Origin of the sequence: Clostridium sp. Marseille-P7770, from assembly GCF_902143525.1 — a bacterium.
Lineage (GTDB): Bacteria > Bacillota > Clostridia > Lachnospirales > Lachnospiraceae > Pilosibacter.
Genome location: NZ_CABFVC010000002.1, coordinates 1 through 57,671 on the forward strand (window position 1 = coordinate 1; position 57,671 = coordinate 57,671).

At 48.6% G+C, this 57,671-nt stretch carries 42 protein-coding genes, 1 tRNA gene and 1 rRNA gene (1 of these 44 running past the window's edge); 33 read left to right on the top strand and 11 right to left on the bottom strand.

Going from position 1 to position 57,671, the window contains the following annotated elements:
* Together FN001_RS03815 and FN001_RS03820 are read left to right on the top strand one after the other, a co-directional pair.
* Nucleotides 1-230: ribosomal RNA gene (locus FN001_RS03815) — 23S ribosomal RNA — on the top strand; the annotation flags it as partial.
* A 65-nt stretch (nt 231-295) separates the two neighbouring features.
* Nucleotides 296-367, top strand: a tRNA-Gly gene (locus FN001_RS03820).
* 432 nt (nt 368-799) lie between these two features.
* On the opposite strand, the gene FN001_RS03825 is transcribed toward FN001_RS03820, so the two are convergent.
* The 5 genes from FN001_RS03825 to FN001_RS03845 form a co-directional block, all read right to left on the bottom strand.
* Nucleotides 800-1,003, bottom strand: a complete 204-nt coding sequence (locus tag FN001_RS03825; protein WP_207664267.1) for a DUF4368 domain-containing protein — start codon at nt 1,001-1,003, stop codon at nt 800-802.
* A 213-nt stretch (nt 1,004-1,216) separates the two neighbouring features.
* Nucleotides 1,217-1,537 carry a hypothetical protein gene (locus tag FN001_RS03830; RefSeq protein ID WP_243121928.1) on the bottom strand — a complete coding sequence of 107 codons (321 nt, stop codon included), beginning with the start codon at nt 1,535-1,537 and terminating at the stop codon, nt 1,217-1,219.
* 300 nt (nt 1,538-1,837) lie between these two features.
* Nucleotides 1,838-10,267: an S-layer homology domain-containing protein gene (locus FN001_RS18345; protein WP_243121929.1), complete on the bottom strand. Its 8,430-nt coding sequence runs from the start codon at nt 10,265-10,267 to the stop codon at nt 1,838-1,840.
* A complete protein-coding gene (locus tag FN001_RS03840; protein ID WP_117515092.1) occupies nt 10,260-10,634 on the bottom strand; it encodes a DNA-binding transcriptional response regulator in 375 nt (124 codons plus the stop codon). Before FN001_RS03840 ends, FN001_RS18345 begins: the two co-directional genes overlap by 8 nt.
* The gene (locus FN001_RS03845) at nt 10,609-10,998 is read right to left on the bottom strand and encodes a response regulator transcription factor (protein WP_142410877.1); all 390 of its coding nucleotides are present in this window, start codon (nt 10,996-10,998) and stop codon (nt 10,609-10,611) included. Before FN001_RS03845 ends, FN001_RS03840 begins: the two co-directional genes overlap by 26 nt.
* Nucleotides 10,999-11,200: 202 nt before the next feature.
* Between FN001_RS03845 and FN001_RS03850 the strand changes: the two genes are divergently transcribed.
* From FN001_RS03850 to FN001_RS03860, 3 genes are read left to right on the top strand one after another with little or no spacing between them, the layout of a single operon-like run.
* Entirely contained in the window at nt 11,201-11,929 is a 729-nt protein-coding gene (locus FN001_RS03850) for a LytR/AlgR family response regulator transcription factor (RefSeq protein WP_142410878.1), read from the top strand.
* Entirely contained in the window at nt 11,926-14,055 is a 2,130-nt protein-coding gene (locus FN001_RS03855; RefSeq protein ID WP_142410879.1) for a hypothetical protein, read from the top strand. Before FN001_RS03850 ends, FN001_RS03855 begins: the two co-directional genes overlap by 4 nt.
* A 1-nt stretch (nt 14,056) precedes the next feature.
* Nucleotides 14,057-15,958, top strand: coding sequence for a sensor histidine kinase (locus FN001_RS03860; RefSeq protein WP_142410880.1), 1,902 nt, complete (start codon nt 14,057-14,059; stop codon nt 15,956-15,958).
* 294 nt (nt 15,959-16,252) lie between these two features.
* Here FN001_RS03860 and FN001_RS03865 read toward each other — a convergent pair whose 3' ends face one another.
* Nucleotides 16,253-16,948, bottom strand: a complete 696-nt coding sequence (locus tag FN001_RS03865) for an aspartate/glutamate racemase family protein (protein WP_142410881.1) — start codon at nt 16,946-16,948, stop codon at nt 16,253-16,255.
* A 116-nt stretch (nt 16,949-17,064) separates the two neighbouring features.
* Nucleotides 17,065-18,168, bottom strand: a complete 1,104-nt coding sequence (locus tag FN001_RS03870) for an iron-containing alcohol dehydrogenase family protein (RefSeq protein WP_142410882.1) — start codon at nt 18,166-18,168, stop codon at nt 17,065-17,067.
* A gap of 464 nt (nt 18,169-18,632) precedes the next feature.
* Here FN001_RS03870 and FN001_RS03875 point away from each other — a divergent pair, with 464 nt between their 5' ends.
* The 4 genes from FN001_RS03875 to FN001_RS03890 all read left to right on the top strand — a co-directional run bounded on the left by FN001_RS03875 (nt 18,633) and on the right by FN001_RS03890 (nt 23,655).
* Entirely contained in the window at nt 18,633-19,082 is a 450-nt protein-coding gene (locus FN001_RS03875) for an Hsp20/alpha crystallin family protein (protein ID WP_117485221.1), read from the top strand.
* A 467-nt stretch (nt 19,083-19,549) separates the two neighbouring features.
* Nucleotides 19,550-20,800: an RNA-guided endonuclease TnpB family protein gene (locus tag FN001_RS03880; protein ID WP_142410883.1), complete on the top strand. Its 1,251-nt coding sequence runs from the start codon at nt 19,550-19,552 to the stop codon at nt 20,798-20,800.
* A gap of 155 nt (nt 20,801-20,955) precedes the next feature.
* On the top strand, nt 20,956-22,470 hold the full coding sequence (locus FN001_RS03885; RefSeq protein WP_142410884.1) for a hypothetical protein: 1,515 nt from the start codon (nt 20,956-20,958) through the stop codon (nt 22,468-22,470).
* Nucleotides 22,471-22,584: 114 nt separating this feature from the next.
* Complete coding sequence (locus FN001_RS03890; RefSeq protein ID WP_142410885.1) at nt 22,585-23,655, top strand: U32 family peptidase; 1,071 nt, start codon at nt 22,585-22,587, stop codon at nt 23,653-23,655.
* 34 nt (nt 23,656-23,689) lie between these two features.
* Here the strand turns inward: FN001_RS03890 and FN001_RS03895 are convergent, their stop codons facing one another.
* From FN001_RS03895 to FN001_RS03905, 3 genes are all read right to left on the bottom strand, one after another.
* Nucleotides 23,690-24,724: an alcohol dehydrogenase gene (locus FN001_RS03895; RefSeq protein WP_142410886.1), complete on the bottom strand. Its 1,035-nt coding sequence runs from the start codon at nt 24,722-24,724 to the stop codon at nt 23,690-23,692.
* A 317-nt stretch (nt 24,725-25,041) separates the two neighbouring features.
* A complete protein-coding gene (locus tag FN001_RS03900) occupies nt 25,042-25,620 on the bottom strand; it encodes a cytidylate kinase-like family protein (protein WP_142410887.1) in 579 nt (192 codons plus the stop codon).
* Between the two features lie 5 nt (nt 25,621-25,625).
* The gene (locus FN001_RS03905) at nt 25,626-27,023 is read right to left on the bottom strand and encodes an MATE family efflux transporter (RefSeq protein WP_142410888.1); all 1,398 of its coding nucleotides are present in this window, start codon (nt 27,021-27,023) and stop codon (nt 25,626-25,628) included.
* Nucleotides 27,024-27,506: 483 nt separating this feature from the next.
* Here FN001_RS03905 and FN001_RS03910 point away from each other — a divergent pair, with 483 nt between their 5' ends.
* From FN001_RS03910 to clpB, 13 genes are all read left to right on the top strand, one after another.
* Complete coding sequence (locus FN001_RS03910) at nt 27,507-28,637, top strand: M20 family metallopeptidase (protein WP_142410889.1); 1,131 nt, start codon at nt 27,507-27,509, stop codon at nt 28,635-28,637.
* Nucleotides 28,638-28,657: 20 nt separating this feature from the next.
* The gene (locus tag FN001_RS03915; RefSeq protein WP_118651901.1) at nt 28,658-29,611 is read left to right on the top strand and encodes an ABC transporter permease; all 954 of its coding nucleotides are present in this window, start codon (nt 28,658-28,660) and stop codon (nt 29,609-29,611) included.
* A 14-nt stretch (nt 29,612-29,625) separates the two neighbouring features.
* On the top strand, nt 29,626-30,477 hold the full coding sequence (locus FN001_RS03920) for an ABC transporter permease (RefSeq protein WP_015555137.1): 852 nt from the start codon (nt 29,626-29,628) through the stop codon (nt 30,475-30,477).
* Nucleotides 30,478-30,513: 36 nt separating this feature from the next.
* On the top strand, nt 30,514-32,166 hold the full coding sequence (locus FN001_RS03925) for an ABC transporter substrate-binding protein (RefSeq protein WP_118606978.1): 1,653 nt from the start codon (nt 30,514-30,516) through the stop codon (nt 32,164-32,166).
* 59 nt (nt 32,167-32,225) lie between these two features.
* Nucleotides 32,226-33,233: an ABC transporter ATP-binding protein gene (locus tag FN001_RS03930; RefSeq protein WP_142410890.1), complete on the top strand. Its 1,008-nt coding sequence runs from the start codon at nt 32,226-32,228 to the stop codon at nt 33,231-33,233.
* Nucleotides 33,233-34,207, top strand: coding sequence for an ABC transporter ATP-binding protein (locus tag FN001_RS03935; protein WP_142410891.1), 975 nt, complete (start codon nt 33,233-33,235; stop codon nt 34,205-34,207). The genes FN001_RS03930 and FN001_RS03935 overlap by 1 nt, the downstream gene beginning before the upstream one ends.
* 50 nt (nt 34,208-34,257) lie before the next feature.
* Nucleotides 34,258-35,229: a phosphoheptose isomerase family protein gene (locus tag FN001_RS03940; RefSeq protein ID WP_117566320.1), complete on the top strand. Its 972-nt coding sequence runs from the start codon at nt 34,258-34,260 to the stop codon at nt 35,227-35,229.
* The gene (locus tag FN001_RS03945) at nt 35,229-36,074 is read left to right on the top strand and encodes a fructoselysine 6-kinase (protein WP_142410892.1); all 846 of its coding nucleotides are present in this window, start codon (nt 35,229-35,231) and stop codon (nt 36,072-36,074) included. Before FN001_RS03940 ends, FN001_RS03945 begins: the two co-directional genes overlap by 1 nt.
* Nucleotides 36,075-36,197: 123 nt before the next feature.
* On the top strand, nt 36,198-36,929 hold the full coding sequence (locus FN001_RS03950; RefSeq protein WP_015555131.1) for a GntR family transcriptional regulator: 732 nt from the start codon (nt 36,198-36,200) through the stop codon (nt 36,927-36,929).
* Between the two features lie 270 nt (nt 36,930-37,199).
* Nucleotides 37,200-37,478: a helix-turn-helix domain-containing protein gene (locus FN001_RS03955; protein WP_117515492.1), complete on the top strand. Its 279-nt coding sequence runs from the start codon at nt 37,200-37,202 to the stop codon at nt 37,476-37,478.
* On the top strand, nt 37,465-38,595 hold the full coding sequence (locus FN001_RS03960; protein ID WP_142410893.1) for a type II toxin-antitoxin system HipA family toxin: 1,131 nt from the start codon (nt 37,465-37,467) through the stop codon (nt 38,593-38,595). The genes FN001_RS03955 and FN001_RS03960 overlap by 14 nt, the downstream gene beginning before the upstream one ends.
* Nucleotides 38,596-38,837: 242 nt before the next feature.
* Nucleotides 38,838-39,284, top strand: a complete 447-nt coding sequence (locus tag FN001_RS03965; RefSeq protein WP_015555115.1) for an Hsp20/alpha crystallin family protein — start codon at nt 38,838-38,840, stop codon at nt 39,282-39,284.
* 153 nt (nt 39,285-39,437) lie between these two features.
* Nucleotides 39,438-42,038 carry an ATP-dependent chaperone ClpB gene (gene clpB, locus FN001_RS03970; RefSeq protein WP_142410894.1) on the top strand — a complete coding sequence of 867 codons (2,601 nt, stop codon included), beginning with the start codon at nt 39,438-39,440 and terminating at the stop codon, nt 42,036-42,038.
* Between the two features lie 330 nt (nt 42,039-42,368).
* Here the strand turns inward: clpB and pcp are convergent, their stop codons facing one another.
* A complete protein-coding gene (gene pcp, locus FN001_RS03975; protein ID WP_142410895.1) occupies nt 42,369-43,010 on the bottom strand; it encodes a pyroglutamyl-peptidase I in 642 nt (213 codons plus the stop codon).
* A gap of 339 nt (nt 43,011-43,349) precedes the next feature.
* Between pcp and FN001_RS03980 the strand changes: the two genes are divergently transcribed.
* The 11 genes from FN001_RS03980 to ppdK form a co-directional block, all read left to right on the top strand.
* On the top strand, nt 43,350-44,225 hold the full coding sequence (locus tag FN001_RS03980) for a methionyl aminopeptidase (protein ID WP_117505155.1): 876 nt from the start codon (nt 43,350-43,352) through the stop codon (nt 44,223-44,225).
* Between the two features lie 117 nt (nt 44,226-44,342).
* The gene (locus FN001_RS03985) at nt 44,343-44,981 is read left to right on the top strand and encodes a type I phosphoribosyltransferase (RefSeq protein ID WP_142410896.1); all 639 of its coding nucleotides are present in this window, start codon (nt 44,343-44,345) and stop codon (nt 44,979-44,981) included.
* A gap of 525 nt (nt 44,982-45,506) precedes the next feature.
* The gene (ilvB, locus tag FN001_RS03990) at nt 45,507-47,171 is read left to right on the top strand and encodes a biosynthetic-type acetolactate synthase large subunit (protein WP_142410897.1); all 1,665 of its coding nucleotides are present in this window, start codon (nt 45,507-45,509) and stop codon (nt 47,169-47,171) included.
* A gap of 7 nt (nt 47,172-47,178) precedes the next feature.
* Complete coding sequence (ilvN, locus tag FN001_RS03995; protein WP_015555108.1) at nt 47,179-47,715, top strand: acetolactate synthase small subunit; 537 nt, start codon at nt 47,179-47,181, stop codon at nt 47,713-47,715.
* Between the two features lie 14 nt (nt 47,716-47,729).
* Nucleotides 47,730-48,743: a ketol-acid reductoisomerase gene (ilvC, locus tag FN001_RS04000; protein WP_142410898.1), complete on the top strand. Its 1,014-nt coding sequence runs from the start codon at nt 47,730-47,732 to the stop codon at nt 48,741-48,743.
* Nucleotides 48,744-48,955: 212 nt separating this feature from the next.
* Nucleotides 48,956-50,602 (top strand): dihydroxy-acid dehydratase, encoded by a 1,647-nt coding sequence (ilvD, locus tag FN001_RS04005; RefSeq protein WP_142410899.1) that lies wholly within the window; start codon nt 48,956-48,958, stop codon nt 50,600-50,602.
* 144 nt (nt 50,603-50,746) lie between these two features.
* Complete coding sequence (locus FN001_RS04010; RefSeq protein WP_118298850.1) at nt 50,747-52,060, top strand: ATP-binding protein; 1,314 nt, start codon at nt 50,747-50,749, stop codon at nt 52,058-52,060.
* A gap of 459 nt (nt 52,061-52,519) precedes the next feature.
* Nucleotides 52,520-53,329, top strand: a complete 810-nt coding sequence (gene spo0A / locus FN001_RS04015) for a sporulation transcription factor Spo0A (protein ID WP_118322368.1) — start codon at nt 52,520-52,522, stop codon at nt 53,327-53,329.
* Between the two features lie 237 nt (nt 53,330-53,566).
* On the top strand, nt 53,567-55,012 hold the full coding sequence (gene glgA, locus FN001_RS04020; protein ID WP_142410900.1) for a glycogen synthase GlgA: 1,446 nt from the start codon (nt 53,567-53,569) through the stop codon (nt 55,010-55,012).
* A 190-nt stretch (nt 55,013-55,202) separates the two neighbouring features.
* A complete protein-coding gene (locus FN001_RS04025; RefSeq protein ID WP_118529338.1) occupies nt 55,203-55,652 on the top strand; it encodes a divergent PAP2 family protein in 450 nt (149 codons plus the stop codon).
* Nucleotides 55,653-55,947: 295 nt separating this feature from the next.
* Nucleotides 55,948-57,671, top strand: the 5' portion of a protein-coding gene (gene ppdK / locus FN001_RS04030; RefSeq protein ID WP_142410901.1) for a pyruvate, phosphate dikinase. It continues 916 nt past the right edge of the window; 1,724 of the gene's 2,640 nt are visible here — the first part of the coding sequence; the start codon lies at nt 55,948-55,950; the stop codon falls past the right edge of the window.

Genomic DNA, 57,671 nt, shown 5'->3' on the forward strand with positions numbered 1-57,671 from the left:
GGGATGGACGGACCGCTGGTGTACCGGTTGAGCTGCTAAGCTCATGGCCGGGTAGCCAAGTCTGGCAGGGATAAACGCTGAAGGCATCTAAGCGTGAAGCCCCCCTCAAGATGAGATATCCCATTCGAAAGAAGTAAGACCCCTTGAAGACGACGAGGTAGATAGGGCAGAGGTGGAAGTGCAGTAATGTACGGAGCTGACTGTTACTAATCGGTCGAGGGCTTATCCAGGAAGGTCTGGTTGGTTGATAAAACGGTGAAGATGGATTTCAATATGTGGTTTTGAAGGTATGTTTGCACGAGTGGCTCAGTGGTGGAGTATCGCCTTGCCAAGGCGAGGGTCGCGGGTTCGAATCCCGTCTCGTGCTCTCAAAGAGATAGAAAAAAGAGTCATCCGATGGATGGCTCTTTTTTCTATGTTCGAGCCCTGCCGGGCTCGAACGGTTCGAATGTCTCCGCGCTGCTGCGGTCGTCGCAGGCGAACGTCCCCCGGACGTTCTGCGACGTCTCGTGCTCTCAAAGAGATACAAAGAAAGACATCCGATGGATGGCTCTTTTTTCTATGTTCGAGTCCTGCCGGGTTCGAACGGTTCGAATGTCTGCGTTCCACTCCGGTCGTCGCAGGCGAACGTCCCGCGGACGTTCTGCGACGTCTCGTGCTCTCAAAGAGATACAAAGAAAGACATCCGATGGATGGCTCTTTTTTCTATGTTCGAGTCCTGCCGGGTTCGAACGGTTCGAATGTCTGCGTTCCACTCCGGTCGTCGCAGGCGAACGTCCCGCGGACGTTCTGCGACGTCTCATTCTCGCCTTGATGAAGTGACTTTGGATACTTCCAGGGCTCCAATGCCCTTATAGTAGATGTCAATTTCCTGGGTGCGGTTCTTGCCCTTCGGATCGCTGGCAGCATGGACAACGATCTTCTCGACAAACTCATGCAAGATACATGGAGTCAATTCAGAAATTTCCGTATACCGTTCTACAACGGAGAGAAACCTCTCCACTTAAGAACGCCTGCCGAAAGCAGGCAGGCTATTTTCTTTGTATAGCATCAGCTCCCTCTTTATGCCAAAATAAGGAACGGATAGTAGCTATAAAAAAGCTACTCTGCAATCATTTCACATAATATTGGCAAATCGTAAAATAATATTGTGTGAGGTGACGGAGAGTGTCTAAAAAAGACAACAAATTGTTTTCTCGTTTGGCAGCTCAATCCGCTATGCCAGAGAAAAGGATGAAAATGGATACTTCCCCTGCTTTGCCAGTTTCAACAGGCTGAATAAAGACTTAAAAGCTCCGTCCACTTCCTTAAGGATCTGCTTGGCCATGTTGGAATTCAGCAGCCGATAGTTTTCGGAAGTCTTTAAGATGGCGTAGTTTTTCTCATATGGGAGATACTGGCTATGTTCAAAGTAATGCTGCCGTATCTGGTAGATGGCCTGGTTGGTCAGGTTTTTGGCTGTGCGGCATAATTCCCGTAGAATGAGAAATTCATCTTTGGACAGATGCTTTAGCTGCTGGCATACGGTCAAATACAAAACAGGTCCTCCTTTCCCAATCGGAATAGAACATACGTTCTGCATCAATTATAGCACATGATTTCACAAAAGGGAAGGAAAAGAATTGTAATTGCTTACCATTTTACATCTGTCTATGTATCATTATAGCGGCATTTATCCCGCCACCTAAGAGGGATGGGGGGGATTCTGCCGATTTTATGATAAAATGCTGGACACCAGAGAAAAACAAGAGAAAAAATAAACGCGGTGGGGTTTCTTGATACCCGACCGCGTTTACCTTTGTCCGCTGTTATAAGGGCAAATTTTTTTTATTGTAGGTTACTTTCTTGCGCCATCCGAGCCAATGGTATATCCGTCAATGGTGGTATTCACCGCCATCGTCCCGTCTGGGTAGAAGTAGTACCACTTGCCATCGATCTGCTTCCAGCCGCCGGCAAACATCATTCCGGTGGCCTTGACCAGCCAGTACCACTTCTGGTCGTCGGAGAGCCAGCCCTTCACTGGCTTCCCATTTCTGTAATAGCTCCACTGGCCGCTGTCATTCTGCTGCCAGCCGTTTGCGGTCTGCGAGTCAATGACGATCTCCACAAACCGCCGCAGTACAGTGGCGACTTCGGCGCGGGTAGCGGTTCCCTTGGGGTCAAACTTATTTCCATTCTTCCCGGCCAGGATGCCTGCCTGCTGCATGGCTCTGACCGCATCCTTCGCCCAGCTGCTGATGTTTGCGTTGTCCGCAAAGGTCACAGCCTTTAAGGTCCGGGGCAGATCATAGCCCAGCTTTTTGGCATAATTTGCCATGATGACTGCCATCTGTTCCCGGTTGATGTTGGTATCCGGCGCAAAGGTGATGGCAGTAACGCCCTCCACAATTCCGGTCTGCGCTGCCCAGTTGACATAAGGCGCATAGTAAGCGTCGGCTTTCACATCGGTGAATTTCCCGGTTTTGTAGCTGTCCGGATTGATGCCCGCCAGCCGCCCCAGGGCGGTGACGAACATTCCTCTGGTCATACCGGTGCCCGGGCTAAAGGTGGTGTCACTTGTGCCGGAGAGCAGTCCTCGGCTGGCAACAAAAAGGATGTTGTCCGCAGCCCAATGGCCGGTAATGTCGGTGAAAGCCGGGGCAGGGTTCTTGTAGCCGATGCCGTAGATGCTGAAATGACCGGTTTCAAAGACAACCGCTTTCTGGCTGGCATCGTAGCTGGATTTGGTGATCCATTCCACCTTTCCCGCGTCGTCCACATAGACTGCATAGAGATTACCTGTCTGCTCACCCTTTGCCGGTGTGTAGGGCAAACGCACCGAGATGGTATGTCCATTCAGGCTGGTAATCGGCGTCTCCTTGCCGCCGGAGAGATACACCAGCGACAGATCGTAGGCCGGTCTTGTGCCGATAGCGGCTTTGGCCTCGGTGGAGCGCAGGGCATCCACCTTATCTACCCGGAGAATGATGTCCCCACCAGCGGAGACGCTATCCAGCTGCTTCAGAGTGTCCAGCCCGATATTAACCGAAACCAGATGGTCTGTTGCTACGGTAAACTGCCGGACATTTTCTTTGACCAGCAGATCCAGTGTCTGCGCCTTGATGGTCACGTTAAAAGAGGTCTGGCCTGCCGCCGAGGTGATGGGAACGGTAACGGCAATCCCGCTCTCTGTGGTGCCGTTCTTTTTCGCATCCTGTTTGGCCTTGTCGATGGCGGACTGGACAGAGCTGTTATCCACTGCCGCATTGCCGTTTTTATCCGGCTGTATGGGTTGGGTTTCGCCGGTGACAGGGGCTTGAGGCTTGTACTCCGGCTGGTTGGTGTTATCATTGTTGTCGGAATCGTCAGAATCGCCGGAGGAGGAACCTCCACCGCTGCCCGAACCACCAGAGGAGGAATCACCGCCGCCGCTGGAAGGCTGGTTGGAAACAGTCAACATTCCAGGAACATAAGTGATCTCATAATTGTCATTTGACAGCGTACCAGTGATGTTGATTGTAGTTTTTCCGGTTTTGCTCATGTCCGGTGTCTGTGCGTAGTCCAGTGTTACCGTGCCGCTCAGGGTATCTGCGCCGACCAGTCCTTCCACCTTATAATCCTTATCTGTTTCCGGGCTGCTCAGGTCGGGCGCGGTGCTGCCGGTGTGGGCGCTCTTGTCAAGCGCCGTAACGGTGACGGCTTTTTTCGCTGCGGTCACAGTCAAGCTCTGCTCTGCCACATCTGCGTACTCTGCGTCTCCCTGAACCTTATACCAAACGGTGTATTCCCCGGCATTTTTCGCTGTGGGGATCTGCTCGCTCCACTCAGAATCGCCAAGCCGGTAGAGCATCGTGCCGCCAGTGGTCTTGCCTGCTGTAACCAGCGTCTGTTCTGCACCGTTGTAGGTCAGGGAGTTTGCCGTAGGTGCCGTAACAGTGGGGACAAGCTTGTTGGTCGCATTGACATTGACGGTCAGCGTGATGTCCTCATAGTTTGTGCTCTTGATTACTACGGTCACTGTGCCCACAGGGCCGGTGGTTTTCACGTCATTTTTCTGAATCGGCAGGATCAGCTTGCCGTTTTCCACCTTCGCGCCGCCGGTGTAGTAGCTGCCATCCAGTGTGATTCCGCCGAGCTCATAGGTGGGTGCACCGTACTCTTTGGGCGTTTCCAGCGTGGGCAGGGCGGGAAGCGTCACAGTGTAGGTCTTTTCGTAGCCGTTTACAATGGTCAGCGCGGTTTCCTTGGTGAAGTCAGGCGCAGCGGCCTTGGTGATGCTGGCAGTAGTAGGGAAGCTGCTCTGCTCTAGGGAGTAATTCTTCGCGGCCTGCCCCATCAGGGTCACTGTGGCAGTGGCGTTCTTGCCGTTGCCCACATTGGCATCGTCAAAGCTGGCGGTCACGTTGTAGTCTGTGCCTCGGTTCAAGGTCACGTTGTCGAAGGTCACGCTGGAGATGTCCGCGTTTGTCGTGCCATCATAAGGCTTGGACGCAGCCGTTACCCCGGTGATCGTCAGCGGCTTCTTCCCAATGCTGACCGCCACGCTGGCGGGTGCGGTATCGTTGTGGTTTGCATCGCCAATCACCCGATACCACACGGTATATGCTCCGGCATCGGTGCCGGTAGGGATGTCCTGGCTGTATGTGCCGTTCTCGGTCAGGCTGTACTGCATGGTGCCATAGTCCGTCACGCTGCCCGCAGTAATCAGCGCCTGCTCCTGTCCGGTATAGGTCAGATTTTCCTGCGCCGTGGGAGCGGTGAAGGTGGGGGTAGCCTTGTTCACCTTAATGGTCACAGTTCCGGTCGCAGTCGCGTATTTCTCGTAGCCCGCAGCCGGGGTGAATGTCCAATCGGCTTCATAGTCGCCCGCGTTAGGATTGATCGTGCCGTCCGTCCACGCGAACGTACCGTTAACGGATTTGCCGGTGTCGGGATCCTTCATCTTGCCCGAAATAGTACTCTTGCTCAGCGCGTCGCCGTAGGTGATCTCGGCTGCGGTGATTTCGCCGTCCGGCGTGGGCTTGATCTGGTTCACCGCGTTGAGGACGAGCGTCAGTTGAAAGTTCTCGTAGTTAGTGGTGGTGACATTCACCTTGACGGTACCGATCTGGCCGGTCGCTGTTCCATCTTTCGCATAGAGACCTACCAAAGTCAGCTTGCTGCCCTCAAATTCCGCTATCTCCGGGTCGAGATAATATCCATGAGCGGTGAAGTTGATAGCAGTCTGCCGATTCCCCAAATCGTAGCGCACTGTGCCGTAATCTCCATTGGGCGCTTCGGGCAGCAGCTGCTTGAAGTCATAGGTATACGTCAGCTGCGTGCCGTTGGTGATGGTCAGCGAACCGGTCTCCGCCGCGGGTGCGGCAGCCTTGGTGATGCTAAACTTCCAGCCATCCGCCGTCAGGCCGTTGGCCGCAGCATAGTTCGTGCTCTCGGCTACATCGATCTTGACGGTGTATTCGCCCGCGTTCTTAGGCGTGGCTTCCTTACCGTCTTTATCGTAGTATTTTACGATGACATCGCCCGTACCGGCCTTTGCGGGAGAAACCGTCGCGCTCTTGACATTGCCGTCATAGGTCAGGCTTGTCGGGGCGGTGAAGGTGAAGTCCTCCGCCTTGGGGGTAGCTTTGCCAATGGTATAGGTCACGCTGGCGGTCGCCTCGCCCACCGTGATGCTGGCGGTGTACTCGCCCGCGTTAGTGGGGAGCTCGCCATTTTCCAACATCTCTGGACCATACTTGCCCGTCTTTATGTAGCTGATGGTGATCTCACGCGCCGCCGGACCCTGCCAATCGCTGCTTGCAGTCACCGTGGCGGGTTTGCCTTCCCCGCTGTAGGTCAGCTCGGTGGGGGCCTTGATGGTCACGCTGCCGCCGTTCGGGCTGGTGCAAGTCGTGTCTGTGCAGCTTGCGGTGATGGTCGCGCCGCTTGCCGTGTACGTCCAGCTATGCTGATGCTGGGTCACGGTGAACGGCTCGCTGTAGCAATTGTAGCCATTGCTGCACTGGACGAAAATGTGGTACTGATAGCTCTTGTCTACGGGCAGCCCGGAAATCGTGAGCGTCTTGCTCTTCTCGCCGGTATGCGTCGCAGTATTAACATTTTTGAAAATCGTGGTCCAGTCGTTGGTTGATTCGTTAAACAGCTCCCACCAGTAGTAGTAGGTGTCGCCCTCCGTTTCGGGCGCGATTACCGCAGTCAGCGTGATATTGCCGTCCGTCGCAAACGCCGAGTTTCCGGTGTAGTCCATATCGTTATTCGGATAAATCTTCTCGACCGCGAAGGGCGCTTTTTCAACGGTGACTTTTGACGAGATTGAATTGGCGTTGGGGAGCCATTTGTCCTTCTTTGTGTCTTTGTAAGCGTACCCCTCCGCCAGCAGCGCGTAGGGCTTGACATAGCCGGTGTCGCTCGTGATCTCGTCGTAGCTGCCGCCGCTGAGGCTGGCGCTGCTGCCGTCGTCCTTTACAGCCACACGGCTGAAGGTGCCGTTGCTCAGCGAAAGCTTTCCGCCGTTCTGCGCCGTGACAATGGCAAGCTTCGTATTCCCGTCGTTGACGGTCAATTCCGCGTCTTTGCCGTCTACCGTCACATTGAAGTCTCCGTTGCTGCCCGTGACCGTCAGAGAAATGCCCTTGGCGGTGAGGTTTGCTCTTGTGACCGTTTTCCCGCCGGTCGCCAGCGTCACCGGCCCGCGGGTCAGCTCATAGGTGGTCGAATGCCCGTCGACATAGCCATTCACATCCTGATACAGCGTGATGGTCTTTGCACCGTCCGCCGCGTTCGCCGCCTCGATGGCAGTGGCAAAGGCCGTGTACCAGCTCGTTGTGCCGCCGACGGTCAGCGACGCCGCCATCTGCTTGCCGCAGATGCTGCAAGTGCCGTTGCCGTCCTTGCCGCCGTTGTGCGTATGCGACACGACCTTGACATTTTCCAGCGTATTCACTCTATCATTGGTCACAGCCTGATTATCACTTGCTCCGTAATACGCCGCGCCCTCCGCCAGCAGGTCGGCGAGTTTGCGGTCGCCGTTGGTTTTGATCATCGTAAATGTGCCGCCGGAAAGCTTGACTTTGGTGGTGTAAAAATCCGCGAAGACAAACGTGCCGCCGGAGATCGTCCCCGTGACATTGTAGTCAAACTCAACGCCGCCATATTTCTTTTCATTATTAAAGCTGCCGCCGCTGATGTTCGCGATGCTACTGCCGTTGAATTTGACATTACCAGTGAAGGTACCGCCCTTGGCGTTCAGCGTGCCGTTCACCGTGACGGAGGCGTCGGTGAATGTGACGCCCGCCTCCACCGTCGCCGTGCCGTTGATGGTCGCACCTTTATAGCTGCCGTTGGCAAAGGTCACATTCGCGTTTTCAGCGACCGTCACATTCTTGGCGGTGTGCGTTCCGCTCTCCAGCGTCAGCGTGCCGGTCAGCGTTATGGAGGTGCCGTAAGGCATATCCCGCAGCAGGGTCAGCGTCGGCTCGGTGCAGCCCTCATTGCTCCAGCCGTTCAAGGTCTGGATGGCCTCTACATAGCCGTTTTCCAGCGCACTGTCTTTCGTGAAGTAGGCAGTCTTGGTCGTGCCGTCAGCGGCCTTGGCGGTGATCTTCGTATACAGGTCCTTGTGGCACACAGAGCACACAGGGTTGCTGTCATCGGCGCACTGATGGACGCACTCCGTGAACTGCACCTTGTACGCTGTATAGCCGGTCAGTTCGGAGATTTTCTCCGTCTTGGGAACGATGCTCCATACACTGTCCTTTTCGCCGTACAGCTCGCACTTCGCATAGTCGGTTCCCAGCAGGTCGTTAACGGTGAGGCTCTTGCTCTTCGTGTTGTCCGTGATCTTGCCGATGGTGCAGGCGTTTGGATTGCCCTTCCACAGCTTCAGGCCGTAGCCCGTACTTGTGGAGCCATACGCAGCATTGCTTAAAACCAACTCGCCGATTTTGCCGCCAAAGCGCTCCAATGCGCCGCCGGCCTGCAGCTCCACGCGCGAAATCTCGCCGGTGTAGGAGTCGTCAACCGCCAGCGTTCCGTTGGACCCAACCGAAAACTTGACATTGAGCGCCTGCGTCCCGCCGCCCTTGCTAGAATCCTTGACCGTCAGAGTATTGGACTTGTTCCCGCCTCCGACATGAATGTATTTATTATCGGTGCTGACAGTTTTGCCATTCAGATCCAGCGTCGCTGAGTAGTTCTCAGAAGAGCAATTTCCTGTGAGCGTCACATTCCGCAGCAGCGTCACGGTGCTGCCTCTGGCTGCATTAAACGCATCCGTCAGCGTCTTATAATAGGCGCTATCGCCCACGCGCGCGTCGAATTGCGTTTTGCACTTCTTGCAGGTGTAGCCGGTATCGTCCATCTCGTGCGTGCAGGGCACAAGATAGACCTTGCCGTCATTGCCCAGGCTGGTCACGCTGTCGGCGGCGTCCGCCTTGAAGTTCTCAGCGCTGAGCGTCACGCCGCTTGCCGGTTCGGCGATGGCCCCAGGATTTATGCCTTCACGCACGCCCACACGGATGACCGAATCCTCACTCAATGCGCCTGATACAAGAATGGGCAGCTTCCAAGCAAAATTGGCGTAATAACCGGCCTTCACCGAGCCGGAAACAGTGAGCTCAGGAGTTGTTGTTTCCTTTCCGTCGTAGTAAACGTCATATTGAGAGTTGTCGGTAACGGTAGCATCGGTGAGGGTAATAGCGCCCTTTCCATAGATGCCGCCGCCCTCATAGGTGCTGTTGTTTCCGGTGATCGTCACATTCTTGACGGTTACCCCTCTCTCCGAATAAATGCCGCCTCCGTGGCCATACCTTGTATTCCCCGTGGCGGGCGCCTTGTTGTCGGTGATCGTGGCGTTGGAGATCGAAACACTGCCGGCGTTATAGTGGATATAGATGCCGCCGCCGTTGCCCTTGGTGGCCGTGTTGCCGGTGATGGTGCCGCCGTCCATGGTGAAGCTGCACTTCTCACCCACATATACGCCGCCGCCACCGCCGTCGGATGCGCCTGCGGTGTTGTTGGAAATTGTGCCGCCGTGCATGGTGAAGTTTGGCGGGGCGATATGCTTCGTCGTGCCGACAAGGAACACACCGCCGTAGTCTTCATTACCGGTAATCGCTCCACCATACATGGTAAAGGACGAGCCGGTCTGATAGGTGCCGCCCTTTATACCGACCTGCACGCCACCGGTGATCGTGCCGCTGTACAGTTCCAATGTTCCGCCGTTGACGGTCACTCCGCCTTGAATCTTGCCTGAATTATCGCTGCTGCAATCGGTCAGCGTCAGCGTCGCGCCGCTGCCGACGGTGATACTGCCGGAAATCGTCTGCCCGTTCAGGCAGAGGTTGACCTCGCCCTTTGGCACAGTCCAGTCTGCCGTTACAGACTGCGTCAGGTAGTAGTTACCATCAGAAGTGGGCAGAGAATCCGTCGCTGTCCATGCTATGCTATCAAAGTCATGTTCATGGCCATTGACCGCCGCAGTACCGGCGCAGATACAGTGGGTATGCTCTGCTTGCGGCAGCGCAAACGCAGCCAGCGCCGCCTCCTCTTTTCCAAGGCAGGCGGAGAGGTCTGCACCCTTAGCAGAGCAGACGGTGCAGTCAGGGTTCACAGCATCAGCGCCACATAATTTCTCACAGATGCAGGCGGCTTCCGCTGTGCCTTTGCAGGCAGAGAGGTCTGCATCTTCCGCAGAGCAGACCGGACAGTCGGAATTGACCGCCTCTTTCTCACAGTGGGTTTCGCAGATGCACTCCCCCGGAGCATTCCCGGACACACCGGGAACAAGCCCGCTGTCCTGAGAATTGCACTGCTCGCAGGTATACCCACAGGGCGTCCCCTCTGTGGCCGGAATGTAGCCGCAGCTTTCGTCATGCTCGCCGCGTTCATGAGGACAGCTTAATTCTTTTGTGATACAGCCGCTTTCCTCACTGCATTCATGGGTACACGCGGTCGGCTGGGCCTTCTCTGCTTCAGATGGGGTCGCCGTATTTTCTGATACGCTGCCTTCCAAAACAGGGTAACAGCTTTCGTCATGTTCATGGATGCACTTCTTCACAGGGGTGTAGCAATCCTCAGTATGTTCATGTTCACAGGCTGCCCCTTTGGTTCCTTCCGTATATCCGCAGTCCTTTGTATGTTCCGGGTGATGCTTGCACAACCCCGTATGGACGGCGGATACACCCGCTTCCACCGCAGATGCCGGAACTCCCGGCATCGTAAAAATCATTGCCGCCGCCAGTAAAAATGCGGCCGGCCGTTTCCATTTCCACATCATTTTATTCATCCTCCTCACGCTGTTCGTTCCTTCTCGTTGTTTTCTGAAGCAGCTGGGATACTGCCTCCCGCAGCTGATATTCTGTCACAGGCTTTACCAAAAAGGTGTCCGCCTGCATCCTGCGGCTTTGGGGTTCAAACTCTGCCTGATCGCTGATCCACAGGAGAGGGACGTCCTTGCTGTACCCTCGTATGCTCATGCAGAAATTCATCCCCCTGGCTCCGTCCTCCATGACCACCACAGCGTCATAAGGCCCATCCCGCTGCATGGCATAGGTACAAAATACGCCATTATCAAATCGGTCTACTTTGCCCAGCTTCATCAGCAAAGCGGTTTCTTTTTCTTTCTGGCTATAACTGCACAGCGCAATTCGCATTTTCACACCTCCATTTTGTGATGGATTTTATCGCCTCATATAACTCCTGATCGGAGCAGTCTGTCGGAAGGAACGCAGGGATACGCAGTTGATACGCAATCAGGGCGAAGTTTTTATCATCGCTCCACCAGACAAGCGGTGTTTCCGGCGCCAGCCGCTTCGCCTGTATGGCTGCCTCCAGTCCCTTTGCCCCGGTCATGGCGATGACAACCGCATGGTACCGGCTTCGCCGGAGTGCCTGGGTAAGCTGGTTCTCATTCCACAATTCGTCAATCGCAAGCTGCCCATCCCCATCAAAAAGGGAGCGCAGCCTGCTTTCAAACCATTCCACATTTCTCAGCTCCGTACAAAGTGCGATTTTCATGCTGAGCCTCCTTTCCTGAAAAGAAAAATAAAAAAACCAGACCTTCTCATCGGAAAGTCTGGTAGTATAATTAGAGTAGCATCTTGTCAAGAGAAATGCAACCGACTTTGTTTAAGACGCAGGTTTCCTGTTTAAGACGCAAGTTTTTTTCTGCGATTTATGTTATACTAATATTGGATTATTGTGCAAAGGAGATGGCACGATGCAGATTGCGATTGTGGATGACAGCGCAGAGGACAGAGAAGAACTGTCTGCCTGCCTAAAAAATTATATGAAAAAGCATCAGCTGGACTATACGCTGACAGAATTTGAGGACGGAGAGAATTTTTTGAAAGCTGCCGCCCAGGTCAATTTTCAGCTTGTCTTTATGGACATCTATATGGAGAACATGGATGGAATGGAGGCCGCCAGAAGGCTGCGCCAGAAAAACAGGCTTTGTAAGATCGTTTTTCTGACCATTACAGAAGATTATGCCCGGATGGGGTACAGTCTGTCCGCCAGCTATTATCTGCTGAAGCCGCTTTCGCTCCATCAGGCAGATTTTGAAGAAGCGATGGAGCTGTGCCAGCTAAAACCGCCCTATGAAGTGATGACACTTTCGGTTATGGCTGACCGTCAAAAGCTGGAACTTCCCACAGAGAAGATTCTATACATAGATTATCAAAACCGTATGACACGGATTCATACGGCGGAACGTGTGATACCGGTAAGCGGCGGCTTCCAGGAGGTTACTGCCGCATTGCAGAAGGACAAGCGTTTTTTGCCCTGCTACCGGGGCATTTTAATCAACATGGATTACATCAGCCAGGTTGACAGTCAGGCCTTCCGTTTGATAAACGGGGAGGAACTTCCGATTGCTCTCCGTAATGGAAAACAGCTGCGGGAAGCCTATCGTCAATATGTTTTCTCCGGAATGGGGGGAATCGTATGAGAATGAAGGAAATACACAGGCGTATTCTGGGGGGCTGTCTGGCCTGCCTTCTCTGCTTCACCGGCAGTATCCCTGCATTTGCCGCTGAAACTGCAACCCCAGCCAATGCTGATGAAAGAAGGGAGAATCCGCCGGTTTTAAAAAGCGAGGCTCCGGGGACACTGGATAGCAAAACCCCGGAAGCATCGGAAGAAGCATCCCTCGTCCTTGTCACAGAAATACAAAATGAAGACGAACTGCTCTCCCTGCCGGCTTTTACCCTGCCCCTTAGAACCACACCGTCCGATGACGACCTGGAGGAAATTTATCAGCTGGCCCTTCAGTATCAAACCGTATGCGCCACTGTAACAGCAGGGGAAGAAATCCGGCAGGAAACATTTTCTGTCGCATGGGATTTTTCAGCCATTGACCAGACCACTCCGGGCGAATATACCGCAGCAGGCCGGATTGAACTGCCGGAGGGGTATGCCTTTGGTGAAGCTGTATTGCGGGAGCTTCAGATTTCCGTCCGGGTGGAAGAAATGCCGCCTGCTGTCATTACCTCCATAGAGAAATGGTATCCTTATGCGGACGCGTTTGCGGTTCAACAGGGCAGCCAAACCGAAACGCTGGAAAATTTGTTTGCCTTTTCCCCTTACTATCTGGATTGCTATACGGAAAATGGAACCAGCTGCACCGCTGTGGTGGAATGGGATTTTTCCGGTATTGATCTGAATACTGTGGGACTGTACCATGCCATGGGAAAGCTGACCGCACCGGAAAATACTGCGTTTGCAGAGGGAATTGCTTTCCCTGAAATCTCAATTCCTGTTTCTGTTCAGGCTTCAGGCAGACCGGACATTAACTGCTTTCTGTCCGCCAGAGGAAACCTTCATTTTCCCTGGGTCACACCGCCGGGGGAACTGGATGAGATCAGCGTATGGCTGTCCGAAAATAACGGTTCATGGAACCGTCTGGAACGTGGCGTTTATGTGGGTCAGGAAATGCTCTCGATTGCCACCCGTCTGCTGACGCCGGGCAGCAGTTACCGCCTTCAGGTGGATTATGACGGCGGACAGACCGGCATCCTGTCCTTTACCTACGCAGATGAAATTGTCCTTGAAGGGTATCACGATGGCGACCGGGATGGAGGGGATGCAGGCGGCAATCCACCTGATACCATCATTCAACCGCCTCCCGAACATACCGACGATCAGGATGACGGTTTCACAGACAGGCCCCCTACGCAGCCTTCAAGACCGCCTGCAACAAATGGCGGCGGAATGGATTCCGATGATTCTGAAAAATCACCACCTGTCACCGAAGAAAATGATCCTGCGGATCATGAACCATCCCACAAGCCTTCCGAGCCATCATGGGAGGGAAAGGATGATTCCATAGATATAGATAAAGACGATTTCCCATCGGAACAGGCAAACGGTGATACAGAGGAAGATACCGCTTTGCAGCAGCCCCCTGAAGTGCAGACGATTGCCGACACTTCAGAGCTTACCGTACCCGATCCTGCCTGGAAACTTTCGGAAAACAGGAAAGAGCCGGTGCAAAGCGCTATGACCGTTCCCCCGGAAGGTGCGGATTCCAAAAAAACTGTTTTTTCAGAGTTCTTCGATGAAACCACTGACCGGATTTCCGGCACGCGCTTTCTGATGATGCTGCAAACAGGGGAGCAAAGAGCCGTCTTTTCCAAACAGGGAATCACCATCAGCATACCCAAAGACGCCTTGCCGGAGGGTATCCAAAACGAAGATCAGATTGAAGTCATCATCCAAAAGGATACGGACGGCGGTTTTTCTTTTTCGTTTTCCATCAATGGAACTGTGCTCAACTCCGTGCCGGATGTTTCTGTCATGCTGCCCTATCCAAATGATCCGGCAGCCGGCACATTGTTCCTCTGTGATGAAAGCGGCGTGGAAGTTCCCATGACCGGCTATGACGATACGGCGAAAGCCGCTTCCTTTCAGATCAGCCATACAGGGACTTACACCATTGTGGGAAAGGAAGATACCGTTTCTCTGGCACAGGCCGCCGACACAGAGCACAGCCGGTCGCCCATACTCCTTTTGATTCCGGCCTGTCTGCTTCTTCTGTCTGCCGGTGTATTTTTCTTAAGGAGGAGGAGAAAATAAGATGGTATCTTCTGCGGTAAGAAAATATGCTGTTTTATGTATGGTCTGCCTGTGCTCATCCCTGTTTTTTCTTGGCCTGTATCAGTTCAATAATAAATATAGCCAGAACACAATCCAGGCGGCAAATGGGATTCTATCGCTTTCTGAGGAAGAACTTCAAAAGTCACCGGTGCGCTTTCTGGTATCCGGCTGGGCGTTTTATCCGGACGCGCTTTTGACCCCGGAAGAAATTCGGGATGAAAGCCATTATATGCGCTACCTTTCCATTGGAGAGCAGACCAATTTCTCCAGCCCTGCAAACCCTTCTCCCTATGGCTGCGGGACTTACCAGATGACATTCTTCCTGCCGGAACGGAAGGAAGCGTATGCACTGGAAATCCCGGAAGTGTTTTCTGCTTACAGCCTTTATCTGGATTATGACCTGATCCTGCAAATGGGGGAGCCTGCACAGGGGACACCATTGGTTCAAAACCGCATGGTCACTTTTCATGGCGGAAAACCGGTCACACTCACCATAGCGGTCAGCAATTATGACCACTTTTACGGAGGGATTGTTTATCCGCCTGCTTTCGGAACGATGCTGGCGGTAAATACAACCAGAGGATTCCGATTTGCATTCTGCCTGTTCAGCTGTACGGCTACCTTTGTCTGTGCGCTGCTCTCCTTTTATTTCAGCCGCCAGGTGAAGCAGAAAAATACATTCCTGTTCGGACTGATCTGCCTTGCCATGTGCGGCCTGTCATCCTATCCTGTGCTTCATATGCTGGCTGCGGTTCCCGTATTCCCCTGGTATACGATGGAACTGTTCTGTATCTATCTGGTTATCTGGCTGATCGTAGTTCTGCAAAACCGGATATGCAGTCCGGGCTTCCTGCCTGCGGTCATCAGCAACGGGGTGGGCGCTGCCTTCCTGGTATATGCGTTTGTGTATGGCATGATGGCTTCCCATCTCTCCCTTGGAGCTATTCGTTTCTTCTCTGCATCGGTCTTTTGTTATAAGGCGGCATCTGCACTCTATCTATTTATCATCGCGGTGCTTGCCATTCACAGAGGAGAAAAACGGAGCAGGCCGATCTTCTATGCTACGGCAGCCGCAACCTGCGCCTTTATATGGGATCGCCTTCTGCCGGTTTATGAGCCGGTTATCGGCGGTTGGTTTGTGGAATGGGGCAGCTTTTTCATAGCAGCCGCCATCGGTTATTCCCTCTGGCGCGATGTGGTAGAGGGGTATGGAAACAGCCTGATTTTCCAGGAAGAACGCAAGCAGGTCATCCGTCAGCTTTCTATGCAGACCGAATACAGCCGTCAGGTTTCTGAGGCAGCAGCGGAAAACAGAAGGCTGATTCACGACATCAAACACCATCTGCGCACCATAGACCGCATGGCCTCTGAACATGGGCAGACGGAGATCTGCTCCTTCCTGTTACAGGTAGAGGAACAGGTTGCGGCGTCATCGGGCCACTCCTATGTTGCGTTCTGCAAAAATCCCGTCGTAAATGCGCTGATTGAATACTACTACGGCATGGCGCAGATACAAGGGACAGAATTTCAGGTGCGGCTCGATCTTCCTGATCAGATGCCCCTTACCGATGTGGAACTGTGTACGGTGCTGGGCAATCTTTTGGACAATGCCGTTGAGGCGTGCAGCCGCCAAAAGCAAGGAGTGCGCCGCGTTTTCATTGCAGGCGAAACCAGAGGCAATATGTACTTTTTGAAGATTGAAAACACTTACGACGGTCTGGCCTTGCAGGAGGGAAAAACATTCCTCTCCCGAAAGGGTATATCTGCTGATCATGGAATCGGGCTTTCCTCTGTCCGAAAAATCATTGAAAGCCATGGCGGTGATCTCGATCTTGTTCCCGGTGAGGAATCCTTTCTTGTTGGAATTACAATACAGATGTAAAAACTGTTTTTTGAGGCGCATTCAGATAACATAGGCAAGACCGCCTGTGGCGCTTTCTTGAATTAAAAAATGCCCGCTTTCCACGAAACTTGGACATTGCATTTTCGTACATTTCTTCGAGGGAAACGCGCTGGTGGTTGTAATGAGTTGAATAGGTGAAGCCTATTTTTAATGTAACAGGAAATTCCGAAGAATTCCCTGTTACATTAAAAGGCACTGACGTGCTAAAGATGCGCACTCGCGCGAGGAGGTCGTAAGGCGAATCCACAATAACAGCGGTATAGGTGAAAGTATCTATTCCGACATAATTAAATCAATGAGTGAATCAATGTGAACTTGCATCACATTAAGGTATGGAACTGATAAATCAATTCCTTTGAAAATCAAGGGGAGTTCTGTGCATCCAAGTATGATTGTGTCAACGTTCTCATCTTGAATGATTCGTTCTGCAATTGTTCGAAAGTTGTTTTGAGTATCAGATACAACTTTTCCAAGTTCCAGTTCTGTTTCAATTTTTCTACTAATATACTCTTTCTCTGCTGCATCCGGTGTAATGACTTCGATACCTTTAGATTCGAAAGATTGCTGAAAAAAGGTTCCGTTCATGGTTGGAAGAGTTCCTAACAGGCAAACTTTTCTGTATCTGTGTGCTTTGGCAAATTCACTTGCGGTATCTACCATACTAACAAGCGGTACAGGAGATACTTTCGATAATGCATCAAAAACAATATGTGCTGTGATTCCGGTTAGAGCAGCGTATTGTACTCCTGCTGCAGAAAGTTGATTGATACCGTTGAGAAGATAATCTGTCAACCCATCATAATCCTGCTTTTTGCATAAATTGAGTAAGTCAAATACATTAAGACTTTCTATGGTGATATTGGGAAAGAAATTTTGACCACTTTTTTTCTGTACGCCATATTCTATGCTGCGATAATATTCAATGGTGGATTCTGGCCCTATTCCACCAATTAATCCTAACTTTTTCATTAATTTTACCTCTGAGTTTACGAAATTCTGCAAATATGTTCGTTTTCATGAATGCCTTGTGCAAAGCTTCTAATGACTTTCCTGACGGAATGGCATGTAGATATTCCACGGTACATTTATAAGAGCATAGTCTGTTTTTTAAATTCCTGTCCGATCTTATTCTGTTCTTTCATGCAAGTGATAAATTTCTCACGGGTCACTTCTTTCGGGCGGTACTGCCATTCGGTGGAAGTAAGAATTCTATCTGCCATGAGATCAAATTCATCTTCGGTGATATCGATATCATCGAAGCATACCGGAAGACCGATGCTTGCATTGAATTTCATGATCGTATCACGGAGAGTGTTCGCGCCTTCATAGGTGAGCAGGCAGAGAACACCGAGGGATACGACTTCGCCGTGCAGGTGTTCGTGACCATGACGCGTGATCGTGGAGCCGTTATAGACACAGTGCGCGAGGGAGGAATTGTAGTAATAATCCGGAATATGAGTCGTCATATTGGAAACGATACCGGTGGAGACGATGATATCCAAAGTGACCTGCATGAGGGCATCGCTGACTTTGTGCGCTTTTAAGGATGCGAGTGCCTCTTTTCCATAATCCAGGAGCGGTTGCGTGCAGACTTTACTGAGTTGGACACCCATTAACGGAGTATGGCTTAAGTGTTTACCTTTGCTGGAAAAAACAGCCTCACATTCTTTGGAGAGTGCGTCGCCGATTCCGGCCCACAGGAGGTCGTAAGGAGAATCCGCAATAACGGCGGTATTGATGAAGGTATGATCTGCAAGCTTCGGATAATAATATTCCCGGAAGGTGCCGTTGGAATTGTAGATGACACAGATGGCAGTCACGGCTGCGCAGTTGCTGGCAACGGTCGGGAAAGTAAATAACGGTTTGTCAAGTTCGTTTGCTACGTATTTTGCGGTATCGCAGGCTCTTCCTCCACCGACACCGAAGATGATGTCTGCATCGCGGACAGCCGGATTCGCGATCAATGCGTTGCCGTTCTCGTAGCTGGAATCACCGCCGTACCAGATGAAATCCATGATCTCAAGATCGGAGTCCTTAATGCCTTCTAAGAGCGCATCTTTTGATTTTTCCATAGCGGTTTTACCGCCGATCACGACTGCCTTTTTTCCATAGTTTCTTGCGACGTATGGAAGTTCCCTGTAACAATCTTCACCGATGGAATAATTAGGAAGACATACACTGTAACTCATTTGCTTCTGCCTTTCTTATTGTGAGCTGACAAATGTCCGGAACAGACAATATCTGTCAGGTTGTGGGGTAACTGTTAGAGGATAGAATAAACTGTCCAGAAGCGTTACGGTTGATAGTAAAGATTTGTCATCAAAATGGATAACATATCTATATTATAGGCGTTTGAAAAAATAATTCAAGATGTTCTTAAATTATGTCCTTTAAATTTTCCTGCCATTGCGCATCACATTGTGCTGCTTCCGAAAACCAATGCATGTATGAACATGATTATGAACGAGGAATAAGTTCACAATTAATTCACAAAAAATTAGCACTCACCTCTTGACAGTGCTAATCATATGTGTTATAGTACATACAGAACAAAGGAAGAGAGAAAGAAATCAAAGGGAAGCAAAAAATCCCGGAGATTTTCAAAATCTCCCAGAACAATAGATTTCAGATATTCTGATTGGAGGAATGATTTATGTATATGCCGAGTATTTTTGGAGAGAGTTTATTTGATGATATGTTCCCGTTTGATGACAGCTTCTTTACTTCTAAGAAGAATCCGCTGTATGGCAAGAATGCTTCGAGAGTCATGAAAACTGATATCAAGGAGAATGAAGGTTCCTATGAACTGGACATCGATCTTCCGGGATTCAAGAAAGATGAGATCACTGCAGAGCTGAAAGATGGTTATCTGACCGTCAGTGCTGCAAAGGGTCTTGATAAGGACGAGGAAGATAAGAAAGGTCACTATATCCGTCAGGAGCGTTACTCCGGAGCAATGAGCAGAACCTTCTATGTTGGCGAAGATGTAAAGCAGGAAGATATCAAGGCTAAATTTGAAAATGGTATCTTAAGCCTGTCCGTTCCGAAACCGGTTGAGCAGAAGAAGGTTGAAACTTCTAAACACATTGCGATCGAAGGTTAAGGAAGTGCTGTAGACAATGAAAGCTGTCTGCGGTGTATGGTATCAATGAAAATAACCTGTAGCTGAAAAGGACCGTTGCCTTTGCAGAGAGATCTGTGGGGCAGCGGTCCTTTTTTATGTAACAGGAAATTTATAGGAAGTTCCTGTTACATAAAAAGGCACTGACGTGCCCAAAATGCGCACTCGCGCGAAGATGCAGATTGTCGCAAGCGCCTGCGCGAGGCGGGAGAATGTGCCAAGGCACATTCTTTTATATAAAAGGTACAGCTGCACGTTATTGGTTTATCATAAAATCGGCAGAATACCCCCATTCCTCGTAGGTGGCGGGATGAATGCCACTATAACGATACACAGACAGATGTAAAACGGTAAGCAATTACAATTCTTTCTCTTCCCTTTTGTGAAACCATGTGCTATAATTAACACAGAACATATGTTCTGCACCAATTAGGAAAGGAGGAACCGTTTTGTATTTGACCGTATGCCAGCAGCTAAAGCATCTGTCCAAAGATGAATTCCTCATTCTACGGGAATTATGCCGCACAGCCAAAAACCTGACCAACCAGGCCATCTACCAGGTACGGCAGCATTACTTTGAACATAGCCGGTATCTTCCATATGAGAAAAACTACGCCATCTTAAAGACTTCCGAAAACTATCGGCTGCTGAATTCCAACATGGCCCAGCAGATCCTTAAGGAAGTGGATGGATCTTTTAAGTCTTTCTTCGGTCTGTTGAAACTGGCAAAGCAGGGGAAGTATCCGTTTTCATCCTGCAGGCTGCCCAAATACCTTCCAAAAGACGGCTACGCAACCCTGATCGTCGGGTTTGTAAGACTGAATGGGAACCGGTTTGTCCTTCCGTACTCAGCAGCGTATAAGAAGCATCATAAACCGGTCACCATTACCATCCCGCCGGTTCTGGCAGATAAAACCATTAAGGAGATCCGTATCATCCCAAAAGCAGACGCCAGGTTCTTTGAAATCCAGTACACCTATCAGGTGGAAGCGGCTCAGAGAAATCTGAATCCAACCCATGCACTGGCGATCGACTTCGGGATCGACAATCTCATGACGGCCGTTTCCAACAGAGGGGAAAGCTTCCTCATCGATGGGAAACGCTTAAAATCCATCAACCAGTGGTTCAACAAGCGGAACACCTGCCTGCAGAGCGTCAAAGACAAGCAGCACTACGGAAAGAAAATAACCAGACGTCAGGCCGTTTTGCAGAGGAAGAGAAACAACCAGGTCCGTGACTACATGGGTAAAGCAGCGAAACAGGTGGTCACCTACTGCATCCGGAACGATATCGGAAGCCTGATCGTGGGCTACAATACCACATTCCAGCGCTCCTCAGATCTTGGCAGGCAGATGAACCAGGTCTTTGTGGGAATTCCGTTCGGGATACTCCGCAGGAAACTGAAATATCTGTGTGAAATGAATGGGATCCGCTACGTGGAACAGGAGGAAAGCTATACTTCCATGGCATCCTTCTGGGATCTGGATGAAATGCCCGTATATGGAGAAGCAGGACTTGTGCCACCGGTCTTTTCCGGCCGCCGGATCTGCCGTGGCCTGTATCAGGACCGCTCTGGAAGGCGGATCAACGCTGATGTCAATGGTGCTTTAAATATCATGCGTAAATGTAACATTGTGAGCCTAAGGGCTCTATATGATAGAGGCGATGTGGATACGCCTGTAAGAATAAGGATCGCCTGAGAGCGGGCGGAAACTCAAAGATCAAACTTCTTAAACGGGAGTCCAAGGATTCCCCAGAAGCCCCCACTTCAAATTTCTTCAAAATTAAGTGGTGGGTAATTCACGAGCGGCGTGAGCTATGATGCTGCAAAAAGATTTGAATTGGGGAACGAAAAGTGTCAGGGAAGAGAGAAATAAACGGAGTTTTTATGATCCCGTTCGGACTTGTGGCGGGATTTGCAGACGGGCAGGAGATCCGGATCACGGAGCTTGCGAAACAAGGATTTTGTTTTCGGACATTGCATGAGATCCGCGAAGTAAAGGGATTCCGGATCTGTTTTTATGATGGTTTCAACGGGCTGAAGGCAGGGAGTCAGGAGAAGAAAAGCGGGGATCCGTATACGGAAGTTGAGATCCGTTCTTTTGAGATGGAAGTGCGTGTGGAAGATGGACTGGGGATTCCGGTATATGAGTATTCGGTGTTTGTGGAGCAGGAGAAATACCGGGAATGCGCTGGAAAACTGATCCTTTGGTATGATAGATTTGTGCGGCTGAAGCTGGAGTGCGAGGACGGGGAGCTTGCAATGGCGCTTACCGGGTATCCGGCAAAAAAGGATGAACAGTTTGCGGAGAATTTCATTGAACAGAAAAAAGAATGGTTTGATGAAGGAGAAGACAGGGCGAGGCAGGAAACGCGAATCGAAAATCAGTCAGGTATAAGGGGAAATTGCATCGCAGCAGGAGATTTTGAACTCAAAGAATACAAAGAACATAAAGAATACAAAGAATATAAAGAGCAGGAATGGAAGAATATCGAAGTTGCTGTGGAATTGGACCGTCCGGAGCTTTATGAGCGATATTTATCCATGAAATTCCGCGATTTTATGGACTGGTACTGGAATGTGAATGGGGCTAAAGAGCTGGGAAAGCGAATGCCGGTTCCAGAGCGGATTTATGTGGGAAATGCCTTCTGCCATCTGCTGTTTCCTGAAAAACGGCAGTTGTTTGAGATCTTTAAAAAGGCAGAGTCGGAAGGTCTGGCTGTGACAGTTACATTTTCATATCTGCGGGAATTTATGCTGAAACCGGTGGAAAAACTGTTGGATGAGCTGGAAGAATGGTGCAGAAACCGGGAGACATTTCTGGAGATCGCGGTAAACGACTGGGGTCTGCTGGAGCTTTTGAGAGAGCGGAAGGAATGGAAGGAAGAAAAAGAAGTTCTTGTGCCGTGTATGGGGACTCTGTTAAATAAAAGAAAAAAGGATCCACGGATGGGATACAAGCAGGGAGAGACAGGATATTTTCGGGAGAACAGCCTGAATGCGGAATTTTACCGGACGTATCTGAGGGACACGTTCGGGATCCGGCGGTACGAGTGGGAGCCCTGCGGATACAGGCAGCAATTTCCGGAAGGAAAGAACAGCATCCACGTTCCGTTTTATCAGACGAATACCTCCCAGTATTGTACACTGTATGCTGCGTGTAAAAATGGAGAACGTGGAAAGCAGGAACTGCCGGAATCGTGTCCGGGATATTGCAGGGAGAAAGTCTTTCTGTATCCAAAGCATTTGAAGATGGTGGGGCGGTATAATTCGCTCTTTGCGCTGGACGAGAGTACAGTTTCCGGAATGGAGGATACGGAAGGTTGGAAAGAGAAAAGAATTGATAGAATTGTAGTAAATTTGCTGTAACTAATATGCAATTGAAAACAGCAGATGGTTAGAATTGTACTCGCGAAAAATCAAACGAAATGTGGCAGGTGCGAACTTTCATAAGTTGAGAAGCTGAGTTTAAGGAGAAATACAATGAAGATCACGGCGGGACTTGGATCCATCGATGAATATGTGCGGTACGTCGAGGCCGGGGCAGATGAGTTTTTCTGCGGATACGTACCTTATGAATGGAATAAAAGATACGGGACGGTGCTGCCGCTAAACCGCCGCGAGGTTCTTGGCATCAACGTGCAGATCGGGGCGGAGAGTGAGCTGAAGATTCTGGCGGCGCTGGTGAGAAAATATGGGAAGCCGGTACATCTGACATTTAATTCGCTTTATTATACGCCGGAGCAGTACCCAGAGATCGCGGATGTCCTTCACCGGTGTACGGAGCTTGGATTTTCAAGCTTTATTATCGCGGATCCGGCGCTGCTGATCTACCTGAAAAATAATGGGATCCGCTGTGAGATCCATCTGAGTGGGGAGACGGCAGAGGTAAACAGCAGGATGATAGATGTATTTGACCGCTTGGATGTCAGTCGGCTTATCTTTCACAGGAAGAACAGCTTCGCAGACATGGAGTCGGTGATCCGGCATGAGAGGGAAAAGGGCAGCAGGGGCGTATATGAATTTGAGGCATTTGCACTGAACGAGCTCTGTCAGTTTTCGGGGGCGTTCTGTAATTCCCTGCACTGCGACGAGATGGGGCATCTGTGCCGGGTCCCGTATAAGATAGGAAAAGTTAAAGGAAATAGAGAGAAAAAAGAAGAAGGTTCAGAAACGGAGAAGCTGGTCTCACGGATGGAGAGCACAGTGAAGGATGCGAATGATGAACGAAGCGCAGATAAACCGAACGAAGAGTATGAGGAACGAAGATATGATTCCGATGGCTATCTCTGCGGTGCGACAGGCTGTGGACTCTGCGCACTGTATCGGCTGCGAAAGGCCGGAATCACCCATTTAAAACTTGTGGGGCGCGGAAATTATGTGGACTTTATGGAAAAGGATATCCGGAACCTGAAGATAGCTCTGGATATCCTTGAGCATGTGGATACGAAAGAGGAATATATCAGGGACATGAAGCGAATGTTGTTTCCGTATGGATGCAGCGGACTGTGTTATTATAGAGAAACGGAATCGGTTGCCGGGAAGACAATTTAAATACAGTGTCCAGGAACCGGGATTGGGAATCGTATTAACACTCGATGGCTACCTTGATCACACCGTCCATCTTATTTTCAAAGAGGGTGTATGCTTCTTCGATCCTGTCTAACGGATATGTATGTGTGATGAGCGGTTCCGTATTCAGTCTGCCCTCTGCGATCAGCCGCAGTATTTCCTCACAATTGCAGCCGTCTACACCGCCGGTCTTGAACGTGAGGTTCTTGCCGTACATATCCGGCAGCGGCAGTGTCTGAGCCTTGTCATAAAGAGCAACGACCGTCACGACCGCATTTGGTCTTGCACATTCCCATGCAAGGCGAAACGTGGATTCGGCTCCTGCGACTTCGAGAACGACATCTGCTCCGCCATGGTCACTGTTGTCACGAACATAATCTGCACAAGCTTCGGGTGATACGGTAAGGATTTCCGGATAGTGCTCATGGATAAAGCGGATACGGCCTTCGTCTTTTTCACAGACGATGATACGTTTCGGATTCTTCAGCATGACACAGAGCAGCGTACAGATGCCCGTAGGTCCGGCTCCGATGATCAATACCGTATCCTCCTCTTTGATCTCAGAAATACGAGCTGCCCAGAAACCGGTGGCAAGAACATCTCCGACCAGCAATGCCTGACGGTCTGTAACATGATCCGGGATTTTATTTAACCCCTGATCTGCAAACGGCACACGAACATATTCTGCCTGTCCGCCATCGATCCGGCATCCGAGAGCCCAGCCGCCATTCTGATCGGTGCAGTTGTTTACATAACCATGCCTGCAGAAAAAACATTCCCCGCAGAAGGTTTCCACGTTTACCGTGACTCTGTCACCGGGCTTCACATTCGTTACGGCGCTGCCGACATCTTCAACAATACCGACCATTTCATGTCCGACGGTTATACCCGGCACAGCGCGGGGGACGCTTCCGTGTTTAATGTGCAGGTCACTTGAGCAGATGCTGGCGAGCGTTACCTTTACAATGGCATCCCGTTCATCTATAAGAACCGGCTTCGGTTTTTCTATTAATTCAAATTTTCCCTTGGAAACATAAGTATACGTCTGCATTTTTTATCCATCACTTTCTTCTTTATTTATTGATTCTTTTATCTCGGTCGGGAAGACGCCCGCATTTTTTAGTGGTGAGTAACAGCAAATTTGTCTCAGTGGGAGTCAGATCTCCGACTTGAATCATATCTTTTTGGGGCCCAGGGTCAAAAGCATTCCTCCGGGCAAGCCTGCGTCGGACTTCGGACCGCATAATCTTAGTATTATATTATAGCACTTATCTGCGCGGATAGATACAAAATTCCCTTTCCGGATCCGAAAAGGGAATTTTATATCCTGATTCTTATTTGTGATGAAATGCAGCGCGGAGGATCTGTCTAATATAAAGAAGCAATGATTTTTACACACTGATCGATTCCAAGCACACCGCTGTTGAGTGTCAGATGATAATTCTGCGCATATCCCCATTTCATGTCGGTATAGAACCGGTGATATGCGGCACGGCGTTTATCCTTGTCACGCAGACGTTCCTCCGGAGACTGTTCCCGTTCTCCATAAACCTCGACGATGCGACGGGCACGGAAATCCATATCCGCGTGGATAAAGACCTTCAGGCAGTCGGCCTTATCCTGTAAAATATAATCAGCGCAGCGTCCAACAATTACGCAGGGGCCTTTTTGTGCAAGCTCCGTGATGATCTTATATTGATGCTCCCACAGAATATCTTCATTCGTGGGGCCGAACAGTCGGTTTGAAAATGCCGATGAGAGGAAGCTGCCGGGCGTATATTCACCGGCTTCCTTTACATAATCCGGTGTAAAACCGGTTTCTTTTACCATTTCCTGAATGATCTTTGCATCATAGCAGGGGATGTCCAGCTGTTCTGCCACTTTTTTTCCGATGGTACGTCCACCACTGCCAAATTCACGGCTGATCGTAATCACTCTGTTTTTCATACGTCTTATGCTCCTTTCACATTTAATTCATGATATGTTTTTATGATAATCACTGCTGAGATAATAAAGGTCAGAATATCTGAAACAGGCATGGAATACAGAACACCGTCCAGACCGAAGAAAACCGGAAGGAGCAATGCGAAGCCGACTCCGAATACTACCTCACGGAACATGGAAAGCATGGTAGATGTCAATGCCTTGCCCACGGCCTGTAAAAAGATGAAACATGCCTTGTTGACACACGCGAAGATCATCATGCAAAGATAGGTACGGAATGCCTTAACAGCAAAATCGGTATAGTAGCTGCTCTCATTCGAAGCGCCGAAAATAGTGATAAGCTGATGCGGGAATCCTTCCGCCAGTATGAGCGCGACTGCACCTACCAAAGCCTCGGAAATAAGCAGCCGGGTAAACAGCTCCCTCACACGCATGGTCTTTTCTGCACCCATGTTATAGCCGACGATCGGAATACAGCCGGCAGCCATGCCGACGACGATAGAAATGACGATCTGGAAAAACTTCATTACAATCCCGACGACCGCCATAGGAATCTGTGCGTACTGCTCCTGTGAGAACACAGCGTCCAATGCACCGTATTTACGGAGCATATTGTTGATCGCTGCCATTGCGGCCACAAGGCTGATCTGAGAGAGAAAGCTGGTAATACCAAGGGTGAGCATCCGTCCGAATATATTGGGAGAAAGTGCATAGTCACCGGCTTCCGGCTTGATGATCCGCATGTGCAGCAGATACCAGACGGCGAGAATTGCTGTTACCACCTGACCGATCACTGTGGCTATGGCTGCACCCATCATGCCCCATTGAAGGCCGAAAATGAAAATCGGATCAAGAATGATGTTGATAACAGCGCCTGCCAGTGTGGAAATCATGGCAAATTTCGGGTTCCCGTCTGCACGGATAATGGGATTCATAGCCTGACCAAACATATAAAACGGAATCCCAAGAGTAATATAGAAGAAATATTCCTGTGAATGCCGGTAAGTTTCTTCATTGACCGTACCGCCGAACATGGCGATGATGCTGTTTGCAAAGATCAGATATACGGCGGTCAGGATAAGACTTCCTACAATGATCAAAACCACCGCATTGCCGACACTGCGCTTTGCCCGGGCTGTTTCATTCCGTCCAAGCGCCATGCTGACAAAGGCACAGCAGCCGTCACCGACCATAACAGCAATAGCCAGTGCAACAACCGTCAGCGGAAAAACAACGGTATTAGCTGCGTTTCCGTAAGAGCCGAGGTAGCTGGCGTTTGCAATAAAGATCTGATCAACAATATTGTATAATGCACCTACTAACAATGAGATGATACAGGGAACTGCATACTGACGCATCAGCTTATCAATACGCTCTGTTCCCAAAAACTGATTTCCAATTTCCATAATGATCTCCTTTTTCTTAAAAAAATAAGAAATGCGTAAGCTCCTTTAAATCCGGACTTACGCATTTCTGCAACACGATCTGTCTATAAAATTGTTCTTTATCGTTCACTTCCCACCTCCTTTCAATTTAAATCGAACACCCGTGAGACTTGGCGCTTGATTCTGGTATTCCTATCAGAATCACTGCGCATCCTTGCGGAGCATTTATCTCGGTCGGAGACCTAACTCCCACGGAGATAAAAAAAGTGTGGCGCTTCTGCAACTGGATTTACGCAGAAACGCCACACGATGTAGCATTATTATAGCAAAAACGGAAAAAAATGTAAAGCAGTGGATTTTGATTGAACATAATATACAAAGTTAAATTATAATACGATATATAATGATACATATTGACAAATGGTTATAATATGATATATAATGAATTTCAGATGAGAAATGTGAATTTTGAAATAGATTTTGAAGGCGAAAGGGAGGGGAAACATGAATCTGGAATTGTACTTGGAGCAGATGAAAGAGCTGGTCAACATTGACAGCGGCTCTGGAAATGTAGCCGGAATCAACCGGGTGGCAGATAAACTGGCTGGCTGGTATCAGGAGATCGGCTGGAACGTAGAACGAATTCCTGCTGATGGAGGCCGTCAGGTTCTTCTTATTACAAATCATGTATCCGATCATTATGATGCGATGTATATCGGTCATATGGATACTGTCTTTCCGGACGGGACGGCAGAGAAAAGACCATTTCGGATCGAAGGAGAAAATTATTACGGTCCGGGTGTGGGTGATATGAAAAACGGTGACCTCGCAATGTTTCATATTGCGGCAAATTTACCGGAAAATGAGAAGAAATGCCTGAATATCGCAATGGTCTATAATCCGGATGAAGAGATCGGGTCGATCTACTCAAAAGAGATTACGGATCGAATCGGCTGTCAGGCAGATCACATTTTTGTCATGGAATCTGCCGGAAAAAATGGAACCCGTCATTGCTTTGCGAGAAAAGGTTCCCTGACGTATGATATTGAGTTTCAAGGTCAGGCGGCTCATGCGGGCTTTATGTTTGAAGTAGAAAACGCGTCAGCGGTTCTTGAAATGGGACATTACATTGTGGAATTAATGAATCTGGCGGACAGAGAAAAAGATACAACGGTAAATGTTGGTGTCGCAAATGGCGGTACAGCCAGAAATGTAGTTGCAGATCATGCAAAAATCAGTGTTGAAATGAGATTCTGGGATGACAGTGAAAGAATCCGTTTGAAAGAATATGTAAATAAAATAACAAAAGGACAGCCGTTTGTTCCCGGTGTGAAAACGACGATCGCGATGCAGAAGGAAACTCCGCCGTTTGTAAAAACAGAGGAAGCAAAAAAGTATATCGAACGGGTCAGAAAAGTTGCTGAAGAACAGGGAATTCCGTTTGAGGAAAAAGATCGTGGAGGACTGTCTGATGCGAACCATCTTTCCAGATGTGGAAATGCGATCGTTATGGATGGAATGGGACCGCATGGAGCGAATGACCATAGTGAGAAAGAGTACGGATATATCGGATCCGTTGAACCATGTGTAAAGCTTCATCTGGCAATTCTAAAAGATATGTTAAAAAAACAATAAGCCGAAGGGAGAGAATCTGATTGATAAAATATGTTATAAAAAGACTTTTTTATGCAATACCTGTGTTTCTTGGAATTACATTTACGGTGTATTTGCTGATCAATCTTGCTCCCGGGGGACCTCTTTCAATTTTGGCTGCATCCGGAGAAATGTCACTCAGCGATCTGGAAGCGCTGAAAGCTTCACTGGGACTTGATAAGCCGGTTCTTGTCCGGTATTTTCTGTGGCTGGCAGACCTGCTGCATGGAAATCTTGGAACATCATACCGTACCTCCCAGGCAGTCAGCATGATGATCGGACAGCGTATCATCCCATCATTACTGCTCACGGGAACCGGTATTATTGGTGCAATCATCATAGGAATTCCGCTTGGAGTGGTTTCTGCCTGTAAACCGAACTCGATATGGGATCATATCAGTACATTTGTTGCTTTTATCGGAGCATCGGTGCCAAACTTCTTTTTAAGTCTTCTTCTGATCTATGTATTGGCTGTAAAAATGAAATTGTTCCCGACGAGCGGCATGTATTCGGCAGGAACTGGTGGTGATTGGAAGGATCTTCTCTATCATTTGGCACTTCCGGCGTTCGTGTGTGGAATCCAGCCAATCGGAAATTATATCAAACAGACAAAATCGAGTGTTCTTGAGGTTTTGAATGAGGAGTACATAAAAACAGCAAGATCAAAAGGACTTAGAAATGTCGTCATTGTGATCAAACATGCATTTCGCAATTCACTGATTCCGATCGTTACAACCCTAAGCCTTTCCGTCCCGTTTCTGATCGGAGGTGCTGTTGTGACAGAACAGATATTTGCCTGGCCGGGGATCGGAAGCCTGATGATCACTGCAATCACAAGTCGTGATTATCCGGTGATCATGGGAGTCGCTGTTTTGATCTGTGTCGTTGTTCTCGTTGTAAATCTGATTCTGGATCTGATCTATGCTGCGTTGGATCCGCGAATTAAATTTAAATAGGAGGGCACCAGGGCATGAAAAAAATATTAAGTAATCAAGCAGTAAAAAAATTTATGCATAACCGGAAAGCTGTTTTAGGCCTTATCATTGTCTGCTTTCTTGTTTTGGCAGTCATCCTGATCCCGATATTCATGAAGCTCGACCCATATACGACTGACCGGGCGGTAGGATTCAACAAAGCCCCATGTTCCGGTCACCCTCTGGGCACGGATGATGTGGGAAGAGATCTGTTCGCAAGGCTTTTATATGGAGGAAGAATCTCACTGTTTGTCGGAATCATGTCTACGATCATTTCAGTTTTGATCGGAATTCCGTTAGGACTGATCGCCGGTTATTTCAGAGGAATTGCAGAAACTGTCATCATGCGTGTCGCAGATGCATTTATGTCATTCCCGACGATGGTCCTGATCCTTGTTCTCGTTGCGGTGTTCGGACCGTCGATCCTTACGGTCACGGTGGTGATCGGAGTATTGGGCTGGACTGCAATAGCAAAGCTGATTTACGGAAATGTGTTATCGATCCGGGAACGTGAATATATTCAGGCAACAAAAGCGATTGGAATGAGTACTCCAAAGATTCTGCTTTCAGAGGTACTGCCAAATGCGATCCCTCCGGTATGGGCAAATATTTCATTCCGGGTAGCAGGCGCAATTTTAACAGAATCCTCGTTAAGCTTTCTCGGAATGGGTGTCCAGACACCACAGGCATCCTGGGGAAATATCATATTTGCAGCGCAGAATCTTCTTGTATTGACGGCACGTCCGTGGGTGTGGTTCCCACCGGGAATCTGCATCATTCTCGTTGTTGTGGGATTTAATTTTATCGGAGAAGGTGTACGAGATGCCCTTGATCCAAAAACAAAATAGGGCAGTATATATCAAAAAATTTAAAGGAGGATCATTATGAGATCAGGTAAAAAAATTGCAGCGTGGATGCTTGCGGCAGCCATGGCAACAGGACTTCTCGCCGGCTGCGGAGGCAGCTCCGGAAATGAGACAACAGCGGCTGCATCTGCAGCGGAAGGAACAACAGCAGCGTCAACGGCGACGGATAAGACGGGAGATTATTCCGATAAGGTCATTACATACGGTTTGACGACTGCATGGGATACCGTTAATCCTTACGGATCTACATCCGGATCGATCTATCAGAATCTGGTCTGCGACAAGCTGTACGACCGCCTTGCATTTATTGAGGAAGCCGGTTCCGGGGTATCACCGAGAGCGGCCAAATCATGGGAATCTGCAGATGATGGAAAAGCTGCGATCTTTCACTTAGATGAAAATGCAAAATGGCATGACGGTCAGCCGGTAACCGCAAAGGACTGGGTATTTACCGCACAGCTGATCACAAATCCGAAATTTGATTACGGACTCAGAAGTGAGTTCAACACATGGGCAGGAACCGATGAGAATGGTCTTGAAACGGCTGAAAAATCAGTCGGAGTTGAGGCTGTTGATGACTATACATTGAAGATTTCTTTTAAGAATGTTACCCCGGTCGAGGATTGGCTGATCCTTCATAACAAGTATTTCTATGTACTTCCGGAACATCTTCTTGGTGATATCGCACCTGAAAAAATGAAAGATGATGAGTTCTGGAAAGCACCGATCGGTTCCGGTCCCTGCACCTTTATCTCCGAGCTTTCCGGAAGCCAGCTGGAACTTGGATCCTTTGCGGATTATCAGCTTGGCGCACCGCAGTTTGGCAAACTGATTCTGAAAGTGATCGCTTCCACGAATACGATCACATCCATTGCAGCAGGAGAGATGGATGGATTTTATCAGCAGCCAACGACTGATGATGCACTTGCGGCAAAGGATATGGGACTTACGGTGACAGAATCAAGCGAACCGACCTTCGTAGGCGTATTCCTGATCAATAACCAGAATGTTTCCGATAAACGTATCCGTCAGGCAATGAGCTATGCAATCGATAAGGATCTTCTGATCGAGCAGAACCTGCAGGGAAAAGGCATTGCACCGGCAACCTGTGTGATCCCGGGATCGGAATATGATTGTGGACTTACCTGGTCCAGAGATGTAGATAAGGCGAAAGAGCTTCTCGCAGAGGCCGGATGGGATTCTTCAAGAAAACTTAAAATGGCAGTAACCTCCGCAAGAGAGAGTATGGCAGCGATCATTCAGCAGAATCTTGCAGAGGCGGGAATTACGATCGATGTTCAGACAGTTGAGCTTGCAACGATGTTCTCAGGACTTCAGGATGGCACTTATGATCTTGGAATTTGCGGTTCAACAGCAATGTCCTATCCGCTCTGGATGTCCGGATATTATGACAATAAGAATGCGACATACTGCCAGATCACAGATACCGCATACGCAGAGCTTCAGGATAAGATCGCTGCTGAAACAGACGAAGCAAAGAAAAAAGAACTGGTAAACGAATATCAGCAGCTTCTTTGGGATGAGATGCCGTTGGTAATGCTCTACAACGGATATATTTTCGGAGTTCAGTCAGAGAGATTCCAGGGATATAACGCATTCGAAGGCGGAGTCAATAACCAGGCTGTCTGGAAATGGTCTGTAAAAGAATGATCAGAAACCGGTGACGGGTTTGTCACAAATTTAGAAGGATGATGACAGGAGGGGAGCAGATGGATGAACATTTGCTGGAAGTTAAAAATCTGAAGGTTTCCTTTAAAGTAGGAAAAAAGAAGCTGACAGCAGTGGATAATGTTACTTTTTCACTGGACCGGGGAAAGGTGATCGGGATTGTTGGAGAGTCAGGCTGCGGAAAAAGCGTCACGGCCACTTCAATTATGCGTCTGGTATCTCCTTCTGTCTGCGAAATCGATGAAAACAGCCAGATCCTGTTTGAAGGGGAAGATCTGTCAAAGGCATCAGAAGCCAGAATGAGAAAGGTGCGGGGAAATGAGATTTCCATGATCTTTCAGGAACCGATGTCGTCTCTGAATCCGGTATACAGGATCGGAGATCAGATGTTAGAGATGATCAGGACCCATCATCGTGAGATACCGAAAAAGGAAGCATTAAAGCAGTGTATTGAAATGCTTGCCAGAGTGGGGATCCCTTCTCCGGAGCAGCGGATCAGGGAATTTCCACATCAGATGTCCGGTGGCATGAGACAGAGGGTAATGATCGCAATGGCATTGCTCTGCCAGCCAAAGCTTTTAATCGCAGATGAACCGACAACGGCTCTGGATGTGACGATTCAGGCCCAGATCCTCAGAATCTTAAAGAAGCTTGCGGAGGAGTCAGACACATCGGTGATTTTGATCACACATGATATGGGTGTGGTGGCAGAAATGGCAGATCATGTCATGGTCATGTATGCGGGAAAATCCGTGGAATATGGAACCGCAGAAGATATCTTTGATCATCCGATGCATCCATATACGGTGGGCTTGCTGAAATCGATTCCAAAGCTTGGAAGTGGTCAGGAAGATCATCTGTTTACGATCGACGGGACGGTTCCGGGTCTGGATGAGATGCCGGAAGGCTGCAGATTTTCTACGCGATGTCCATATGCAACGGAGCAGTGCAAAAAAGAAGACCCGGGAATGCAGGGAGAAGCAGGACATTTTGTACGATGCTTCCGGTTTATGGATCCCGAGATACAGGATAGCAGGGAGGTGGAATAATGGAGACCCCTTTATTGGAAATCCGGGATGTAAAGAAATATTTTCCGGTAAAAAAAGTACATGGAAAGGAAATTACAGTAAAAGCGGTGGATTCCATTAACCTGAAGATCAATCAGGGAGAAATCGTAGGCCTTGTAGGCGAATCAGGCTGTGGAAAATCAACGTTAGGAAAGTCCATTTTAAAGCTTCATGAGATAACCGGAGGACAGATCCTGTTCCATGGAGAAGATATTACAAATTATAACGAACGCCAGATGCGTCCGCTGAGGGAAAAAATTCAGATTATTTTTCAGGATCCGTATGCGTCCTTAAATCCAAAGAAAAAAATTGTTCAATCCGTTATGGCACCGTTAGATGTGGCGGGAAAATATACGAAAGAAGAAAAACTGGAAAAGGTCAGGAAGATCCTGCAGGAGGTCGGTCTCAGTGATAAATATCTTGAAAAATATCCGCATGAAATGTCTGGCGGACAGAGACAGAGAGTTGTGATCGCAAGAGCCCTGATCAACGATCCGGAACTTGTCATTTGTGATGAGCCGGTATCGGCGCTGGATGTGTCAGTTCGATCACAGGTGCTGAATCTGTTAAAGGACCTTCATAAAGAAAGAAATTTAACGTACATTTTCATTTCTCATGACTTGAGCGTAGTGGAGTATCTCTGCGACAAGGTGGCGGTCATGTATTTGGGGCGCATCATGGAATATGCAGGAAAGAGGGAGCTCTATGGGAAACCTCTTCACCCGTATACAAAAGCATTGCTGTCAGCAATTCCGGTTCCGGACATCCACGCGAAGCGGGACGAGGTGATTCTTCAGGGAGAATTGCCGAGTCCGTTAAATCCGCCGGCAGGATGTCTGTTCAGTACAAGATGTCCGATGGCAACAGACCAATGCAGACAGAGTCGTCCGGAATTAACAGAGATCACGGGAGACGATGGAACAAAGAGAAGCGTTGCCTGCTTTCTGTATCAGTAAACATTGTAAAAATATAACATGCGAAAAATGCGCAGAGGAGGAAATCAACTATGGAAGTAAAACAGATCATTGCGGAAATTAAGGAAAAGATGGACCAGCGAGGCGGATTAAAGCATATGTATTTTGTTGCCTGCGGTGGATCAAAGGCAGCTATTTTCCCGGGACTCTACCTGATCCAGTCAGAAGCAAAAAATTTCAGTGCAACAACCTATACCAGCAATGAGTTTGTACATGCGACCCCGAAAGAATTAGACGAGAGATGTATCGCAGTCATCTGTTCTCTTAAGGCTACACCGGAGACTGTAAAAGCTGTCGAAACAGCAAATGCAGCGGGAGCAATCACAATTGCCATGACGGGAAATATGCAGACCGGTATGGCAAAGGTCGGTCAGTATGTTGTGACATATTCAAACGGAGATCATCAGGATTACAGCGATTCCAATCAGGCAAATGCGCTCCGTATCGGCTTTGAGGTTCTCCATCAGTTTGAAAACTGGGATAAATATGACAAAGCAATGGAAGCGTATCAGTATATTGATGAGATCGTTTCAGAGGGAAAGAAAAATTGTCTTCCGGCTGCACAGGCATGGGCAGAAAAAGTCGAACATGAGCCGGTCTTCTATGTCCTTGCATCCGGTCCGAACTATGGAGTTGCATATTCCATGTGCTGCTGTCACTTTATGGAGATGCAGTGGAGACATGCGGTATGCCTGCACACAGGTGAGTACTTCCATGGACCGTTTGAGACAACCGATAAGAAGCTCCCGATGATCCTGTTAATGAGTGAGGGACGTACAAGAGCGCTCGATGAGAGATGCCTGAAGTTCCTGAATACATATGCTGAGAACTTTATTATCATTGATTTTGAAAAGCTGAATGGAGGAAAAATCGATCCTTCTGTTGCGGAATTCTTCAATCCGGTTGTCATGATCCCGATTGAGCGGTATTATGTATCTCAGCTGGCAGAAAAAACAGGTCATTCGATGGATGAAAGAAGATATATGTGGAAGGTTGAGTATTAATGATAAAGGTAATTGGCATCGGAGATAATGTATGTGATCAGTATTATCCTGCAAAGATCATGTATCCGGGTGGTCAGGCCATGAACTTTTCTGTATATGCAAAAATGCTGGGGGCGCAGTCTGCGTACCTCGGCGTTTTTGGAAATGACAGAGTGGCAGAACACATTATTTCTGTTCTTGATGAGATCGGGGTCGATCATTCCAGATGCAGGCAATATGACGGTGAGAATGGATACGCAAAAGTCCGGCTCGAAAATGGTGACAGACAGTTTATCATGAGCAACCGCGGAGGGATCGTAAATGAGCATCCGCTGGATCTGAAGCCGGAGGATATTTCCTATATCAGGGAATTTTCCCTTGTTCATACCAGCAATAATGGTCACTTTGATTCACAGTTAAAAAAAGTAAGAGAAACAGGAATTCCGGTTTCTTATGATTTTTCCGGTCACTGGAATGAGGAATATTATTTAAAAGAGATCGCGCCTGTTATTGATTACGCATTTTTCTCCTGCGGAGAAATTGATGAGGAGACCGCAAAGGCAGCATGTAAGCGCTTTGTATCAGAAGGCTGTAAAATTGCAGTAGCAACCATGGGAAAACGCGGATCCCTCGCTTTTGACGGAAAGAAGTATTACAGACAGATCCCGAAGACTGTTGCTGCAATCGATACATTGGGAGCCGGAGATTCATTTACAACTGCCTTTTTACTCTCCCTTTCAGATGGAGAAAAAATTGAGACAGCAATGGAAAAGGGAGCTGAATTCGCTGCAAAGACATGTATGGTGAGAGGCGCTTTTGGATACGGTGTTCCGTTTGAGGAGCCGGAGCCTGGTGACTGCCTGTAAAAATCTGTGGATCGAACAGGGAACCTGCTCTGGACCTGCTCTGGAAAGAAAATTGTCCTTGCTATTTGTCTGAGCTGTTATTAAAATAGTATTGAAAAGAATTTAGACAGTGGGGGAAAATGAATGTTAAAGCAGGATGCGATGACTCCGTTATATGTTCAGCTTATGGATACAGTGGAAAAGGATATCAAAAGCGGAAGATATAAACCGGGAGATAAGATCATGACGGAATCAGAGATGGCAAAGACGTATGGTGTCAGTCTGATCACCGTGAGAAAAGCAATCGGTTCCCTCATGGAAAAAGGACTTGTTGTTCGGAAACAGGGAAAGGGAACCTTCGTAACAAAGCCAAAGTTTTCCAGAAATATCAAACGTCTCCAGAGCTTCAGTGAGATGTGTGAGCAGATGGGCGTCGTGCCGGGGGCACATATGCTGGAAAATAAAATTGTGGATGCAGATGAAAAGATTGCGGCAAGGCTTGGAATTGAGACGGGCAGTAAAGTGATCTTTATATCACGTCTGAGATTCGCGGATTCAGAACCGGTCGTAATTGAAAAAAACTATTTTCCGTTAAAATATGCCTTCCTGTTAGAAGCTCAGTTTGAGGATAATTCCCTTTTTGATTATTTAAAAGAGAAAGCAGGAATGCAGGTTACAAGCTCGGAAAAACTGATCGAGCTTTGCAGAGCAACACAGGAGGAAGCAAAATTACTCGAAGTCCGAAAGGGCGATTATCTGATGTTCGTTAGAAGTACAGCATACGATCAGGAGAATGAGCCATTGTATGCGGGAATTCAGATCATAAATGGGGATCGATTCTCCCTGTATGTATATGAGACAAATGGGGAGCATTGACCATTCAGGAAAAGACTGCTGTTTTCACAGAGCGATTTGTGGAAACGGTGGTCTTTTTTAATGAAAAAATTGATATGTGTCTGCAGGCAAATGGAGATTGCAGAGGTCATAGTGAGAATGGGTCGGGTTACATTTTTATTGATTTGTATATTGACTGATGGTAAAATAATAACAGATAATATATTGTATATTTTGAATATAATCATGTAAAAATAGATAAAATATTATCTGATAAATGCGCGAAAAACGAAATCGAAAGTGGGAAAGACTATGGAAGGTTTTATATGGGAGACAGCGGAAGAACTGGATTTGAAGTTGGCGCAGAGGGTTCGCAATATTAGAAAACGGCGTTCAATCTCGCAGGAGAAGCTGGCGTCGATGAGCGGTGTGAGTTATGGTTCTGTTAAAAGATTCGAGTCTACCGGTCAGATATCCTTGTTGTCTCTGACGAAAATCGCAATGGCACTGGATATTGCGGATGAACTCAGGAATATTTTTTCGCAGGTACCATACAGAGACATAAAGGAGGTCATAAATGAAACAAGATAATGCGCTGCAGGTGTATTATGATAAAAAACTTGTGGGGACATTGGCCATGACAGCAAATCGAAAAGCAGCATTTCAGTACACCGATGAATGGCTGGAACATGGATTTTCGATCAGCCCATTCTCGCTGCCGTTAAAAAAGCAGGTGTTTGTGCCCACAAAAGATTATTTTGGCGGCCTTTATGGCGTGTTTGCGGACAGTCTTCCGGATAATTGGGGAAGATTGCTGCTAAATCGTCTGCTTCGTGAGCATAAACAGGATCCGGATAAACTGACGGTTTTAGACCGACTGGCAATCGTTGGAAAATCAGGAATGGGTGCGTTGACGTATTATCCGGAAAGAAAATTTCCAGAGCAGCGGGATAATCCTGACCTGGATGAACTGGCGCGGGAGTGTCAGAAAATATTAAACACAGAATATACAGACAAACTTGACGAATTGTACCGGCTTGGAGGAACGAGCGGAGGAGCAAGGCCGAAGATCATGACTTCGATCGGAAATGAAGAGTGGATCATAAAATTTCCGGCCCATGTAGATGGAAAAGATGCGGGAAAAATGGAGTATGATTATTCATGCTGTGCCCGGAAATGTGAAATTACGATGAGTGAGACAAAGTTGTTCCCATCCGGAATCTGTAAAGGCTATTTTGGAACCAAGCGGTTTGACAGAGTCCCTGATCAAAATGGGATAAAGCGAGTCCATATGCTGACAGCTGCAGCGCTTCTCGAACTGGACTTTGAACAGCCGAGTCTTGATTACCACAGTCTGATGAAACTTACGAAGATATTGACGAAGGATCATTATGCGGATGTGGAAAGTATGTTTCGAAGAATGTGTTTTAATGTTTTTGCGCATAACAGAGATGACCACTCAAAAAATTTCACCTATTTGTATGATGAAGAAAAAGATCAGTGGAGACTGAGCCCTGCATACGATCTTACTTATAGTAATACGTACTATGGGGAACACACAACGACCGTCGACGGAAATGGAAAAGATCCGGGAAAAAAAGAATTATTAGCTGTTGGCATTACGGCCGGAATGAAGAAGAACCGGTGTATGGAAATTATTGATGAGATCGAGAAGTGTGTGGGAGAGATGCTTGGCGGCTACCTATAGAACGCGTTCTACGATGAGCCTGAAAAGTTACAATGTGTCAATGAAATACACAATTAATTCACAAAAAAATTAGCACTCACCTCTTGACAGTGCTAATAATGTGTGTTATATTACATGCAGAACAAAGGAAGAGAGAAAAAATCAAAGGATCTCAAGGAGTTCCCAAGATTGGAAAATCTTCTGAAGTTCTTTCAGATAGATGACAAACAAGAAAACAGGAATTCTGATTGGAGGAATGATTTATGTATATGCCGAGTATTTTTGGAGAAAGTTTATTTGATAATATGTTCCCGTTTGATGAGAAGTTCTTTACAGAAAAGAAGGATCCGCTGTATGGTAAGAATGTATCCAGACTGATGAAGACAGATGTCAGAGAGACAGAAAAGACGTATGAGCTTGATATCGATCTTCCGGGATTTAAGAAAGATGAGATCCAGATCGAACTGAAGGATGGTTATCTGACCGTCAGTGCCGAGAAAGGTCTTGATAAGGACGAGGAAGATAAGAAAGGCAAATACATCCGCAAGGAACGTTATGCAGGTGCTCTGAGCAGAACCTTCTATCTTGGCGAGGAGATCCGGGAAGAGGAGATTAAGGCAAAATTCGAAAACGGTATCCTGAGCGTATCAATTCCGAAAGAGGAAGAGAAGAAGGTTGAAGGTCCGAAGCACATTTCCATCGAAGGGTGATCTGACAGCCCCAAGCGGTAACGATACAGAAACGCATGCGAAGCTGCCACGTATCTGAAAGATTAAGCCGCCCGGCGGATGAAAATTTCGCTGGGCGGTATTACTGACAACAAACACAACAAGTACTTCAGAATTGAAGGGAGGCTTGCGATCATGAATATCAGCAAATTTACACAGAAATCAGTGGAAGCAGTCCAGAACTGCGAGAAGCTGGCTTATGAATATGGAAATCAGCAGATCGACCAGGAACATCTCCTGGTGAGTCTGTTAAAGTTAGATGACAGCCTGATCTTAAAGCTGATCACAAAAATGGGAATCTCCGGTGAGCAGTTTGCGGATGAGGCGGAAGCAGCACTTAAGAAGCTGCCGAAGGTATCCGGGGGCGGACAGGTTTATCTGACCCAGGACCTCAATAAAGTCCTGATCGATGCCGAGGACGAGGCAAAGGCGATGGGAGACGAATATGTTTCCGTTGAGCATTTGTTCTTATGCCTGTTAAAAGAACCGAACAGGGCAATAAAGGAACTGTTCCGTACTTATGGGATCGACCGGAATAAATTCTTACAGGCTCTGTCCACGGTCCGCGGCAACCAGAGAGTTACCAGTGATAATCCGGAGGCAACCTACGATACCTTAAATAAATACGGTTCCGACCTTGTAGAAAAGGCAAGAGATCAGAAGATGGACCCGGTGATCGGCCGTGACGCCGAGATCCGGAATGTGATCCGGATCCTTTCCAGAAAAACGAAAAACAACCCGGTTCTGATCGGTGAACCCGGTGTTGGTAAGACCGCCGTTGTAGAAGGTCTTGCACAGCGTATCGTCCGCGGTGATGTACCGGAGGGCTTAAAAGACAAGAAATTATTCTCACTGGATATGGGTGCCCTTGTTGCGGGCGCGAAATACCGTGGTGAGTTTGAGGAACGTCTGAAAGCCGTTCTCGATGAGGTGAAAAAGAGCGAGGGACAGATTATTTTGTTCATCGATGAGCTTCACACCATCGTCGGAGCCGGAAAGACGGAAGGCTCCATGGATGCCGGCAATATGTTAAAGCCGATGCTTGCCCGTGGTGAGTTGCACTGTATCGGTGCGACAACTCTGGATGAGTACCGGAAATACATTGAGAAGGATCCGGCTCTGGAACGTCGTTTCCAGCCGGTTATGGTCGATGAGCCGACAGTCGAGGATACGATTTCGATCCTTCGTGGACTGAAGGACCGTTATGAGGTTTATCATGGCGTAAAGATCACCGATTCCGCGCTTGTAGCGGCGGCAACCCTTTCCAACCGTTATATCAGTGACCGTTTCCTTCCGGATAAGGCTATCGACCTCGTGGATGAAGCCTGCGCAATGATCAAGACGGAGCTCGATTCCATGCCGACGGAGCTGGATGAACTCTCCAGAAAGATCATGCAGCTGGAGATCGAGGAGGCAGCTCTCAAGAAAGAGACAGACCATTTAAGTCAGGAGCGTCTTGCGGATCTTCAGAAGGAACTGGCGGAGCTTCATGACCAGTTCGCGACTCAGAAGGCCCAGTGGCAGAATGAGAAGGCAACGGTTGATAAGCTTTCCTCCATCCGTGAGGAGATCGAGGCAGTCCATCGTCAGATTCAGGATGCACAGCAGAAATATGATCTGAATAAGGCAGCAGAGCTCCAGTACGGTAAGCTTCCGCAGCTTGAAAAAGAGCTGAAGGAAGAGGAGGAGAAGGTAAAGAACGCAGATCTGAGCCTTGTCCATGAGAGCGTTACCGAAGATGAGATCGCAAGGATCATCTCCCGCTGGACGGGCATCCCGGTTGCAAAGCTCACGGAGAGCGAGAGAAATAAGACTCTTCATCTGGACGATGAGCTCCACAAACGTGTTGTCGGTCAGAATGAGGCAGTTGAGAAGGTTACAGACGCGATCATCCGTTCCAAGGCGGGGATCAAAGATCCGACAAAGCCGATCGGTTCCTTCCTGTTCCTCGGACCTACCGGTGTCGGCAAGACAGAGCTTGCAAAGACACTTGCGGCAAGTCTGTTTGATGATGAGAACAACATGGTCCGGATCGATATGAGTGAATACATGGAGAAATACTCCGTATCCCGTCTGATCGGAGCGCCGCCAGGATATGTCGGATACGATGAGGGCGGTCAGCTTACAGAGGCAGTCCGCAGAAAACCGTATTGTGTCGTTTTGTTCGATGAGATCGAGAAGGCACATCCGGATGTATTCAATGTTCTGCTTCAGGTCCTCGATGACGGACGTATTACAGATTCCATGGGCAAGACCGTGGATTTCAAGAATACGATTATTATCCTGACCTCCAATATCGGTTCCCAGTATCTGCTTGACGGTATCGACGAGAACGGTGATATCAAGCCGGAGGCAAAGGCTGAGGTCATGAACGATCTGCGAGCCCACTTCCGTCCGGAGTTCTTAAACCGTCTTGATGAGACGATCCTCTTCAAGCCGCTTACAAAGAACAACATCGGAAGCATCATCGATCTGCTTGTTGCCGATATCAACAAGCGTCTGGCGGATAAAGAGCTTGTGGTTGCACTTTCCGATTCTGCAAAGCAGTTTATCGTGGACAACGGTTATGATCCGGTATACGGCGCAAGACCGCTTAAGAGATATCTGCAGAAGAATGTGGAGACTCTGGCGGCCCGCCTGATCCTGTCGGATGGCGTCCATACCGGAGATACGATCAGGATCGACGTGGTCGACGGAAAGCTCAACGCGTCTGCGGAGAGAGGAACAAAAGAATAATCAGAAAACCGGATTCCGGGCGGGTGCCTCGAAAGGCAGTCCGGAACCCGGATAAAAGAAAAACGTAACTATTCAGTACCTTCATAGTTACACGCAAAAATCCATTCCAGATCAGCTTCGCTGATGGGATTTTTGCCTCCAGCCTATGCTTTCTTACGGTCAGCGCAGCAAGTGCGCAGACCTACTGAACAGTTACAGAAAAACTTCATCTCTGGAAACCTTCAGACTGATATCACAGCCTGAAAAAATTCCGGAGATGAAGTTTTTTAGTGAAAAAATCCATGGACTAAGCAATAAAGTAATTCGGAAATGAGCGCAAAATCGGTATTATCAGTGTGTTTCTCCCCCGACTACTTTGATATCCTGCTCATATTCAACCGCAGCTTTCACAGCTGCTTCCAAAGCAGCCGTAATATCCGCAATGGCCATAGACGGGGTTGCCGGTTTATTGACAACCTGAGAAACGGCATACGGGACGTGGATAAAACCGCCGCGTGCATTTGGAAACTCTTTCTGGATATAGTATAAAATTCCGTACATGACATGGTTGCAGATATAGGTTCCTGCGGTGTTGGAGAGAGTAGAAGGATAACCGGAGTTCTTGATCGCCTGAACCATCGCCTTCACCGGAAGGTTGGAGAAATAAGCGGCATCCCCATCTGGAAAGATCGGCTCATCGATGGGCTGGTTTCCTTCATTATCCGGGATTCTTGCATCTGTTACATTGATCGCAACACGCTCCGGAGTCACGCCGAACCGTCCGCCGGCCTGGCCGATGCTGATAACGATATCCGGGCGGAGCTCCAGCATCTTTTCATGGACCTTCGCAATGGATTTATTGACGACGGTCGGGATCTGCAGCTTTGTGATCGTTGCCCCGGCGATCTCGTCTTTCATGGCTTTTACGGCTTCCCATGCAGGATTGATCGGCTCTCCGCCGAAGGGGTCGAACCCGGTGATCAGTACGTTCATGTAAATTCCTCACTTTCTTTAAAGCCGCCTCTGCAACGCGGGAGATTTTCAGTCCGGAAAATCCACGCCGTGATATTAACGGCATATTTTCTCAGGAGACTTATTTGACAAACAGAGTCTCCGACGTTATGATAGATAAGGATATTATACAGGAAAATAAAAGAATTCGCAAACGCAATTCCTGTACACGGACAGGAATTTTCTAATGTGCAAACGCGCGAAGATGCAGATTGCCGCACACGACCGCGTGAGGCGCGAGAATGTGCCAGGCATATTCTTTTTTAGGGAAAATCCCGTACAGTACAGAAATGCAAAAACAGATAGAAAAGAGGAAAAATTATGTTTCGCAGAATCGGAAAAAATGATCCATGCTGGTGTGGAAGCGGGAAGCCATATTGTGAGTGCCATATGACATTTGACCAAAAGATCAGTCGTGCTCGTTTTGCAGGCCACGAGGTTCCGTCCCACAAGATCATCAAGACACCGGCACAGATCGAGGGGATCCGTGAGAGCGGAAAACTGAATGTAGCAGTCCTTGACTATGTGGCGGAGCACATCAAGGCGGGAATTACCACAGAGGAGATCGATCAGTGGGTATACGACTTTACGACAAAACACGGCGGGATTCCTGCACCGTTAAATTATGAGGGATTCCCAAAGAGCGTGTGCACCTCCATCAATGATCAGGTATGCCACGGAATTCCGTCCAAGGATGTTGTCTTAAAAGACGGGGATATCATTAACGTGGATGTCTCCACGATCCTTCACGGATATTTCTCTGATTCGTCCAGAATGTTCCTGATCGGCAATGTGGACCCGGAGAAGGAAAAACTTGTCCGCGTCACGAATGAAGCTGTGGAAAAGGGTCTCGAGCAGGTAAAACCGTGGGGATTCTTAGGAGATATGGGTCAGGCTGTCCATGACTACGCGAAGAAGAATGGATACACCATTGTCGAGGAAGTCGGCGGTCATGGTGTAGGTCTTGAGTTCCATGAGGATCCGTTTGTAAGCTATGTGACAAGACGGGGCGAGGAGATGCTTATGGCACCGGGGATGATCTTCACCATCGAGCCGATGATCAACATGGGCCGCCCGGATATCTTTGTGGATGACAGCAACGGCTGGACGATCTATACCGATGACAGGCTTCCGTCCGCCCAGAGGGAAATCATGGTACTCGTGACAGAGACCGGACATGAGGTCCTTGCGTGGTAGAAAAAATGAGAGAAAAACCCAATAGAAAACAGGGAAATTCCTTGAAAAGTATCTGAAAATTCGGTATAATATAGTCAAATAACAGTAAACGTGAGATTTGAATAAGGAGGATCGTGTATGGAGTTAACGTATAACAAAATTCAGACGACCGGTACAGATACCCCGTTAAAAATCGTAAAGGGACATTTTGCAACGAATCATGCCCACACGAATTACTATTTTGACCTGACGACGGTAAAGAGCCGTCTGAGTGAGGCTGGAGGAATTGCCCAGGCACTCGTACATATGTATCTGTACGATATGATCGTTGATACGATCGTATGCATGGAAGGGACCGAGGTGATTGGAACCCTTCTTGCGCAGGAGCTGACAAAAGGCGGTTTCATGTCGAAGAACGCCCACAAGACGATCTACGTTATCAAGCCGGAGTTCAACAGCAACAGCCAGATCGTGTTTAAGGACAATTACCGCGCAATGATCAATGGAAAGAATGTGCTGATCCTCACCGCGACCGTGACAACAGGTCTGACGATCAACAAGGCGATCGAGGGTGTCCAGTACTATGGGGGAATTATTCAGGGGATCTCCGCAGTATTCAGTGCACTTGAGAATGTCAACGGAATTCCGATCAAGTCGGTATTCGGATTAAAAGATGTTCCGGATTACCAGTACAGCGACTACAGAAACTGCCCGTTATGTAAGGAAGGAAAGAAACTGGATGCGCTGATCAATCCGTATGGATATTCAAAACTGTAAAAATAATTTGAAATAGGAGCAGCTCTGCAGGCCGGGGAAATCCCGGTGCCTGCAGAGCTTTTTCTTTTAACAGGGAATTCCGATGAATTCCCTGTTAAACAAAAAGGCACTGACGAGCCAGCGATGTTACATAACTCTGGTTCATACAAGCTATAAAAAGAAACTACTTGCAATTTCTGACAAAGTGCTTATAATAAAACATAGCAACATTGCTGAAAGGCAACTGGAAAGGAGACGCAAAGATATGACGAATCTTATTCTACTCGCAGTCGTGATTCGAATTATCGTCAGCATTATCGTCGTGAACGGGAATGCTTATTTGCGTTATACTGAATCCGGGATTGCCTGATAGAAACTTGAAAGAACAAGTTACGAAGAAAAGCAAAGCCTTACAGTGTAACGCTGTAAGGCTTTTTTATACCTGAATTTTGATACGGACATTTGTCCGTACCGAAAAAAGAAAAGACAGGAATGTCTGACAAAGTCGGACATTCCGAAAGAAATAAGATGAGGGGAAAAACAGCTATGAAAATGAACGGAGCGCGGATCCTGGTGGAAGAGCTGATCCATCAGGGCGTGAGAGTGGTCTTCGGATATCCGGGGGGCGCAGTGCTTGATATCTATAACGAACTCTATCTTGCGTCTGACCGTATCGGACATGTCTTAGCGGCCCATGAGCAGGGAGCTGCCCATGCCGCTGACGGGTATGCGAGAGCAAGCGGAAAGACCGGCGTGGTCCTGGCAACAAGCGGTCCCGGTGCTACAAATCTGGTGACAGGGATCGCGAATGCTTACCTCGATTCCGTACCGATGGTTGCTATCACAGGAAACGTCGCGGTAAACAGTCTCGGAAAGGATTCTTTCCAGGAGGTGGATATCGTCGGAATCACACAGCCGGTAGTAAAGCACAACTTTATGGTCCGGGACATCAGGGATCTTCAGAAGACGATTATTGAAGCCTTCGAGATCGCGAATTCCGGACGTAAGGGACCGGTTCTTATTGACATTCCGAAGAACGTCCAGTCCGCGGAATACGAGTATGTGGAGGACTTAAAAGTCCCGAGCGTTGTAAAGAAGCCGAGAAAGTCCGAGTGTGGAGATATTGGTGAAGTTGTTGAGATGATCAAAAAGGCGAAAAAGCCGTTTATCTACGCAGGCGGCGGTGTCGTGGCAGCCGGAGCCCAGAAAGAAGTCCTGGAGCTCTCAAAACGGGTCGACGCGGCGATCGGTCTTTCGATGATGGGAATCACCTCCGTTCCGGCCTCCTATCCGCTGAATCTTGGAATGTGCGGTATGCACGGAAAATATCCATCCATCAAGGCCCAGTCTGAATGTGATCTGCTTCTGGCAGTCGGCGTCAGGTTCTCTGACCGCGCGACAGGTGACCTGAACGAGTACACAAAGAAATGCATGACGGTCCATATCGATATCGACCGTGCGGAGATCGGAAAGAACGTCAGCCCTGACGTGAGCCTCTGGGGAGATGTGAAGGAGATCCTCACAAAGATCCTGGAAGCACTCCCGGAGCATAAACATCCGGAATGGGTCACAGAGCTGGAAGGTTACAAACACGAGATGATCCTCCCGGCGCCGAAACCTTACGGACCGGAAGCCATCATTGAAGAAGTTCACAAACACTGCACGGATGATACGGTCGTAGCGACCGATGTCGGACAGCACCAGATGTGGACCATGCAGTTCTACCCGTTTGAAAAGCCGCATACGCTTCTCACTTCCGGCGGTCTCGGAACCATGGGATACGGTCTCGGAGCAGCCATCGGCGGCTGCATCGCCGCAAGGGGCAGAAGAACCGTTCTCTTCACCGGAGACGGAAGCTTCGGAATGAACTTAAACGAGATGGCAACGGCGGTGAGTCAGGAACTCCCGATCACCATTGTTATTTTCGATAATGATGTTCTCGGAATGGTAAGACAGTGGCAGACGATCTTCTATGACTGCCATTATTCTCAGACCGTCCTTGACAGAAAGACAGATTTCCCGGCGCTCGCAAAGGCGTTCGGTGCAGACGGATATGCCGTTTACACAATGGAAGATCTGAAAAAAGCCCTGGATGCGGCAGACAAGTCTTCAGGACCTGTCCTGATCGACTGTCATATTGATATGGATGAGAAAGTCCTGCCGATGATCCCGCCGGGACGATCTATTAAAGACATGATTGTGGAAGGATAAGGTGACCATGGAAAACAAAGTTGAAAAGTTTGCGGTCGCCATGATCGTAAACAACCGCTTCGGCGTTTTAAACCGCATCGCCGGTCTTTACGCAAAGCGCTGCTATAATATCGATAATATCTCCGCAGGAACGCTTGACGATCCGAATTATACGCGGATCACCATCGTCTCCACAGGAGATGAATATATGAAGGACCAGGTGGTCCGTCAGCTGGAAAAACTCATTGATGTCCGTGCCGTAACACTTTTGGAACCGGAAAACACCGTATTTGCCCAGCATATGTACATCAAAATGCACCTGACAGGAACCCACAGAGGTTCCAGCAAACATCAGGTACTGGATCTGATCAACGAGTACGGCGGAAAAGTCGTAGACTTCGGTGAAGAGCATCTGACAGCCGAGATTACCGGAGACAGCAAAAAAGTTGAATCTTTTATTGAAAAAGTCAGAGATTTTGGTATATTAGAACTTAGCCGGTCGGGAGAGATCGCGATCGGTTTAGGAATAGACAACACATTATGTGTCGATCACAATGAAGAATAAGGAGAAGAAAAACTATGGCAACAATGTATTATGAGAGAGATTGTAACTTATCACTTCTTGACGGAAAGAAAGTAGCTGTTATCGGCTACGGTTCCCAGGGTCATGCACACGCTCTGAACTTAAGAGATTCCGGTGTTGATGTAGTAGTAGGTCTTTACGAGGGCTCCAAGTCCGCAGCGAAGGCAAAAGAGGATGGTTTCACAGTAATGCTCACAGCAGACGCTGTAAAGGCAGCAGATATCATCATGATCCTTGTAAACGATGAGAAGCAGGCAGCTCTCTACAAGAACGATATCAAGGCAAACCTTACAGCAGGCAAGACACTTGCATTCGCTCACGGCTTCAACATCCACTTCAAACAGATCGTTCCGCCGGCAGACGTTAATGTTATCATGATCGCTCCGAAAGGACCGGGCCACACAGTTCGTTCCCAGTACGTTGGCGGCAAGGGTGTTCCGTGTCTCGTAGCTGTTGAGCAGGATCCGAGCGGAAACTCCATGGAAGTTGCTAAAGCATACGCTGCAGGCATCGGCGGAGCAAGAGGCGGTATCCTCGAGACAACATTTAAGGAAGAGACAGAGACAGACCTCTTCGGTGAGCAGGCAGTTCTCTGCGGCGGTGTTTGCGCATTAATGGAAGCTGGTTTCAACACACTTGTTGAGGCTGGTTATAAGCCGGAGAACGCATACTTCGAGTGCATCCATGAGATGAAATTAATCGTAGACCTGATCTTCAACGCTGGTTTCGAGGGAATGAGATACTCCATCTCTGATACAGCTGAGTATGGTGATTACGTAAGCGGTAAGAGAATCATCGGCGACGAAGCTAAGAAGGCTATGAAGCAGGTATTAACAGAGATCCAGGATGGTACATTCGCTAAGAACTGGATCCTTGAGAACCAGGTTGGCAGAACAATGTTCAATGCGGCAAGAGCAGCACACGCTGAGACACTTGCAGCTAAGACTGGCCGTGAGTTAAGAGCAAAGATGGGCTGGAAGCAGGCTCAGAACCTTGACGAGGCGAAATAGTCGCGTAGGAAAATGAGCAGTGCAAAGGCGGCGGGGAAAGATTCACGTTGTGCTTGCACATAAGTGAATCTTTGCCGACGGCTTTATAGGGCGAATGCCCGCGCACGAACGGACGCAAGTCCGTGAGTGTGCCACTGCGGGGCAGAAAACCCTACAAATATTCCAAGGCCAGGCATCACCGCCTGGCTTTGGGTTTCATAAGGAGAAAAATCATGAATTCAGATAAAGTAAAAGCTGGCGTAGAGCATGCGCCGCACCGTTCCCTTTTAAAGGCAGATGGATATAACGACGAGCAGATGCGCCGCCCGTTTATCGGCGTTGTAAACTCTTTCAATGAAGTAGCACCGGGACATATGCACTTACAGACCATCGCCCGTGCCGTAAAGGACGGCGTCCTTGCAGCAGGTGGAACTCCGATGGAGTTCAATACCATCGGTGTCTGCGATGGTATCGCCATGGGCCATGATGGAATGCACTTCTCTTTAAGCTCTCGTGAGCTGATCGCAGATACCATCGAATGTATGGTAAAGGCACACTGCTTCGACGCACTCGTATTCATCCCGAACTGTGATAAGATCGTTCCGGGTATGTTAATGGCAGCAATGCGTCTGAACCTTCCGTGTATCTTCGTATCCGGCGGTCCAATGCTCTCCATCAACCAGAGAGATTTAAATACTGTATTCGAGGCAGTTGGAGCCAGAAAAGCAAATCTTATCAACGACGAAGAACTCGCTGAGATCGAGGGAAGCTCCTGCCCGGGCTGCGGTTCCTGTTCCGGTATGTTCACTGCAAACTCCATGAACTGCTTAACAGAAGTTCTTGGTCTCGGACTTCCGGGAAATGGTACGATCCCGGCTGTATACGCAGAGCGTATCCGCCTTGCAAAGACAGCTGGTATGCAGGTTATGAAGCTGCTTGCCGATGATATCCGTCCGCGTGATATCGTAACACCGGCAGCATTCGAGAACGCGCTGACAACCGATATGGCTCTCGGCTGCTCCACAAACTCCGCACTTCATCTTCTTGCGATCGCTCACGAGGCTGATATCGCTCTTGACCTTCATATGATCAACGACATCAGTGAGCATACTCCGAACCTGTGCCATCTTGCACCGGCCGGACATCACCACATGCAGGATCTGATGGAAGCAGGCGGAATCTCCGCAGTATTAAAAGAGCTTCTCGATGCAGGAATGATCCAGGGACAGTGCAAGACTGTAACAGGAAAGACGGTTGCTGAGAACGTTGCACATGCAGTAAACCGCAATCCGGAAGTTATCCGTCCGATCGACAATCCGTACACAAAGACAGGCGGACTTGCCGTTCTTTTCGGAAACCTTGCTCCGAACGGCGCGATCGTAAAACGTTCCGCTGTAAAACCGGAGATGTTAGTCAACACAGGTACTGCAAAGTGCTTTGACTCCGAGGAAGAGGCGATCGCTGCGATCTACGCAGGAAAGATCGTTCCGGGCGACATCGTTGTCATCCGTTACGAGGGACCGGCAGGCGGCCCGGGAATGAGAGAGATGCTCTCCCCGACATCCGCGATCGTTGGCATGAAACTCGATACGACCGTTGCTCTCCTGACAGATGGCCGTTTCTCCGGCGCATCCTGTGGTGCAGCAATCGGACATATCTCTCCGGAGGCAGCTGCAGGCGGCCCGATCGCTTACATCAAGGACGGCGACAAGATCGCGATCGACATCCCAAACTACAGCTTAAAGCTTCTCGTTTCTGATGAAGAGATGGAAGAGAGAAAGAAGACCATGAAGATCCGTGAGCCGAAGAAGCTGACCGGATACTTAAAACGCTACGCAAAGAACGTATCCTCCGCAGATAAAGGTGCGATCGTAGAGTAGGCGAAGGATTTATAGGGCTGACGCCCGAAGCTTCCTGACCGCGAAAGCAGACAAGAAGATGTACATCGAAATTGAAGAAAATGAAAAAGGGCGGCGGGCTTGTTGAGAAGCTGCGCCGTCCTTTGCATCAAGAGAGGAAACCATATGAATGAGATCGTATCAAACCTGCTCGTATACGGCAGCCTGCCGGAAGACTCGATCCTCTGGCAGCTTGCGGATATCTGCGAAAAATTAAAAAATCAGACAGAGTCCAAAGACGCACTGCGCGGACGCGTGTTCCATCAGGTAAAAAATCTTCTGACGGTTGCAACAGACTATGCATTTGATAAAAATTTATGGCATAATTACCTGACTTTCCTGCTGATCACGAACGAGAATCCGTTCAGCCTCGTCTGTGAAAAGATGGGGGCTCAGGACGGAACGGTCAACAACTTTGTGACTCATGACTTTGAGATGTTTAAAAAGCTGTTCGACTATGATTTCTCCTGGATGGAAAAAGAACTTTCCATCGATTGCTTCACCCAGCTGACTCACTATAAGGCGATCCGCAAAAAAGAGCTGATGTACAATAAAAATGTCAGCGAAAAGGTGAGAAATTTAAGTGAACAGCTTGAGACGGCTGAGTCCGGAGCTGATTTCTTCAAATATGTGACGGAATTCTACAAGGACTTCGGTGTCGGCATGTTCGGTCTCAACAAGGCGTTCCGCATTGCTGAGAATGGAGACGGCTCCGTCCGCTTCCTCCCGATCAACAACATGGATGCCGTGATGCTGGACGACCTCATCGGATATGAGCTTCAGAAGAAGAAACTTGTGGAGAATACCCAGGCGTTCTGCGACGGAAAAGCGGCGAACAACGTCCTGTTGTTCGGTGACAGCGGTACCGGTAAATCCACGAGCATCAAGGCGATCGTCAACCAGTTCTATCCGCAGGGACTGCGCATGATCGAGATCTACAAGCACCAGTTTAAGGATCTCTCGACGATCATCGCCCAGATCAAGAACCGCAATTACAAGTTCATCATCTACATGGATGATCTTTCTTTCGAAGAATTTGAGATCGAGTACAAGTTCTTAAAGGCCGTTATCGAAGGCGGCGTTGAGACGAAGCCGGACAATGTCCTGATTTATGCGACATCAAACCGCCGTCATCTGATCAAGGAGACATGGAAGGACAGAGAGGATATGGAGCACAGCGAAGATCTGCACCGTTCCGACACTATGGAAGAAAAACTCTCCCTGGTCAACCGTTTTGGACTTTCCATCTACTATGCGAAGCCGAACAAGGAAGGCTTCAACGAGATGGCGATCGCACTTGCGAGACGTGCAGGCATCACTCCGGATATCATGACGGACGAGGAGATCTGCTACGAGGCGAACCGCTTCGAGATGCGCGGCGGCGGACTTTCCGGCCGTACTGCCCAGCAGTTTGCGAATTACCTGCTCACGATCAAATAAGAATACTTACAGAGTACGAAGCCCTGGTATGGAGACATGCCGGGGCTTTTTTGTTTAACAGGAAATTCCGAAGGAACTTCCTGTTAAACAAAAAGGCGCTACGTGCCTAAGATGCACACTCGCGCGAAGATGAAGATTGTCGCAAGCGACCGCGCTCGGCGCGAGAATGTGCCGAGGCACATTCTTTTGTATAACTGTTTCGACTCGAAAATTCGCTAAGATCCGCTAAGAGAATGCTGAAAAATATTTAGATATTTACAAAATAATAGAATATAGTCAGAAAATGACGAGCAAAAACCTGAAATCACACCTGTTTAACCTTGAATTCGACAGAAAGAAAATCGTATAATTTCTACATTCTTACCGGAGAAGATCAAAACGTGAAAGATCGCGGCGGCTATCCGAAAGGATCAGGGGAAATGAAAGAAAAAGAACGCAGAGTGTAACAGGAGGAACATTATGGCAGAATTATCAATTGCGATCGCGGATGACAACAGACAGACTTTGAATTTACTTGGCGAGATCCTGGAGAAAGAGGACGGGATCCATGTGGTTGGAAAAGCAGATAATGGCGAGGACGCATACAATATGATCGTCCGAACAAATCCGGATATTGTCCTCATGGATGTGATCATGCCGAGACTTGACGGAATTTCTGTCATGGAAAAGATAAAGAATAACACGCAGATGAAGAACCACCCTTCGTTTATCATGGTGACGGCGGCCAGCAGTCAGGATGTGACAGAGGATGCGTTCCGCCTCGGAGCGAATTATTATATCATGAAACCGTTCAACCGCGACGTGATCCTGGACAAGATACGCAGAGTCTGCCGCGGACGGGCGAAAGCGGCGGGCAATGTACATACGGAAGTGAAACGGGTACAGCCTTATCTCGACAAGGAGAACTACATGGAACAGAATCTGGAGACGGATGTGACCCAGATGCTGCATGAGATCGGGATCCCGGCACATATTAAGGGATATCAGTACCTGAGAGATGCTATCATCATGTCGGTCCGGGATACCGAGATGTTGTCTTCGGTCACGAAGATCTTATATCCGACGATCGCGAAGACCCATAAAACGACGCCGAGCCGCGTGGAGCGCGCCATCCGCCATGCGATCGAAGTGGCCTGGGGAAGAGGAGAGCTCGACACACTGAACAGCCTCTTCGGATATACGGTAAACGGCGGCAAAGGCAAACCGACAAATTCAGAATTTATTGCATTGATTGCAGACAAAATCCGACTGGATTATAAACGAATCTGAAAAATCTGAAAAAACAAAAAAGACCCACTTTCTAATTTTACAGGGATGTGTTATACTGAATCTAATAGCGGGGCACAGAGCGCTGTTCACTGGCAGGGATCTTTTGAACGGAAGATCCCGTATGATGCAGTTCTGGCTGCGGATCCTGCCGACAGGGGATGGAAAGACCGACGGGATCACGTTACCGGGTCCATATCGGTGAACGGTAACGCAAGAAAAGTGGAAGGATGGGTTATCATGAAAAAAATATTGTTTGTCGCTTCCGAAGCTGTACCTTTTATCAAGACAGGCGGACTTGCCGATGTTGTGGGTTCCTTACCGAAATGTTTTGATAAAGAATATTTTGATGTTCGGGTCATGATCCCGAAATATCTCTGCATCAAAGATAAATTTTTGAGCAACCTTACTTATGTAAATCATTTCTATATGGACTATCTGGGACAGAGCCGTTATGTCGGGATCCTTGAATATGTTTATGAGGGGATCACCTTCTATTTTATCGACAACGAGAGCTATTTCTGGGGAGAAAAGCCGTATGGAGACTGGTATTACGATCTGGAAAAATTCTCATTCTTCTCCCAGGCGGCCTTATCCGCACTCCCGGTAATCGGTTGGAGACCGGATGTGATCCACTGCCACGACTGGCAGACCGGACTGATCCCGGTATATCTGAAAGGCAGATTCGGCGAGGGCGAATTCTTCCGCGGGATCAAATCCGTTATGACGATCCACAACCTGAAATTCCAGGGCGTTTGGGATGTGAAGACGATTCAGAGATTTTCCGGTCTTCCGGACTATTTCTTTACTCCTGATAAGCTGGAAGCTTATAAAGACGGAAATATGTTAAAGGGCGGTCTCGTGTACGCGGATGCGATCACGACGGTCAGCAATACTTACGCGGAGGAGATCAAGACTCCGTTCTACGGGGAAGGACTGGACGGACTCATGCGCGCCCGCGCCAATGATCTCCGCGGTATCGTAAACGGAATCGACTACGATGTATTCAACCCGGAGACGGACCGGGATATCGTTCAGAATTATAATGCGAAGAACTTCCGAAAAGAAAAAGTCAAAAATAAACGCGCACTCCAGGAAGAGCTCGGACTTGCCAGAGATGATAAGAAATTTATGATCGGTATCGTCTCGAGACTCACGAGCCAGAAAGGTCTCGACTTGATCCAGTGCGTTATGGACGAGATCTGTACAGACGATGTCCAGTTAGTGGTCCTCGGAACCGGCGATGAGAACTATGAAAATATGTTCCGCCATTATGACTGGAAGTATCACGACAGGGTATCGGCGCAGATCTATTATTCCGAGCCGCTGTCCCACAAGATCTATGCGGCCTGCGATGCCTTCCTGATGCCTTCCTTATTTGAACCGTGCGGACTGAGCCAGCTCATGGCGCTCCGGTACGGCACGGTGCCGATCGTCCGTGAGACCGGCGGCTTAAAGGATACGGTGTGGCCGTACAACGAGTTTGAGGGAACAGGAACGGGATTCTCCTTTGCAAACTACAATGCCCACGAAATGTTAAACATCATCCGCTACGCGAAACATATCTTCTACGATAAGAAGCGGGAGTGGAACAAGATCATTGACCGGGCTATGGCTGTAGATTTTTCATGGAATAGCTCCGCAAAGAAATATCAGGAATTATACGACTGGCTGATCGGATATTAAGTTGTTCACACAATCCATTCCCGCCCACGCATCCATGTGGGCGGGAATGTCATTTACGCGAACAACGAGCCAGAGTCCGCGCTTGCGCGAGACCCTGGCGACTGTCGCGATAACAAGGGGAAACCCGCGAAGCGTGCTTTCACTTGTCTGAATAGCCGCCTGATAATGATCTTACAGAAAAGAGGAAAACATGACGATATGGAATGAACTTCTGGGAAACCAGGTGCTGATCAGTGCTGTGCTGGGGTGGACGGTCGCGCAGTTTTTAAAGACCGTGATCGATATGGTCCTGAACCGGTCTTTTAATCCTGAACGGATCTTCGGGTCAGGCGGAATGCCGAGCTCCCATTCGGCTACCGTCTGCGCGCTCACAACAGCTTCCGGAATGAAATACGGAGTCGGAAGTTTTGAGTTTGCCGTCAGCTTTGTCCTTGCGATGATCGTAATGTACGATGCGATGGGCGTGAGACGGGAGACGGGAAAACAGGCGAAGCTGCTGAATAGTGTATTTTTTGAGAATATTCTGAACCTTGATGGAGTATTTCTCCAGGAAAAATTAAAGGAATACGTGGGACATACGCCGCTGCAGGTAGTTGCCGGGGCGATCCTGGGGATCCTGATCGCAGTGCTCATTGGTTAATTGTACTAAATTGAATATAAAATATACACAATTATGTCTAAAGAGTATTGCGAAAAAACACGAAAATATGTGAAAAAATCACGAAAGATTTACAAAGGGATGTTGCAAATTTTGGCAACATCCCTTATAATATGTACAGACCTTTTTTCCGACACTCAATTTTTTTGTGCGAAATCTCTAAAACCAGAGATCGTGTGATGGGGCATGGGGTTACCGCAAGGGGAGCAAAGAAATGAGGGCAGCCACAGACATCTTAAGTCTAAGCTAAATCTAATTCTAGGAGGAATAACAACTTATGGCAAAGTGGGTTTATAAGTTTGAAGAAGGCAGTGCAGCTATGAGAAATCTTCTCGGCGGCAAAGGTTGTAACCTTGCTGAGATGACAAATCTCGGTATGCCGATTCCGCAGGGATTCACAGTAACAACAGAAGCCTGCACAGATTACTATAACAGCGGAAAGCAGATCACAAAAGAGATCCAGGACCAGATCTTCGAAGCTCTTACATGGCTCGAGGGCGTAAATGGAAAGAAATTCGGTGATACAGAAGATCCGTTGCTCGTATCTGTACGTTCCGGTGCGCGTGCATCCATGCCGGGTATGATGGACACCATCTTAAACCTTGGTTTAAACGATGTAGCGGTTGAGGGCTTCGCAAAGAAGACAGGAAATCCGCGTTTCGCATATGACTCCTACAGAAGATTCATCCAGATGTATTCCGACGTTGTTATGGAAGTTCCGAAGTCCTACTTCGAGAAGATCATCGACGAGATGAAGGAAGCAAAAGGCGTTCACTATGATACAGAGTTAGACGCTAACGATTTAAAGGAACTCGCTGAGAAGTTCAAAGCTGTATACAAAGAGGCTATGAACGGCGAAGAGTTCCCGCAGGATCCGAAGGAACAGTTAATGGGCGCTGTAAAAGCAGTATTCCGTTCCTGGGACAACCCGCGTGCGATCGTTTACCGTCGTATGAATGATATTCCGGGTGACTGGGGTACCGCAGTAAACGTACAGACCATGGTATTCGGTAATAAGGGAAATACCTCCGGTACAGGCGTTGCGTTCACCCGTAACCCATCCACAGGTGCAAAGGGCATCTTCGGTGAGTATCTGATCAATGCACAGGGCGAGGACGTTGTTGCCGGTGTTCGTACGCCGCAGCCGATCACTCAGCTTGAGAAAGATCTTCCGGAGTGCTACAAACAGTTCATGGAACTGGCTATGAAGCTTGAGAACCATTTCCACGACATGCAGGATATGGAGTTCACGATCGAGGAAGGCAAGCTCTACTTCTTACAGACACGTAACGGTAAGAGAACTGCTCCGGCTGCAATCCAGATCGCATGCGATTTAGTAGATGAGGGACAGATCACTCCTGAGGAAGCTGTTTGCAGAATCGAAGCGAAATCCCTTGATCAGTTATTACATCCGACCTTCGATCCGGCTGCATTAAAGGCAGGCGAAGTGATCGGACAGGCTCTTCCGGCTTCCCCGGGTGCTGCAGCTGGTAAAGTTTGCTTCACAGCAGATGACGCGAAGGCAGCTGGTATCGGCGGCAAGGGCGAGAGAGTGATCCTGGTTCGTCTTGAGACATCCCCGGAGGATATCGAAGGAATGCACGCTGCACAGGGTATCTTAACAGTCCGCGGCGGTATGACATCCCACGCAGCTGTTGTTGCCCGTGGTATGGGTACCTGCTGTGTATCCGGTTGCGGCGAGATCAAGATCGACGAGGAGAAGAAGGAATTCACACTCGGCGGACATACCTTCCACGAGGGAGACTACATCTCCTTAGATGGTACAACAGGTAAGATCTACAACGGCGATATCAAGACTCAGGAAGCATCCGTAGGCGGAAACTTCAAGAGAATCATGGATTGGGCTGACTCCTTCAGAAAACTTGGTGTCCGCACAAACGCTGATACACCGGCTGATACAAAGAACGCTGTAAAACTTGGTGCAGAGGGCATCGGTCTTTGCCGTACTGAGCATATGTTCTTTGATCCGGAGAGAATCCA

What these genes read in the sequence shown, in the direction of transcription:
- FN001_RS18345 (WP_243121929.1), bottom strand. Translation starts at nt 10,267, where the DNA reads ATGAATAAAATGATGTGGAAATGGAAACGGCCGGCCGCATTTTTACTG.
- FN001_RS03840 (WP_117515092.1), bottom strand. Translation starts at nt 10,634, where the DNA reads ATGCGAATTGCGCTGTGCAGTTATAGCCAGAAAGAAAAAGAAACCGCT.
- FN001_RS03845 (WP_142410877.1), bottom strand. Translation starts at nt 10,998, where the DNA reads ATGAAAATCGCACTTTGTACGGAGCTGAGAAATGTGGAATGGTTTGAA.
- FN001_RS03850 (WP_142410878.1), top strand. Translation starts at nt 11,201, where the DNA reads ATGCAGATTGCGATTGTGGATGACAGCGCAGAGGACAGAGAAGAACTG.
- FN001_RS03855 (WP_142410879.1), top strand. Translation starts at nt 11,926, where the DNA reads ATGAGAATGAAGGAAATACACAGGCGTATTCTGGGGGGCTGTCTGGCC.
- FN001_RS03860 (WP_142410880.1), top strand. Translation starts at nt 14,057, where the DNA reads ATGGTATCTTCTGCGGTAAGAAAATATGCTGTTTTATGTATGGTCTGC.
- FN001_RS03865 (WP_142410881.1), bottom strand. Translation starts at nt 16,948, where the DNA reads ATGAAAAAGTTAGGATTAATTGGTGGAATAGGGCCAGAATCCACCATT.
- FN001_RS03870 (WP_142410882.1), bottom strand. Translation starts at nt 18,168, where the DNA reads ATGAGTTACAGTGTATGTCTTCCTAATTATTCCATCGGTGAAGATTGT.
- FN001_RS03875 (WP_117485221.1), top strand. Translation starts at nt 18,633, where the DNA reads ATGTATATGCCGAGTATTTTTGGAGAGAGTTTATTTGATGATATGTTC.
- FN001_RS03890 (WP_142410885.1), top strand. Translation starts at nt 22,585, where the DNA reads ATGAAGATCACGGCGGGACTTGGATCCATCGATGAATATGTGCGGTAC.
- FN001_RS03895 (WP_142410886.1), bottom strand. Translation starts at nt 24,724, where the DNA reads ATGCAGACGTATACTTATGTTTCCAAGGGAAAATTTGAATTAATAGAA.
- FN001_RS03900 (WP_142410887.1), bottom strand. Translation starts at nt 25,620, where the DNA reads ATGAAAAACAGAGTGATTACGATCAGCCGTGAATTTGGCAGTGGTGGA.
- FN001_RS03905 (WP_142410888.1), bottom strand. Translation starts at nt 27,023, where the DNA reads ATGGAAATTGGAAATCAGTTTTTGGGAACAGAGCGTATTGATAAGCTG.
- FN001_RS03910 (WP_142410889.1), top strand. Translation starts at nt 27,507, where the DNA reads ATGAATCTGGAATTGTACTTGGAGCAGATGAAAGAGCTGGTCAACATT.
- FN001_RS03920 (WP_015555137.1), top strand. Translation starts at nt 29,626, where the DNA reads ATGAAAAAAATATTAAGTAATCAAGCAGTAAAAAAATTTATGCATAAC.
- FN001_RS03925 (WP_118606978.1), top strand. Translation starts at nt 30,514, where the DNA reads ATGAGATCAGGTAAAAAAATTGCAGCGTGGATGCTTGCGGCAGCCATG.
- FN001_RS03930 (WP_142410890.1), top strand. Translation starts at nt 32,226, where the DNA reads ATGGATGAACATTTGCTGGAAGTTAAAAATCTGAAGGTTTCCTTTAAA.
- FN001_RS03935 (WP_142410891.1), top strand. Translation starts at nt 33,233, where the DNA reads ATGGAGACCCCTTTATTGGAAATCCGGGATGTAAAGAAATATTTTCCG.
- FN001_RS03940 (WP_117566320.1), top strand. Translation starts at nt 34,258, where the DNA reads ATGGAAGTAAAACAGATCATTGCGGAAATTAAGGAAAAGATGGACCAG.
- FN001_RS03945 (WP_142410892.1), top strand. Translation starts at nt 35,229, where the DNA reads ATGATAAAGGTAATTGGCATCGGAGATAATGTATGTGATCAGTATTAT.
- FN001_RS03950 (WP_015555131.1), top strand. Translation starts at nt 36,198, where the DNA reads ATGTTAAAGCAGGATGCGATGACTCCGTTATATGTTCAGCTTATGGAT.
- FN001_RS03955 (WP_117515492.1), top strand. Translation starts at nt 37,200, where the DNA reads ATGGAAGGTTTTATATGGGAGACAGCGGAAGAACTGGATTTGAAGTTG.
- FN001_RS03960 (WP_142410893.1), top strand. Translation starts at nt 37,465, where the DNA reads ATGAAACAAGATAATGCGCTGCAGGTGTATTATGATAAAAAACTTGTG.
- FN001_RS03965 (WP_015555115.1), top strand. Translation starts at nt 38,838, where the DNA reads ATGTATATGCCGAGTATTTTTGGAGAAAGTTTATTTGATAATATGTTC.
- clpB (WP_142410894.1), top strand. Translation starts at nt 39,438, where the DNA reads ATGAATATCAGCAAATTTACACAGAAATCAGTGGAAGCAGTCCAGAAC.
- pcp (WP_142410895.1), bottom strand. Translation starts at nt 43,010, where the DNA reads ATGAACGTACTGATCACCGGGTTCGACCCCTTCGGCGGAGAGCCGATC.
- FN001_RS03980 (WP_117505155.1), top strand. Translation starts at nt 43,350, where the DNA reads ATGTTTCGCAGAATCGGAAAAAATGATCCATGCTGGTGTGGAAGCGGG.
- FN001_RS03985 (WP_142410896.1), top strand. Translation starts at nt 44,343, where the DNA reads ATGGAGTTAACGTATAACAAAATTCAGACGACCGGTACAGATACCCCG.
- ilvB (WP_142410897.1), top strand. Translation starts at nt 45,507, where the DNA reads ATGAAAATGAACGGAGCGCGGATCCTGGTGGAAGAGCTGATCCATCAG.
- ilvN (WP_015555108.1), top strand. Translation starts at nt 47,179, where the DNA reads ATGGAAAACAAAGTTGAAAAGTTTGCGGTCGCCATGATCGTAAACAAC.
- ilvC (WP_142410898.1), top strand. Translation starts at nt 47,730, where the DNA reads ATGGCAACAATGTATTATGAGAGAGATTGTAACTTATCACTTCTTGAC.
- ilvD (WP_142410899.1), top strand. Translation starts at nt 48,956, where the DNA reads ATGAATTCAGATAAAGTAAAAGCTGGCGTAGAGCATGCGCCGCACCGT.
- FN001_RS04010 (WP_118298850.1), top strand. Translation starts at nt 50,747, where the DNA reads ATGAATGAGATCGTATCAAACCTGCTCGTATACGGCAGCCTGCCGGAA.
- spo0A (WP_118322368.1), top strand. Translation starts at nt 52,520, where the DNA reads ATGGCAGAATTATCAATTGCGATCGCGGATGACAACAGACAGACTTTG.
- glgA (WP_142410900.1), top strand. Translation starts at nt 53,567, where the DNA reads ATGAAAAAAATATTGTTTGTCGCTTCCGAAGCTGTACCTTTTATCAAG.
- FN001_RS04025 (WP_118529338.1), top strand. Translation starts at nt 55,203, where the DNA reads ATGACGATATGGAATGAACTTCTGGGAAACCAGGTGCTGATCAGTGCT.